The following is a 57,671-nucleotide window of genomic DNA, read 5'->3' as shown; positions in this document are numbered from 1 at the left end:
TATCAGACACTTTCAGATCGGCAGCTTCCACAATCGCCTTGACGTTTTCCAGTGATTGACGCGCTTGCGCGGATATGTCGTCGGATACCAGACCGGTTTTCGGGTCTACCGGAATCTGACCGGATGTGAATATCATGCTGCCGAGGTCAACACCCTGAACGTAAGGGCCAATCGCTGCCGGAGCCTGTTCCGTACTGATAATGCGTGACATATTTTCTCCTGATTAAGTCTGAATGAGCGCGAACGCTTTTTTCCAAAAAGCCTGGTACCAAGCCATTCTACCTCGTGAGCCGTCAGGCAAAGCAATACCTTTCTGATATTTCTGGTATTGCTTGCTCGCTAACTTAATGGCTGTTCAGTACCGCCTGACGTTCGAATTCCTTCTCACAGTATTTGCATTTCAACTGTACATCACCGTCACTGTGCTGTTTCACACTGAATGAAGAACTGACCGGTTCGCTGCGACTGATACAGTTGCTGTTGGGGCAGGTCAGTACACCATCAATATGATCCGGAAGTTGTGGATGTAACTTACGCACCACATCGTAATTGTCGATCTGGTTGACGGTCGCTTGTGGCGCGTATATTGCCAACTGGTCGGCCTGTTCTTCAGTAAGGAAAATATTCTCGATCTTGATCAGATCTTTGCGTCCCAACTCGTTGGACGGCAGGTTGAGGCCGATGGTGATACGCTGATCGGTGGCGGTCAATTTAAACAGCGTCAGCAGTTTGAAGCCGACCTGAGCCGGAATATGGTCGATCACCGTGCCGCGTTTGATGGCTTCTACCTGTAATTTATTATCATGAGTCATTATTGTGCTCCTCCTTTACAGAACCAGTTCGCTGTTTAAAACCAATGCCAACAGAGCTTGGCGCGCATAGATACCATTACCGGTCTGCTGGAAATAATGGGCGTAAGGGGTACTGTCAACATCGGTGGTGATTTCGTCAATGCGCGGCAGCGGATGCAGCACTTTCAGGTTATCGCGGGCATTGGCGAGGTCGGTCGCGCGCAGAATGAACTGTGATTTGATGTTGATATATTCAGACGGATCCAGCCGCTCTTTCTGCACTCGGGTCATGTAAAGAATATCCACTTGTGGCACGACTTCTTCAATGCTGTCATGCAGGCTGTAGGCGATATTTTTTTCTTCCAGCATCTGCAGGATGTAGTCCGGCATTGCGAGTGCTCCAGGGGCGATGAAGTAGAAACGGTTGCCATCAAATTTGGCCAGCGCCTGAGTCAGTGAATGCACGGTGCGCCCGTATTTCAGGTCACCGACCATGGCGATATTGATACCGTTCAGACGGCCCTGGGTTTCTTGAATGGTGAACAGGTCGAGCAGGGTCTGAGACGGGTGCTGATTGGCACCGTCGCCCGCGTTGAGTACCGGTATGCCGTTGGAAAACTGACTTGCCAGCCGCGCGGCGCCCTCTTGCGGATGACGCATCACAATGGCATCCACGTAGTTACTGATGACCGAAATGGTATCCGCCAGCGTTTCCCCTTTTTTGCCTAACGAGGTATTGCTGCTGTCGGCGAAGCCGACCACGGACGCGCCTAAACGGTGCATGGCAGTTTCAAATGACAGGCGGGTGCGGGTTGATGCTTCAAAGAAGCAACTGGCAATCACTTTATGTTTTAACAGCTCCGGTTGCGGGTTGGCTTTCAGGCTGGCTGCCACTTTCAGCGTCAGTTCCAGATCGTCCCGGCTGAGATCATTAATCGAGATGATGTGTCTTTTATAAAGCGGATTGACCATTTGGTTATTCTCCCCACAGTTAGGCATGGTAAACAGAAATTTTTGCCGCCTGCGACAGGCAAAAAAACCCCTCAACGAGGGGCTTTTTTCAACAATCGGTAAGGCAACGGAAGGAAAAACGCAGGCTGGCTGCCGGATGGCAGTTGCGGTTGATGACCCACAAAAACAGCAGCGTTAAACATGTCCCCTCCCGGCAAATTGGTCGAAATTATACGCGCAGGGAATGCTAATTCAAGCGGAAAACGCGATTTTTCGTGCATGGCAATCGGTTGCGATCGGTGAGCTCGCCAATGCTGGGCGGCGTGGTTTGTGTCTGAAATTAAAATGGCAGTCTCGTCACTTTTTGGCTGTGGTCGGCTGGCGGCTGAAACAGAGGAGGAGTATAAATGCCGTAAAGTATCGTTTTATTTTACAGAGGAATGACCATGATTACCGGCAATATCCATCATCTTGAACTGGTTCCTTATCTGCCATTGGAATTGCGTGAAGCTATTGAGTATGTGAAACAACATATCAATGCTGATACACCGCTTGGCAAACACGACATTGATGGCAACAAGGTGTTTGTCCTGGTTTCGAATGACAGTACCGATGTGCTGGAAAATCGCCGGGCGGAATACCATGGTAAATATCTTGATATCCAGATCATTCTGAATGGTACTGAAGGAATGACCTTCAGTAACTTGCCTGCGGGTAAGCCAGATGTGGACTGGCTGGCGGATAAAGACATCGCGTTTTTGCCAGCCGGTGAACAGGAAAAGCAGTTTGTTATGCAATCCGGTGATTTTGTGGTGTTCTTCCCAGGTGAAGTGCATAAGCCGCTGTGTGCCGTCGGCGCCCCCGCCCATGTACGTAAAGCTGTGGTAAAAATCGACGCATCGCTGGTGATGTAATCCTCCTCCAGGGCGCTGCGGCGCCTTTCTTTTTTGTCATTTCCCCCGTTTCTGTTCTTCTTGTGTTGCCGCGTTTCCTTCAACTATGGCTGGCTATTGACCCGACACCGATCGGTTAAAAACCGGATACCTGACCGGTGTGAATGCTGTGACGCGTTAATACTTTTTCCCTCCAGCACTCTTTGGATGTGATCTGCGCCAAAGATCGCGTAGCAGATCAACTAAAACCGGTTGCGGAATAGTGGTGCTTCAGGCAGCCTGAAACCGGTTTCATTATCATGGCGGCAGATCATCAGTAATCAAAAAGGTGACACTATGGCTGGGATTAGAGATTACGCAACATTAGCGAAAAACATTCTCAATGCAGTAGGTGGGCAGCAGAACATCGTCAATTTTTCTCGTTGTGCTACCCGCTTGCGTCTGGTGCTGGGAGAAACGCCCGCCGGTGCCAAAGCGAGGATCCAGGGTCTGCCGGGTGTGATCGCCGTAGTGGAAAACGGTGGACAGTTTCAGGTGGTGATCGGTACGCATGTGGGTGAGGTTTATCGCCATATGGCTGATCTGGTTGGTGATAATCACAGGGCTGTCAGTGAGCCGAAACGCCGTGTACTGGATACTGTGATCGCCACGATGTCGGCTGTGTTTGCTCCCATTGTCTACATTCTTGCCGCTGCCGGGATCCTGCAAGGGATGCTGATTGTGGCGACGCAGTTTTCCGATACTTTCAATACCACTGGTACTTACAGCGTACTGAATTTTATGTCGTGGACGCCGTTCGCGTTTTTGCCGGTATTTATTGCCATTACTGCGTCCCGCCATTTTCGTTGTAATACCTATATCGCTGTGCTGTGCTGCTGTGCGCTGATCAACCCTGAATGGACCACGTTGGCTGGGAAAATCGCCGCCGGTGAACACATAACGCTACTGGGATTGCCGCTGGCGAAAACCGTCTATACCGCCTCGGTACTGCCACCGTTATTTCTGGTTTGGGTATTGGCATGGGTGGAGCATCGGGTAGTGAAATGGCTGCCTGAAGTAGTGAGTGCTCTGTTTACCCCGTTGATCTGTTTTGTGATTGTGGTTCCGCTGACGTTGCTGGCCATCGGTCCGGTGACCAGCTGGGCGGCGAGTGGCATTGCGCTTGGTTATAATGCGTTGTTTCACGCGTTTCCGGCGTTGGCAGCTGGCATTATCGGCGGTGTGTGGCAGATCATCGTGATCTTCGGTGTGCACTGGGGGATCACGCCCGTCGTCCTGGCTGATTTCGATATAAATGGTCACGACTCATTTCAAGCATTCCAGACGGTTGCCGTCGTGGGACAGATGGCTGCTGCTTTTGGGTGTTTCCTGAAAACACGTAACCGGGAATTGAAAACCCGCGCCATGTCAGCGGGAGTGACTGCTATCTTCGGCATTACCGAACCGGCTATCTACGGCGTGACGTTACGTTACAAAAAACCATTTATCTGTGGCTGTATCGGCGGGGCGGTAGGCGCGGTGGTCACCAGCCTGTTTGGCTCGCTGTACTACGCCTATGCCGGATTGCCCGGCATCCTGACTATCATTAATGCCATTAGCCCGTCATCCCCCATGTCATTTATCGGGGAACTGGTGGGATGTGGTGTGGCAATTGTGCTGACTATTGGAATGGTGATGGTCGTTGGGTTTGATGATCCGGTAGATGAAATACCGGCGACACCGGTGGCTGAGATGACCACATCTGAAACGACGTTGTCGGCATCGGGTAATCAACCCACTGAGTAAAATAACGTTTTGTTGTGTGTCGTGTATCGCCGTCATTTCCGTATGGCGGAGATTTGGACGAAGAGGTGGAGAAAATGAGCCAATTACCGGAAGGTTTTTTATGGGGTGGCGCAGTGGCGGCTCACCAGTTGGAAGGTGGCTGGGATGAAGGGGGCAAGGGCGTCAGTGTGGTGGATGTGTTGACGGCAGGGGCGCATGGCAAGCTCCGTCGTATCACGGATGGCGTGGTGCCAGGGGAAAATTATCCAAACCATGAAGCGATCGATTTTTATCATCGTTACAAAGACGATATCCGGTTGTTCGCCGAGATGGGATTTAAATGCTTTCGCACCAGCATTGCCTGGACGCGTATTTTCCCTAATGGTGATGACAGCGAGCCTTGCGAAGCCGGGCTGCAGTTTTATGACGATCTGATCGATGAACTACTGAAATATCAGATTGAGCCAGTGATGACCCTCAGCCATTTCGAGATGCCGCTGCACCTGGCGAACGCATATGACGGCTGGATGAGTCGCAAAACGCTGGATTGTTTTGTGCGTTTTGCCACTACGGTGATTGAACGTTACAAGCACAAAGTGAAGTATTGGATGACGTTCAATGAGATCAACAACCAGAAGAACGTATCGGCGGAGATCTTTGGCTGGATGTGTTCCGGGGTAACATTCCCGGTGAAGGAAAAGCCGGAGGAAGCCATGTATCAGGCGGTACATCACCAATTTGTCGCCAGCGCACTGGTGGTGAAAAAAGCCCATGAAATCAATCCTGAGTTGAAAGTAGGCTGCATGTGTTCCTTCGTGCCGTACTACCCGTACTCCTGTCATCCCGAAGACGTGATGCTGGCAACGGAATCTATGCATGACCGCTTCTATTTCTCGGATGTACATGTGCGTGGTCACTATCCTGGCTATGCCAAACGGGAGTGGGCGCTCAAAGGCTATCATATTCATATGGAACCGGAGGATGAGCAGATTCTGCGTGAGGGCAAGGTGGATTACATCGGTTTCAGCTATTACATGTCCAACGTGGTGAAGCACGATGCGCAGAGTGACACCACCGCCAGCATGGACGGTAGTTCTGAGCACTCAGTACCCAATCCCTACCTGCAAGCCAGTGACTGGGGATGGCAAATTGACCCGGTCGGTTTGCGTTATGCGCTGGTGACACTTTATGAACGTTATGAAGTGCCGCTTTTCATTGTGGAAAACGGGCTGGGTGCCGTGGATAAGCCAGACGAGAAAGGCTATTGCCACGATGATTACCGCATTGATTATTTACGAGCCCATATTGAGGAAATGAAAAAAGCGGTCTCTATTGATGGCGTGGAACTGATGGGATATACCCCGTGGGGATGTATCGATCTGGTGTCATTTACAACGGGAGAGATGGCGAAACGTTACGGGTTTATCTATGTCGATAAACATGACGATGGTACCGGGCAGTTAAATCGGGTACCGAAGAAGTCGTTCTATTGGTATCAAAAAGTTATCTCCTCTAATGGTGAGACCATGTAAATGACAAGGCAAAAACAGCAGTGTAAATGCTGTTTTTGCCAACGCACCATCTAAAGCTGCTGACTTAATGTCGCGACCATTACTGCTTTGATGGTATGCATGCGATTTTCCGCCTGATCAAACACAATACTGTGTGCAGATTCAAATAATTCCTCCGTGACTTCCATTCCACCATGCAAGCCATACTGCGCGGCCATCTGTTTGCCGATGGTGGTTTGATCGTCGTGGAACGCTGGTAAACAGTGCAGAAATTTCACCTGCGGATTACCGGTGGCGGTGATCATTGCCATATTGACCTGATAGGGCCTCAGCAGGTTGATGCGCTGTTGCCAGACCTCCTTCGGTTCACCCATGGAAACCCATACGTCGGTATAAATAAAATCAACATCCTTCACCCCAGTTGCAACATCTTCTGTCAGGGTGATGGATCCCCCTGTCTTGACTGCCGCCGCCTGGCATTCGGCTACTAGTCCAGCTTCTGGCCAGTAGGTTTTTGGTGCGATAAGACGCAGATCCAACCCAGTGAGTGCCGCCGCTTCCAGCATGGTATTCCCCATGTTGTTACGAGTATCCCCAACGTAGGCCAGCTTCATGTCAGACAAGGATTGGCCCGGCAAATGTTCCCGCATTGTCAGCAGATCTGCCAGTAACTGGGTCGGATGGAATTCATCGGTCAACCCGTTCCATACCGGCACGCCGGAAAATTCCGCCAATGTTTCCACCAGATGCTGGCCGTAGCCACGATACTGAATACCGTCATACATCCGGCCCAGAACCCGTGCAGTGTCTTTCATTGACTCTTTGTGACCGATTTGGCTACCGCTTGACCCCAGATAGGTGACCTGTGCTCCCTGGTCGTATGCAGCAACTTCGAAAGAGCAGCGAGTGCGGGTCGAATCTTTTTCGAAGATGAGTGCGATATTTTTACCTTGCAGGTGGCGGATCTCGGTGCCGCTTTTTTTATCGGCTTTGAGTTTCATTGACAAATTCAGCAGGCTTTCGATTTCTGTCGGTGTGAAATCCATTAATCTTAAAAAATGACGTAAGTAAAACGGGTTCATGATGTTCTTCTCCATGTGGCTCAACATGTGTAGTTGAATTAAAATTCACTTTATATGTGTAATTATTCAATTTCAAGTGGTGGGGTCAAACTTTCTGGTGGAGGCGGGTGCGGGCCTGTGGGACAATAACCCGACATTTTCTCCGATTTAACGAGGACTGAGGCATGGCAAACCGCGAATTGCTGGAAGAACAACGTGAAGAGACGCGCCTGATCATTGAGGAGTTGCTGGAAGATGGCAGCGATCCTGATGCGCTCTACACCATCGAACACCATTTCTCAGCCGAGAAATTTGAAGACCTGGAAAAAGTAGCGGTAGATGTATTCAAATTAGGTTATGAAGTTACCGATGCCGAAGAGCTGGAAGTCGAAGACGGTGTCATGCTGATGTGTTGTGATGCGATCAGTGAACTGGCGTTAAAAGCCGAACTGATCGACGAACAAGTGGAACAGTTACTGGATTTGGCCGAACGTTACCATATTAATTACGATGGCTGGGGCACTTACTTCGAAGGTGAGGATGACGAAGACGAAGGTGATGAAGATGAGGATTTTTACGACGAGGATGATGATGGTAAACGCCATTAATCTTGCTGGTTAGCGTTTTGTCTGGCGCTGCACCATTTTTATTGGTGCAGCGCTGGTCTGCTAGCTGAGTATTATCAGCGAAAATTATATATCAATCATAATTGCTTCAGCATTCTCACTTCACAATCAGTATGCCCGGTGTTCCCCATTGCACAGGGAATATGTTGGAATCCCAGTTTTTCATACAAAGAAATCGCGTTGGTCAGGTGTGAGGTCGTTTCCAGATAACAACGTTGAAAGCCTTGGCGGCGAGCAAAATCCAGCGCCTTCAATGCCAGCTGTTTCGCCATTCCCTTTCCGCGCGCTACCGGCAAAAAATACATTTTCTGCAGTTCGCAGATATCCTTGTCCCCACCGGATAATGGTGCGATACCGCCGCCGCCAACGATTTCATCATCATATACCACCAGCCAGTAAGCACTTTTCGAACGACTGTATACCTGGAACAGAACATCCAGATCAGGATCCGAAACGGTATAGCCCTTATCGGCTGTTAGCTCAAACTCGGCAGAAACGCGACGTATCACACTGGCAATGGCAGCGTTATCGCCCACAGTGATGGGACGCAGTTGAAGAGGGGCGGAAGTTACAGTTGTCATGGTGTTCACTCTTGTTATGTCTATCACTTCTCGTGCTGATATTAAGCGAACTGCTACACCATTACTACCTCGCGCGACGGCGGGGAAAATATGGTTACTATTTAACCGCATAACATCAAAACAGGTTTGATACAAATAGACATGAATACGGCATGTTATCTGATGGTGTTCTCTCTGGCGAAACGTAATAATGAGCATTATCTTTTGCAAAGGGAATATGTCTATGTCCCCATTGATTATCACTGTATTCATGTTAACGCTCAGTAATGTGTTTATGACCTTCGCCTGGTACGGGCATTTGCGTTACTTTAGCGGGCGAGCCTGGATCATCGCCGCATTGGTCAGTTGGGGCATTGCACTGTTTGAATATTTGTTACAGGTACCCGCCAATCGTATTGGCTATCAAGTGGCCTCGGCCGGACAGCTTAAAATAGTGCAGGAAGTCATTAGCCTGGCGGTATTTATTCCTTTCTCGATGATTATTTTGAAAGAGCCATTTCGCACTGATTATATTTGGGCAGGATTTTGCTTGCTTGGCGCGGTGTTTTTTATGTTCCGCCATAAAATAATGGGATAATGATCACCCAGCCTATTATTTTATATGCCGAGATTCGGTTTCAGTTAAATAGTGATTAAAATGAAACCATTTTCAATAAAAAATAAGCAGTTCAGAATGATGCTATAGCTATTCTTTTACTAAGTCTCATTAAAATATCACTTACTGCATCGCCTGAATGATTAATCCAGATGAGTTTTTTAACGGTAAAATCGTAGCGTTTCGATTCCATAGAGACTTAATAGATTTCAAAATGCAGGAAGGCGGCAAGAGAGCGTTTCGATGAACTTATTCAGGTAAGCGATTCGGGTGAACGAACACGGGCCAACACCATCGCGACTTGAAAATGACGAGTATGGATTGCCAGCAATTTAAACGGTCTGCGAATGCAGACCGTTGCAGAGAAAAATCACTTACAGCGTTACAAGACCAATTACTGTCACAACCGTCAAAATGGCGGCCAGACCGTAAAATACCCATTTCCCGGCCGGGATGTGGATTTTCAGGTCATGCGTGGCGTGATGGATACGGTGCAGACCACACCACAATGGCAGAACAATCATCAGCAGCAGAAAAATACGGCCGATAATGCTCTGACTGAACATAGCGATGCGTTCATAACCCAGTGCATCCGGGAATATGCTCAACGGCAACAGGATACCGACCAGCAGGATGATCACCGGTGCAAAGAAGGCACTCCACATGCCACCGGCACCGAACAAGCCCCAGAAAGGTGGTTCATCGGAGCGTTTTGGTGTTTGGTTAATCACGTTATTCCTCCTGATCAGAACAGTAATGCGATAGCCAGTACGGCCAGCGTTACCACCACAGTGACTGCCCATAGCCCTTTAATGATTGGCTCAGGCCCCATTTTTTCATCTTTAATCACGATAATGCTGGCTTTGGGTGCCAGTTCAAACCAGGTTTTGGTATGGAGAACCGCTGCCAGCAGGGCAATAATATTGATGAGCAAGACCAGTGGGTGTTGTAAAAATCCAACAAAATGCGCCCAGCCTTCCGGACCCGCTTTCAATGAAAATACGCCATACAGCAGTACAATGCTGAACCAGACAGCGGGAACAGCGGTACCTTCGCGCAACATATAGAAGCGATAAAATCCCAGCTTTTTCCACCAGGTCGGCGTCATATCACGGACATACGCTTTACGTTTGGTTGTCATTATTTGCCTCCCTCCCTTATTGTGGTTTCAGCATGGCAATCATGAAATCTTTAGCGCTTTCGACCTTGCCCTGTTGGATGGCAGCAGCAGGATCAACGTGCTTCGGACACACTTCCGAGCAGTAACCAACAAAGGTACAGGTCCACACCCCGTTATCACCGTTCAACTGCGGCATGCGTTCTTTTTTGCCGTGATCACGGTTATCCAGGTTGTAGCGATGTGCCAGTGTAATAGCGGCCGGACCGATAAATTCGGGATTCAGGCCGAACTGTGGGCAGGCGGCATAGCACAGTCCACAGTTGATACAGCCAGAGAACTGATGGTATTTGGCCATCTGTGCCGGGGTCTGCTTGTTAGGCCCCTGTTCCGGTTTACGGTCATTACCGATGATGTACGGTTTGATAGCTTCCAGACTCTCAATAAAATGAGTCATATCCACCACCAGGTCGCGTTCAATCGGGAAGTTACCCAGTGCTTCCACTTTCACGCCGTTGGGGTAGTCACGCAGAAAGGTTTTACAGGCCAGTTTTGGCACGTTGTTGACCATCATGCCGCAGGAGCCGCAAATCGCCATCCGGCAGGACCAGCGATAAGACAGGTCCGGTGCCAGGTTGTCTTTAATGTAGCCCAGCGCATCCAGCAAAGAGGTCTGTTTGTTATAGGGCACTTCATAGATTTCAGCGTGCGGCGCGTTGTCCTGCTCCGGGTTATAGCGCATGACTTCCATTTTTAGCGTTTGCATCTCAGCCATTCGCTTGCTCCTTATCACTTTTTTCCTGAGCGTCAGCCTCGCCCCCGTACACACGTTTTGCCGGCGGTAGTTTGGTGATCTTCACATCACTGTACTCCAGTCGGGGTGCGCCTTCCGGGTTGTAGAACGCCAGTGTGTGTTTCAGGAAATTCACATCATCACGTTCGGTACAGCCTTCATCCAGACGCTGGTGCGCACCACGGGATTCTTTACGGTTGATAGCGGAGTGCGCCATACATTGAGCGACGTCCAGGCTGTGTCCCAGTTCGATGGTATAAAGCAGGTCGGTATTGAATACGCTGGAATGGTCGGTAATCTTCACGCGTTTGAAGCGTTCTTTCAGCTCAGCCAGCTTATCCAGCGTTTTTTGCATTAACTCGGTAGTACGGTAGATACCGCAACCTTCTTCCATCGATATACCCATTTCGTCGCGGATCTTCGCCCAGCTCTCTGTGCCTTCCTGTTTCATCAGGGTATGCAGACGCTGTTCTACATCGCGAGCCTGTGCATCCAACGCACTGGCGTTGGCCGGGGCCGATTCCAGAGAGCGCTGGGTGGCATGTTCGCCAGCGATACGACCAAAGACCACGAGTTCTGCCAGGGAGTTGGAGCCCAGACGGTTGGCACCATGCAGACCGACAGAGGAGCATTCACCGGCGGCAAACAACCCTTTGATTCGGGTTTCGCACTGCTGGTCTGTTTCGATGCCACCCATGGTGTAGTGTGCGGTCGGGCGAATTGGAATGGGTTCTTTCACCGGGTCGACACCGACATAAGCCTGAGCCAGTTCACAGATGAACGGCAGACGCTCTTTCAATTTCTTTTCACCCAGATGACGCAGGTCAAGGTAGACCACATCACCCAGCGGGGTGGAAATGGTGCGACCGGCACGCCATTCATGCCAGAAGGCCTGCGACACTTTGTCACGTGGGCCCAGTTCCATGTATTTATTTTTCGGCTCACCCAGCGGCGTTTCCGGCCCCATACCGTAATCCTGTAGGTAACGGTAGCCATCTTTGTTGACCATGATACCGCCTTCACCACGGCAGCCTTCGGTCATCAGGATGCCGGAGCCTGGCAGACCTGTTGGATGGTACTGGACGAACTCCATATCACGCAGTGGAACGCCGTGACGGAATGCCATGCCCATACCGTCACCGGTGACGATACCGCCGTTGGTGTTATAACGGTAAACACGGCCTGCGCCACCGGTGGCCATAACCACGGCGTTGGCGCGGATCTGAACCAGTGTGCCTTCCATCATATTGATGGCGACAAGCCCGCGGGCCTGTCCGTCATCTACCAGAATATCCAGCACGAAATGTTCGTCAAAACGCTGAATCTGCGGGTATTTCAGGGATGTCTGGAACAGAGTATGCAGCATATGGAAGCCGGTTTTGTCAGCGGCGAACCAGGTACGCTCAATCTTCATTCCCCCAAAGCGGCGCACGTTGACGGAACCATCCGGTTTGCGGCTCCAGGGACAGCCCCATTGCTCCAGTTGGGTCATTTCACGCGGACAACTTTGTACGAACTGGTCGACAACATCCTGTTCGCACAACCAGTCACCACCTGCGACGGTATCGTGAAAATGGAAATCAAAGCTATCGTGATCCTGAGTGACAGCTGCTGATCCCCCTTCGGCAGCCACAGTATGACTACGCATGGGATAAACTTTAGAGATCAGAGCAATCTTCAGTTGGGGATTAGCTTCGGCGGCAGCAATTGCCGCTCGTAAACCAGCGCCCCCGGCCCCGATAATGGCCAAGTCGGCATTAAAGGTTTGCAATGCACTCCTCCAGTTACTTAAGTTAATTAAATTAAATTAAGAAAATAATATCTATTCAGCATATATCCTTTATTTCTTTTTAATTATTAACACGTTAAAAAAGAAGGAAAAAACATTTATTCGCCTATTAAGAATAGATAACTATCTCTTTTTTGTGTGGAAATGATTATACCGACTTAAAAGTAAATGGAATTTGATATGATCCAGTATTTTGCTGTTTTTTAATACCCTTTCGGACATAGTTTATAAAACGTGATCGATACGCTTATTTCGGTGGAAATAATATTTTTATACCCAATAAACTTCGAGTTGCAGGAAGGCGGAAAGAGAGTGAATCCCGAGGCGCTTACTCAGGTAAGTGATTCGGGTGAGCGAACGCAGCCAACACACCTGCAACTTGAAGTATTTGGGGTATAAAACTTGAAAGATGAAAAGTGTATTTCTTTAATCGTGTCTTTACTGACAATATAAGAAAATCTTTCACGGGATATAATTTGTCTGGTTGACATGATGCGGGTAGACTGCACCACCTGTTTGACCTTTGGAGTAATCACCTTGAGCGAAACGGCAAGTTGGCAACCCAGCGCTTCTATCGCCACACTGTTGAAACGGGCATCGATCATGATGGATATCCGACGTTTCTTCGCTGATCGCGGCGTACTGGAAGTTGAAACGCCAGCCATGAGTCAGGCGACGGTAACCGATGTTCACCTTTCCCCGTTCCAGACCCACTTTGTCGGCCCTGGTGCGGCTGAAGGATTAACACTATATCTAATGACCAGCCCGGAATATCACATGAAGCGTCTGCTAGCCGCAGGTAGTGGACCGATATTTCAGTTGTGCCGCAGTTTTCGTAATGAAGAATCTGGTCGCCATCACAATCCCGAGTTTACCATGCTGGAGTGGTATCGCCTGCACTATGATATGTACCGCCTGATGAACGAGGTGGACGATCTATTGCAGCAGGTGCTGGAATGTGACAATGCCGAAAGGCTCACTTATCAGCAGGCTTTTCAACGTCACCTTGAGATTGACCCGTTGTCCGCAGACAAAGCGCAATTACGTGACGTGGCGGAAAAACTGGGTGTTGGGGATGTCGCAGCTAATGAAAACGACCGCGACACCTTACTGCAACTGCTGTTTACGGTAGGTGTGGAAACCAATATCGGACGTGACAAACCGGCCTTTGTTTACCATTTTCCGGCTACCCAGGCATCACTGGCGGAAATCAGTACCGAAGATCATCGTGTGGCCGAGCGGTTTGAAGTCTATTTTAAAGGCATCGAACTGGCGAACGGTTTTCGTGAATTAACCGACAGTCATGAACAACGTCAACGCTTTGAACAGGATAACCGCAAACGTACCGCCCGCGGTCTGCCAGTACAGCCGATCGATGAAAATCTGCTGGCCGCGCTGGAAGCCGGTATGCCGGAGTGTGCCGGCGTGGCGCTGGGTGTGGATCGTCTTATTATGTTGGCATTGAACGCTGAAACATTGAGTGATGTGATCGCATTTTCTGTTGATAGAGCGTAATAGCAAGGGTTCTTGCGAGTGGTGCCACCGCCCGGATGGCACCAGCGATTAAACGCCACCGGTGGTGGATGCGCGTCCAGACATCTGTATCGAATCCATCTGCACCTGAAAGGGTGGGAATGGCATGACCAGATTGTGTTGGCGGTAACTTTCCAGAATCAATTGGTGTAGCTGATGACGCAACGGCATCCGGTGCCCCATTTCAGCGGCAAAAATGCGTAGCTCGAAAATCTGGATACCCTGTGTCAGATCCACCAGAAAAACTTCCGGCGGCGGATTATCCAGAACCAGATCACTCTGTTTTGCCACCTCCAGCAATAGTTCTGTCACTTCCTGGCTATTGGCCTGCGCCGGGGCCGGAACACTTACCACCACGCGGGTCACGGAATCGGACAGCGACCAGTTGATAAACTGTTCGGTAATAAACGCTTTGTTGGGAACAATGATCTCTTTACGGTCCCAGTCTGAAATGGTCGTGGCCCGGGTGTTAATCCGCATGACACAACCAGTGAGATTGTGGATCGTGACGGTATCGCCAATACGAATCGGCTTTTCGAACAGAATAATCAGGCCAGAAATAAAGTTGGCGAAAATCTCCTGCAAGCCAAAGCCCAATCCCACGCCCAACGCAGCTACCAACCACTGTAGTTTCGCCCACTCAATGCCAATCATCGAGAACCCGATCAGACCACCTATTAGCATCAGCAGGTATTTACTGACTGTGGTGATGGCATAACCGGTGCCGGGTGCGAGCTCGATATGCTGTAACAGCGCCAGTTCCAGCAAGGCGGGCAGGTTTCGCATCAACTGTACGGTGATGAAAAAAATCAGCATGGCAATCAGCACTGCACCAAGGGTAATTGGTTGCACGCTTTCCACCCCTTTCACGGTACTGGTGACATCCCATAGACTGATATTTCCCAGAAACGCAAAGGCGGAATGGATTTCTGACCACAACGCAATCACCGAAACCAGCGCGATAAGTGTCAGGATTGAACGCACCAGTTTTAGTGATTTGGCGCTGATGGCATCCAAATCTACTACCGGTTCTTCCAATGTGTCGCCGCCGATCTCATAGCCGCTGGACGGTAGCGATTCTTCGTCCCCCCGCGCTCGCTGGGCCAGGATTTCGGCACGACGTTGTCTGGCACGATCAAAGGCAATGCGACGGCGCTGAATCAGCATCCAGCGACGAATGATGTGATAAACCACTAGCAGGAAAAACCAGATGGCTACGGACGTTTCCAGCCGAGCCAACAGCGCCTGGGATGTCGTCAGATAACCCAGACTGGCGGCCAGCGCAGCCACCAGCGGCATGAAAATCAGGATGTTCCACATGCCACGGTTGGCTGGATTTTCCCCGGAACCGGCTTTATCCAGATAGAGTGGAATGCCGGCCCGCTTGAGGCTGGTGGTCACCAGGGTGAGAGCCATACACAGCAAAATAAAACACAAGCGCCCCAGCGTACTGGAAAATTCACGGTCGTTAAGATTGTCAAACGTAATAAGCGCCATGATCAAGGGGACGATAAAACCGATAGATAACTGGTAATAACGCATAGCCCGGGCTACCCGCATCGGGGACCAGCCAAAGTGCACGATGAACAGCCCCTGCCGGTGGGCAAACGCTGCGCTGATCATCACTACCCACATCAGTGGCACGGTAGCAGTAACACTGTCGCCGATAGCCACGGCCACCGGATAAGGCCAGGCATTCTGCAAACCATATCCCAGCGCGGCCCACAATACCGGCAGTGGGATAGCCACCATAACCGACCAGAATACCGTGCGTAGGGTCAGCATAAAATGGTCTAGGGTGACTTTACCCACCCGATCGCTGGCACGCTGCATAAAAGCATGGTAATGACGACGAGAGCCAACACTGAACCCTACCAGCAGCAATGCGCCCAGCAGCGGTAACAGCGTATCGCGGCTGGTGACCATCATGATCATGGCACTGCCGAGTTGGGTCAGCGTGTCCAGCGACAGCAGCAGTGATAAATCTTTCAGCAGTGTGATTGGGTAGGCGAAGGTTATCGGTTCGACGTCCGCCACCCAGAACAGGTAACGGTGTGCGGCCTCACGAATTTCTAACAACGCGTCTTCCAACTGATTATTGGCGACTTTCAGCTTGGTCAATTCAAGAACCAGTGTGTCGCAACCAGATATCAGAGAGGTCAGTAATTCACGTTGCGTGCGTAGCTGATCGTCGAGAATTTTTTGCTGCGCGGTGGTCAGTGGTGAGCCATTATCCTGTCTGGCCAGCTCGGTTTTTGGTAGTTGACTGAGCAAATCGTCATAATGCAGCCGTTGCACACGCAATTGGGCCATGTCTCTGTCCAGTAACTGGGGTTTTGGCATGTCGGGCAGGCGGGCGACCTGGGCGCGCAGTGTTTCCCCCAATGCGGTGGAAGAGCCCAGCCATTGCGCCTGTTCGCGCAATGTACTCAATGCCTGATGTACCTGAAGCGTCTGTGCCGCAGCCTGACGTTGCTGTGAGGAAATCAGGTCCATACGCTGTGCCTGCTGATTCAGTGCTAACGACAATTCGCGATTAATCTGTAACGGTTTGGCAATGATGGTGGGTAAATCACCACTCTGTTCTGCCAGTAGCTCTGTGCGCTCCAGTGCTTGTTCCGCTTCCTGCTGTCGCAAGGTGTTTATTGTGTTGCGTTGGGTTTGCAGCTGATTATCCAGTCGATCACGCTGTTTCTGGTAAAGCTCGCCACGCAGGCGTGACAGTTCCTGTCGGTTGCTGGCGGAAAGCTGAGCCAGCGCCAACTCATCGACACGACTTTTACGCAGCGCCGATTCCGCCTGCAAGGCGGCGAGTTGGGCTTGTCCGAGCGGGGTATTCGGCACACCCAGAGCCTGAATGCGTCGCTCAATATCACTTAGTGCACGGTTGGCTTCGGTTTGTTGCTGTGGCAGTTGGGACAGTGAATCGATGATTTCCCGTAGCCGATCCTGCTCCTGCTGTAGTAGGCGGCTCCGCTCCAGTAACTGGCTGCTGGTTTGTACAATCTGCTGTTCAAGATCGTTAATCGAAAGGTTATGTGTGGCGGGAGGCGATTTGTTGTCCTCGGCAGTCAGTTGCTGACGTAGTTGCCGGGTCAGTTTCGGGAAATCATCAATCACGTTCTGGTACTGCGCGGCCCGTTGTTGCGCTTCCTTGCTTCCATTGAGCATACGCAGGGCGGATTGTAGTTCTTTAATTATGTCTGCCTGATTAGGCAAGCTTTTATTGCTTTCCGCCTGTTGCAAATCCTGACGCAGTTGCGCGTCGGTGGGGATTTTGGCGGCTAGCGATGCGGTTGATAACAGGCATCCCAGTAAGAAAATCAGTATCAGACGCACGGCTAGCCTCCCTTAATAATTGTAGCGTGGTGTTTATGGGGTGCCGTCTGCTCCATCCGGCGTGTCAGCGTCGGTTTCTGCCGTGTTCGGTTCTTCGGCGAAGGGTTCACCCACACGGGTGACACTGTGGCTGGCAAGAGTAGACATCAGTTGTACACTGCCGGCGGCAAACAGGTTGATCACCGTCGAGCCCAGCTTGAAGCGCCCCATTTCCTGACCTTTTTCCAGCACAATTGCGTCTTCACCTTCGGCGGGATAAGTCCAGCGTTTGATGATGCCTTCACGTGGCGGCGTTACTGTGCCTGCCCATACGGTTTCGATACTGCCAACAATGGTCGCCCCTACCAGGATCTGCGCCAGCGGGCCGAACGGTGTGTCAAACAGGCAGATAACTCGTTCGTTACGGGCAAACAGATTGGGGACATTTTTGGCGGTCAACGGGTTAACGGAAAACAGATCACCCGGGACATAAATCATCTCGCGCAGCACACCATCACAAGGCATATGTACGCGATGATAATCTTTCGGTGACAGATAGATGGTGGCAAACAGACCATCACGGAACAGGTCGGCCATGATGTAGTTGCCTGCCAGCAACGCTTCCAGCGTGTAGTCGTGGTTCTTGGCCTGGAAGATTTTGCCGTCAGTAATGCTTCCCAATTGAGAAATAACACCATCAGCAGGTTGTACCAACCGATGGGCGTGCGGATCAATCGGACGGATACCCAGACGCAGAGGACGGGCAAAGAATTCGTTGAAAGTGTGGTATGCAGCGGTGTCTGATTGCTGCGCTTCCTGCATGTTGACCCGGTAGCAGCGCACGAACAGGTCAATAACCAGTTTGGTCAGGATACCTGCCTGTCGCTCCGCGCCCCAGCCAGCCAGACGTGTCAGCCATATTTTCGGCAACAAATATTGTAGAGCTATCTTGATACTATCCAACACAGTGAACCTCTTGGATTAATGATGCGCCAGGGTGGAAAAGGGCGCATTGTAGCGATGGATGCGATAAATGTCAGTTATCTGAATCGGAAAAGGATTTACGCGTTTTTACCTGTGCCATGCTGTCCAGGATACTGTGGTAATTTTCAAACCGCTCCGCCGCAATCTCACCCCGTTCCAGTGCCGCACGGATGGCACAGCCTGGGTCGTTATTATGTTTGCAGTCACGGAATTTACAATTGCCGAGGTAATTCCTGAATTCGATAAAACCCTGAGTCACCTGTTCAGGATTCAGATGCCAGAGACCGAATTCCCGCACACCGGGAGAATCGATAACATCACCGCCACTCGGGAAATGGTACAGACGGGACGCCGTTGTGGTGTGTTGACCTAATCCAGAATTGCCGGACACATCGTTGACCACGATGCGTGCGGCCCCTGGATAGAGCAGTGAGTTGAGTAGACTGGATTTTCCTACCCCGGACTGACCGGCAAAGATACTGATCCGTCCGGTTAACGCGGCTTCCAGTTCCGGAATACCCTGCTGAGTGTGGCTGGAAACCATCAACACCCGATAGTGCAGTGCACGGTAAATATCCATCAATTCTTCCACGAATTTCAGGGATTCGTCGTCCAGCAGATCGATCTTGTTCAGCACCAGCATCGGCTCGACTTCCAGTGTTTCGCAAGCCACCAGATAGCGGTCGATCATATTTAAAGACAGTTCGGGGAGGATAGAGGACACGATCACGATCTGATCGATATTGGCGGCAATCGGTTTAATACCGTCATAATAATCGGGACGAGTCAGTACCGACTGGCGTGGGTGTACGGCTTCCACGATACCGCTGATGCCGGACAGCGCCTCATTGCCAGCACGCCAGACTACGCGGTCTCCGGTGACCAATGACGAAATGGTGCGGCGAAGATTACAGCGATGTAGCGTGCCGTCGACGGCTTCCACGTCGGCATGCATGCCAAAGCGACTGATGATGATGCCTTCCTGAGCTTCACTCAGTTGGCTGTCATCCCATTCTATCTTGTTATCCGCGTGCTTCAGGCGGCGCTGATGATTGGCGCTGACCCTACGCTGCTGACCTTTCGACAGTTTCTTTTTGCTCACTAAGCCTCACTTGATACTGCAATTATCGCCCGTGGCGATTGAAGCGACTATAATACACGCTATTTTGTTTTAATTAACCGATGCCGGATGTTTGTCCACACCTTGTGGCGATCATGGCAGAAACCGGCACACAAAATCACAATAGGACCTTCCCAATGGTAGATGAAAACAGACTGATCTGGATCGATCTTGAAATGACGGGACTGGATCCCGAGCGTGACCACATCATTGAAATCGCCACGCTGGTGACCGATGCCAATCTGAATGTGCTGGCGGAAGGGCCAACACTGGCGGTACATCAACCAGATAGCCAACTGGCGTTGATGGATGACTGGAACGTTCGTACTCATACTGGCAGCGGACTGGTTGATCGGGTGAAGGCCAGCCAGTTTAGTGAACGCGCCGCCGAGCTGGAAACGTTGAAATTTCTGCAACAGTGGGTGCCGGCAGGAAAATCACCAATTTGTGGCAACAGCGTCGGACAGGATCGTCGTTTTTTATTCCGCTATATGCCTGAGCTGGAAGCCTATTTTCACTATCGGTATCTGGATGTCAGTACGCTGAAAGAGTTGGCGATCCGCTGGAAGCCGGAAATTCTAACCGGATTCACGAAGCGTAATACGCATCAGGCGCTGGATGATATTCGTGAGTCAGTGGCCGAGCTGGCTTACTATCGTGAGCACTTTATTCAGCTCTAATCTCTGTTCAACTACAGTGGAAACGTGCTGGAAATATTGCCAGGAAAAAAGTGTTTCCGAGACAAGGTGTTACCTGGCGAGTTGCTGTTTTTATCTGCAATCAGGCACAAATTCTGCTCCAAGGACTTGCAGAGCAACACTTTTCTCGTATAATTCGCACCCCGTACCGGCAATGAAATGCAGGTACGGTACAACACTCCCGAGCGGGAATAGCTCAGTTGGTAGAGCACGACCTTGCCAAGGTCGGGGTCGCGAGTTCGAGTCTCGTTTCCCGCTCCAATTCTTCTTCATTTCTTCCTGATAGACATCTATTCGAATCTGCCATTGGTCCATTCAGAAAGTGTGTGTTTTCTGATGCGTCTGATGCTATCCGACCATGTTTACCTGTAAACCTACGTTTAATAGCACCTCCGCCAGAAGACGAACAGTTTGGGCTTATAAGGAGGTACTTGCAGCGTTTTTACGATCTCTCCATTATCACCGCTATGCGCACTTTGTCATCAAACTCAGTCTGCTGTGTGGTTTTCGGCGATTATCCGTGAAGATTTCATCATTATTCTTGTGTGCTGGGATCGCTGATCGGTTGATGTACCAGGACGACGTAAGCCAGCGCGCCCAGTACCGTAATACCGGCACAGATCGTCAATGCCAGATGAAATGAATGCGTAGTGTCTACAATCCAGCCGGTAACGATGGGCGCGAACGACGCAAAGATAAAGCTGGCGAAGTTCTGGATGCTGCCTACCGAAGCGGTCATTCGTGATGCGACCGCGACGTGAATGAGTCCCCAGCAGGAGGTTCCTGCGAAGTGAATGCAAAACAGCGCCATACCGATCAGCAAAACGGCACTTATGGTGGTCGTCGCCTGAGGAACGACAAAGGTAAATGCAGCAGACAACAGCATACCAATGACGATACTGAGTTTGCGGCTCTTGATAGGGGCCATACCCCGCTTAACCAGGAAATCAGTCACATAGCCATTGGAGAGCATTCCTGCTGCGCCAAACAGGAAAGGGATAGCCGCCATTAGCCCGGTGCTTTTCAGGTCCAGGTGATAAGTACTTTGCAGATAACCCGGCAACCATGCCAGATATAGCCAGGCGGTGTAGTTAATGCCGCTGAAGCCCAGCATCATGCCCCACATCGTGCGGTGACGGAATAAACCACGCCATTCGCGAAAACTCATGGGATCACGGCGGTTATTCACACTGCCAGCATTAAGATAGGTCTGCTCTGCATCGGTCAACGCAATCTGCTCACGGTTGCGATAGAGCATATACCAGCCAATGGAGAGAAAAACCCCCATAATCCCGATGGTGACAAACATCCCCCGCCAGCCGATAGTGATTAGCATCGCCGCCAGAATAGGAGGACTTATTGCCAGACCGATGGTGGATGCCGCGTTAAAGAACCCCATTGGGCGTCCGCGTTCTTTGATGTTGAACCAGTCATTGATGACCTTTACACCGCAAGGATTCATCGGCGCCTCACCAATCCCCAGACCGATGCGGATCAGTACAAACTGAGTGAAATTGTGTACCAACCCGGACAACGCCTGGAACAGCGACCAGAAGAACATTCCCAGTCCCAGCATAATGCGTGGTCCTTTACGATCCAGCAACGGACCACAGGGCAGTTGGGCGATGCCATATGCCAGTGAGAACACCGATAACAACACGCCAATTTCCGTGGCGTTTAAGCCCAGTTCCGTACGAATCGTCATATTGGCTACTGACAGAGAACTACGGTCGAGATAATTGATGACTGCGGCAAGAAATAACAAAATTATTGCCGTAGTCTGAATGCGTTTAATATGAGTGCTGGGTTGAAGAATTTCATTTTGTGAAGTGGAATTACCAGCACTGTCTGTTTTATTAAAATCATTCTGCCCATCAATTGTAATATGTGTATTATCCACACTTTACTCCTGAATATTTATTATTTCTTTTTCGCTAAAATTCTGGCGTCAAAGAGAGGGAAATGCGCTTTTTAATTTATGCGCATGAGACTATTAAATTTAACCGCTAACTCACTAACAACCGGGTAATTAAGTCGACTTGGGATGAGCGTAGAATGCATTGAATTTATTTTCGCTAGCGTTTTTACAATTTCGTGCAGTCGATAATGATTTCCTGTTTTTAATCGGTACTTAATGATTGAGCGGTTCAATATTGATTGATGGAACGAATCATTGATTGTTTCGCGGTTTCCAGATGATTACGCAATGCCAGAGTGGCATCCAGGTCGTTACGGCAGATCAAGGCGCTGAGAATGGTCATGTGTTCATCAACAGCAATGATGTTGTGTTGCTTTAAATCGCGCTCATCCCACTGATAATGAAAATGGAAAATAACAGATATGATCTCAAGGGATTGATTGAAAAACGTATTTTTAGCAGCGGAAAGAATCAGCGCGTGAAAATCACGGTCAAGCTGGGAGAACATGCGGTAATTGTCGCCAATGCTGTCACGTAACAATCGGTGGCGTTCAAGCAGGGCTTTGGCCTCCAGCCATAATGGATCATGTTCTGGCCGGTTCAGAAAGTGTTGTAATGAATGGATTTCCAGCATTTCACGTAATTCAAAGAGTTGTTCAGCATATGACTGATCAAACTGCTTCATGCTCCACTGACCGCGACGTTCACTGACGATCAGATTGTAGCGGCAAAATTTCAGCAGATATTCGCGTACCACGACCGGGCTAACTCCAGCGGCTCTGGCCAGTTGCAGTTCAGAGAATGTTTCACCACTTTTTAGCTGGCGCTGATTGATCATATTGAAAAAAGCCTGCTCAAAAATCCGGTTTTGTTCGTCCAGCGGCGCGGAAATGCACTCAAAACCGTCATGGTGCCCAGGTGTTCGTATGATGCTGTAGTCCCTGCCTACTTGCACCAAGACACCTTGTTCCGTGAGGTGGTTTACAATATGGCGGACGGTGGTGCGGCTGATATTGTACATCTCGGCCAATGCCGACTGGGAAGGTAGCGGTGAAGGGATATGGCCGCGGGCCATCCCGTCAATAATCTGATTAATCACGTTGTGGCGGAGATTTTGTGAGCGGCTCATTTTAAGGTTCCTGTTTTTTTTGTTATTAAAACCATATTTAAAACATTTTTTTTCGTGATGAATCACAAATTATGTCTGTGGTTTAAACATATTTAATTTTTTCATTAATAACTGTCGTAATACAGAAAGGGAGATTTAAGAAATGGTTATGATGAAATCATTGGTGTGTTTAGAACCAGAAAATATGCTTTTCCAGCAGCGTAATAAGCCCATTCCGGCAGATAATGAGGTGTTGATAAAAATAAAGACAGTAGGCATTTGTGGTACGGATATTCATGCCTGGGCGGGGAAACAACCTTTTTTCAGTTATCCACGGGTGTTAGGCCATGAAATATGTGGGGAGGTGGTCGGTCTTGGCAATAATATTCATGATATACGAATCGGAAAACAGGTCGTAGTTCTCCCCTATGTGGCCTGTAAAAAATGCCAGGCTTGTTTGAGTGGGCGTACTAATTGCTGCGAAAATATTTCAGTGATTGGTGTACATCAGGATGGTGGATTTAGTGAATATCTGAGTGTACCGGTGACTAATATTTTATTGGCGGAGGGGATTGATCCTGAATCTGCGGCATTGATTGAGCCATTTGCTATCAGTGCTCATGCTGTTTGTCGGGCAGAGATCAAACCCGAAGAGCCGGTGCTGGTGGTGGGGGCCGGGCCTATCGGGTTGGGTGTGGCGGCGATAGCCAAGGCGGACGGCGCTCATGTGTTGGTTGCAGATACCAGTGCGGAACGACGTACTCATGTACAACGGTATCTACAGCTTGAAGCATTGGATCCTGCGCAGGCAGATTTTGATGCGCAGTTGCGTGAGAAATTCAGTGGCTCGCTGGCGCAGAAGGTGATCGACGCCACCGGCAATCCGTTGGCGATGAATAACACCGTTAATTTGATTCGTCACGGCGGCAGCATCATTTTCGTCGGACTGTTTAAAGGGGAATTGCAGTTTTCTGATCCTGAATTCCATAAGAAAGAGACCACCATAATGGGAAGCCGTAATGCAACCCTGGACGACTTTGCCAAAGTGGGGCGCTTAATGGTTGAGGGCAAGCTCAGGGCCGAGATGATGTTGACCCACCGTTACCGTTTTGATGTGCTGGCCGATGTTTATGAAAAGGATGTGATTAATAACCGCGATCTGATCAAAGGCGTCATTCATTTCTGAATCTGTTCAATCGGTGTCCCGCTGTGATGTTGAACGTTCTGTGGATAGTGATGTTAACCGTGAAATGTTGCTGTCGCGCCTTATCGCGCGACGCACGCTTACCGATTTTAGTGTGGTGATGGTTCCCCGGTTGCCAGGAAGGGCACTCTTGCATGTTGTTTTACATATATAGATACAAAAAGACATCATTTTATATAAAAAAGTCTTTTTAGACTCACTCAGTTTCAAATGCTCATACACTCCGCCTTCTCTATTGATAAACTAAATGATATCAATAATCATTCTTATTTAATCAAGAATCCTATTTCCAGGGGCGAGTTCATTGTTAGCTACATTCGTTATCGGGCTGCGTGAGGGGTTGGAAGCGGCGCTTATCGTTGGCATTATTGCGGCTTTTTTACGTAAAAATGGCAAAAGTCTCACTGCCATGTGGGCGGGGGTTTTTCTGGCTGTTCTCCTTTCTGTGATTGTCGGTGTCGTGCTTGAAATGACTGAACACGCGTTACCTCAGGCAAGCCAGGAAGGGATGGAGGCGATTATCGGTGCTGTCGCCATCTTCTTTGTCACCGGCATGATTATGTGGATGAATACGCATGCCCATAATATGAAGAAAGCGCTGGAAAACGAAGCCGCACAGGCCATCAGCCAATCCAGTGCCTGGGCGCTGGCCAGTATGGCGTTTCTGGCCGTTCTCAAAGAGGGCTTCGAGACGAGCGTTTTTTTGCTGGCTACTTTCTCAGTGGCGCAATCTGCCGCGTGGGCTGCCGTCGGCGCTGTTATCGGTCTGATCATGGCAGTCATTATTGGCTGCGGTATCTATTTCGGCGGTGTTCGTATCAATCTGTCTCGATTTTTCCGTTTTACCGGCCTTTTCCTGATCCTGGTCGCAGGGGGGTTGATTATTACCTCTCTGCGCAGTGCTCATGAAGCCGGTTGGCTTAATATCGGCCAGGAGCGGATTGCCAATCTCACCTGGTTGGTGCCACCGGGTTCGATACAGTCTGCATTGATCTCCGGTGTGCTTGGTATTCCGGCAGACCCATGTCTGATAGAAGTGTTAGGGTGGTTTCTCTACATTGTTATCGTCGTCCTGTTTATCTACTGGCCCTCAGACCACCGTCCTTCGACAAAAGTAGCCGTACGTTGGCTGTTGAGTAGTGCTCTGGTACTGGCTTTGTCTGCCCTGTCATTGTTTCTGTATTACCCCAAGCCCACGTTGCACATACCGAATACTGTACCCCTGGTCAGTAACGAGGCACAAAACCCAGCCGGTCAACTGACACTTCTGAAAAAAGCGGACAATGGTTATCAGCTAGACGTGATATCAACCGGCAGCAAACCCAGGATATTGGATTTACCCACTGATGCGCAGGTGAAGGAAAACCAAGATGGGTTTGTGGTCGAAACGTGGTCGATCAGAAGGTCATTGACACCCGAGGATGCGCCTAAGGTACTGACTCTGGATCAAGTCGTTGAGCTCTATGGTAACCGTATTCCTATTGGCCTGAATCCCTCACAGCATCCTGGCCCCTATCAGGCCGCATGGACAGTTCACTGCTCTATTGATGTCTCTATTGCGCAAGGGGTGTTACTGAACGCCAGCGGGCATTCCGATGATGTTGTCACACTCTCGGGAAGCGGTCTTCAATCACCAAGAACTGTCACCGCCCGTAATGATAAGCCCATGTCTGCATGTAACTGGCAGGTAGCCCGCGCCTATCGACAACACGTTGAGACGGCGTTGCAACGGATGCAGACACTTCAGGATTCTTCCCGTTTCTGGGCCGTAATACTGCCCCTCTTTTTAACTGTACTCGCGCTTATTTTTGTCTTTTGTGCATTACGGATGTCATGGACACGCCATAAGCAACGACAGCCGATATTTGCCAAAAACAGTCTGTTATTTAGCCCCGCAAAACCGACGACATTACCTGAAAATAACCAAAGGAAATAAACTCATGTCTAAAAAAATAGTTAAGCGAAAAGAACCGCTGATGACCGTTGCTGGCCTGACTACACTGTTAATGTTTTCGATGGGGGCTTCGGCAAATAATGCCATGCCTGCCCCGGTAAAAAACGGTGTCTCACACGTGAATATCACTATGACGGGGGCAGACGGCGGCACCTGTGTGATTGACCACAATTCAGTGAAAGCAGGTCCGGTCACGTTCAATGTTATCAATAAGACCGCAACCGCGATTACCGAAGTCGAGTTACAGAGCAATAATCGTATACTGGGTGAGAAAGAAAACCTTGCCCCTGGTCTGCCGGCCGTGAAATTTACGCTGACCCTTGATGGTGGCAAATATCAAATCTATTGCCCGGGTGCCAAACAGGAAATGATCGACTTTACCGTTACCGGTAAAAGCGCAATTCGGCCTGCTGGCAGTACCGCGACGCTTCTGGCGCAAGGTACGAAAAACTACGCTATCTATGTAAGTGGTGTGGTTGATGCCATGGTTGTTGCTGTTAATCGCCTGGCCGCAGATATTAATGCCGGCGATTTAAGTAAAGCGAAAGCTGATTATGCTAAAGCGCGCCCTTTCTATGAACGTATTGAATCCAATGTAGATGGCTTTGTGCTGCCTGGCTTCAAAGCCACCGATAATGCCGGTAATCTTGACTATCTCATTGATATGCGAGCGTCTAACCTTGACCCTAAAGTAGGCTGGCACGGATTTCATGCGATTGAACGTGACTTGTTTGGTCGTGGTGAAATTACCCCGGATACCAAAAAATTGTCCAGTGAACTACAACAGAATGTCGCCAAGCTGGACACGCTGGTTAAAAGGCTAACCTACAAACCAGAAGATCTGGCTAATGGTGCAGCGGACCTGTTGGAAGAAGTTCAGAACACCAAAATTAACGGAGAAGAAGAAGCATTCAGTCACATTGACCTGGTTGATTTCGCTGGCAATGTGGAAGGTGCCGAACAAGCCTTTTCTGACCTGAAGCCTGGCCTTGAAAAGATTGACCCGGATTTGACCAAGCAGATTTCTGCGCAATTCACAGTCGTGCATAACCAGTTGGAAACGTATCGCGATCCTAAGGTTGCCGGTGGCTATAAATATTACACCGCCGAGCTGAAAGCTGCCGATGCCGCGAAACTGAGCCGCACTATTCAGGCGTTACAAGAGCCGTTGTCAAAAATTGGCGAGAAAGTAGCGGCTAATAAAGGAGCTTGATCAATGAGTCATAAACACTATTCGGACAAGACCGGCACGTTTTCACGCCGTGATCTACTGAAAGGTGCAGTTGCCAGCGCCCTGGTCATTCCGGTAGCCAGTTCTGCGCACAGCCAGACGGTTGCGGCGAGCGATTCCGATGACATGATTGATTTGTCACACCAGCATGCTTTTTATGGCGTAGGTGGTCAGCCGGGGATAAGTACGCCACCTCAGCGTTATATCATGTTCATGACTTTTGATTTGACGACCTCAAGTCGGCGGGATTTGCAGGTATTACTGGCACGTTGGTCATCGGCTATTGCGCAGTTGATGAAGGGGGGAACTATCGGACAAGTAGAACCCCTCAGAGAGAGTGGCGTAGGAATGGATACGGGTGAAGCACTGGATTTGGGCCCCGCCTCGTTGACCGTGACGGTCGGTCTCGGTTCACGCGTGTTTACGGATACTTTCGGTCTTGCCCAACAGAAACCCGCCCTGATGCGTGAATTGATTCCATTGCCTAGTGATAACCTGCAAGCGGAATTGAGTGGGGGGGAGACCTTTCACTGCAAGCCTGCGCCGATGACCCGCAAGTTGCTTATCACGCCATTCGCGATCTGGCGCGTATTGCTAAAAGCACTGGTGCGGCAGCGACGCGCTGGACACTGATGGGATTTGGTCGTGCTTCGGCGGGAAAAGGGCAGTCGACGCCGCGTAATCTTTTTGGTTTTAAGGACGGCACCCGTAATATCACCGAGAAAGCCGATTTCGATAAATACGTCTGGATCAAAGACGGTGGTCCAGCGTGGCAGCAGCAGGGCTGTTATCAGGTGGTGCGTAAAATCAAAATGCACATTGAGAACTGGGATACTGATCGCGTAAGCGATCAGAACAACATTTTTGGACGACACAAAGTGTCTGGCGCACCGCTCAGCGGGGAAAAAGAGTTTGATACCCCTGACTTTGATAAGACCGATTCCGAAGGAAACTTGATTATTCCCGCCAAATCTCACATTAGTCTGGCCGCGCATGAGAATAATCAAGGCACAAAAATTCTGCGTCGTTCCTATAACTATACTGACGGACTGAATAATATGGCCCAGCTGGATGCTGGCCTGTTATTTATCAGTTATCAGAAAGACCCTGCACAATTTGAAAAACTTCAAACTAAATTAGGGGCATCTGACGCGATGAATGAATATATTTCGCATATTGGTTCGGGGATTTTTTTTTGTTCCTCCCGCGCCAAAGGAAGGTTCTTATATTGGTGCTGAAATGTTTGCTATTTAAGTCGGTTCGCTTTGTCTCTTTCTGCCTGGCGAGTTTGCAATTAGACCGATTCTATTGGTAATGAGATGAGAATATTGGCAGTTTGCCTGATATTCCCATCTCAGCACGCTGGCCGATTTTAGCGCAGTGACGGCTTTTTAATTGGAAATGAGACAAACGGTTTGATCTCTTTGAGTACAAACATGCTTTGCATCTCTTTGATGCCGGGTAAACGCCTAATCACCGACATGGCGAACTCGGCATAGGAATCCAGATCCGGCGAGACGACCTGCAATAAAAAGTCGGCATCGCCGCCAATACTGTAGCAAGACACCACGTTTTCCAAATCAGTCACTTCTTGTTCAAACTTGCGCGCTTCCGCTTGGCTGTGACTATCAATACTGACCCGGACAAAAACCATCACCCCGAGGCCAATTTTGCGCCTGTCCAGCACTGCCCGATAACCCTGAATAATGTGGTCTTCTTCCAGCTTACGCACTTTGCGCCAGCAAGGTGAAGATGACATTCCTATTTTGTCGGCCAATGTCTGGTTGGTAATGCGGGCATCTTTTTGCAGTAAGGTCAGAATCTTAATATCTGTCAGGTTTAATGTTGATTCGGTCATATTATTTCTTAAATGGCGACTGAATAGGTAAATATTACCTTTATTAGCGGAAGGTTCAAGAGTTAAAGGCAACCCTTTTCTTTTTTCAGCAGGCATAATATCGGCATTCAATGATGTTATTTACGCAATGGTAATAATTGTTATATAAATCAATGTATTGACATTAAAATGGAGCCTGTTTCCACAAGAATGGCAGCAATAAAAGAGAAGGATAAATGATGTTGGAACCTGCACAAATTCTGGCTTATATCTCGGCATTGGGGTTGGCTGCGGCCATTCCGGGACCAGGGATGACCGCGTTGGTTGCCCGTAGTGTGAGCGGTGGGGCGGTAGCCGGTTTTTCCATGCTGTTTGGTTTAATCATTGGTGACCTGACTTACCTCTCTTTTGCGGTATTCGGTCTGGCGGTGGTGGCACACAGTTACAGCGCGTTGTTTACGTTAATCCGTTGGGGCGCGGCGGCTTATCTCGCCTGGCTAGCCTGGCAATTCTGGGCGCATAACCCAAAAACCATCAATATCGATCAGAAAATCCGTCGCGGGGAGCTGACTTCAGCCTGGCTGTCGGGGTTGACCATTACGTTGGGCAATCCGAAGACCATCGCTTTTTATCTCGCGTTATTGCCGCTGGTTATCTCGCTGGATACGGTTTCGCTACGAAGTTGGGGATTGGTGCTGGTGCCGTTGACTATTAGCGTGTTGCTGGCGGTCGGTGCGATGTTTATCCTTGGCGCGCTCAAAATCAGACATTTTCTGGCCAGCACTCATGCTCAACGGCTGTTATTCAGGACGGCAGCGTTTATTATGGCCGCCGCTGCGTTGGGGATGATGCTGAAAACCCACTAGTCGGACCGGTGACTAATACGCTTCCCCTTCACCAAATGCGCCTTCGACCAGGCAGATTTTTGCGGCAAATTCGGCACCAGCAGAAAGCGCTTGCGTCGGGTCACGGTGAGCGTGTAGCGACAATAGAAACGCGGTAATAAAGGCGTCACCAGCGCCCAGCGTATCGACAGGAGTAACCCGTAGCGGGGATTGATGCAGCCACCGTGTGCCATCGTATAACATCGCGCCTTCAGCGCCTCGGGTGGCGACCGCGTATCGACTGCCGGCGAGGTTTGCCGCCTGTAACAACGATGTGTCTCCTCCAGTGAATATTGCGGGCAGGAGAAAAAGGCAAAGTCGAGATAAGGGCCCAATTCCGGTATCGGAATTGGGGATCAGTAAAATCATTGAGCTTAATGGCGCCGCTCCCAGTAGCCAGCTCATCTATTTCCGTTATTCTCAGGCCAGCGCCCGTATCGCGCAAAGATTGCACATTCAGGAAAACGACCCGTTACTGATGATAAAACGCCTGCGGCTGGCTGACGGGCAACCTTTCTGTATTGAAACCAGTTATTTACCGCAAGAGCGAGTACCCGGCCTCACTGAGGCGATGCTGGAAGCCACCGGCTCGTTGTACAAGATTTTGGCGGATCAATACCAGATTTATGGCGTGATTGATGAAGGCACTATCCAGGCCGACACCATGAATGAGGAGGAGCAGTTATTATTATGCGCTAAACCTGAATGCCCGGCGCTGGTTTATCGCGGCGTGATTTATGATGGTGCCCGGCAGCCAGTGGAGTATCTGGTCTCGGTTAACCATCCGCAACGGGTGGCGTTTAAAATCAGTGGCAGCCTGGCGGGGGAACCATAATCCCGCTGTCGTGCCATGGACCGAATCCAGGTATGACATGGTTTATCTTCGGTGTGAATCTGTGAGTGAATGAGTCAGTTTCCTTCGCGCAGGAAGTGACGTCCCTGTCATGCTTCCCTTATTTCACATCACGGTAACTTAACCGTCCGCCAGCCGCTGATAGCGAGCCAGTCGTTCTTTGGCATCCTGCTCGGTTTTGTTAAATAACTGGTCGGCGATGTCAGGATATTGCCGTTTTAGCGAGGAGTAGCGCACTTCCCCTTGCAGGAATTCCTGAAAGTCCTCTTCTGGTTCTTCCGAGTCCAGCATAAAGGGATTTTTGCCCGCGGACTGACGCAGCGGATTAAAGCGGTACAAATTCCAGTAGCCAGCGTCAACCGCGCGTTTGGTTTCTCTCTGGCTGCATCCCATACCCGCCCGCAAGCCGTGATTGATACAGGCCGCGTAAGCAATGATCAACGATGGGCCGGGATAGGCTTCGGCTTCAGCAATGGCTCGCAGTGTTTGGTCTTTGTCTGCGCCCATCGCAATTTGCGCCACGTAAACATAGTCGTAGCTCATGGCCATCATGCCCAGATCTTTTTTACGGGTTCTTTTCCCCTCCGCCGCGAATTTTGCCATGGCGGCGGCGGGCGTGGATTTGGACGATTGACCGCCGGTATTGGAATAGACTTCGGTATCAAACACCAGCACATTGATATCTTCACCGGAAGCCAGCACATGGTCCAGTCCGCCGTAGCCGATGTCATAAGCCCAACCGTCGCCGCCAAAAATCCATTGTGAGCGTTTGGTCAGGTAATCGCGGTTCTGATAGATTTTATTGAGCAGCGGATCGTCGCTTTTCTCTTTTTCCAGCAGTGTGGACAGCTGTTCAGTACGCTCCTGCGTGCCTTCACTATGGTCTTTCAGTTCCAACCACAGATGAAGGGACTGTCTGAGCGCTTCGCTGAGTGGCAGGCTTAGGGCGGCGGTGACATCACTGGCAACCTGTTGTCGGATAGCGTTACTGCCGAGCAGCATGCCTAACCCGAATTCCGCGTTATCTTCAAACAGCGAGTTTGCCCAGGCTGGGCCTTGTCCCTTGTGGTTGGTGGTATAGGGAATGGACGGGGCGCTCGCTCCCCAGATAGACGAACATCCGGTGGCGTTGGCAATCAGCATTCTGTCGCCGAATAATTGGGTGATCAGGCGGGCATAGGGTGTTTCGCCACATCCGGCACAGGCACCGGAAAACTCCAGCAGGGGTTGTTCAAACTGACTGCCTTTTACCGTCGTCTTTTTGAATGGGTTGGCTTTGGGTGACAATGTGAGCGCGTGTTCCCACAGTGCAATCTGATGCTGTTGCGACGCCAGCGGTTGCATAGTCAACGCTTTACCTTTCGACGGGCAGATATCCACACAGTTGCCACAGCCAGAGCAATCCAGTGGTGAAATAGCGAGATGATAATGCAGGGTTTTAGCGCCAGTCGCTGGTTTCGTGGTGAGTCCGACGGGGGCCGTTTGCCACTCCTCCTCACTCAATAATGCCGGGCGGATAGCAGCATGCGGGCAGATAAACGCACATTGGTTACACTGGGTACAACCATCGGACTGCCATTGCGGCACATTGATGGCAATGCCTCGTTTCTCAAATGCGGATGTCCCGACCGGGAAGGTGCCGTCTTCCATATTGCTAAAAGCACTGACCGGCAGCAGATCGCCCTCCTGACGATTCATTGGTTCCAGAATCTGTTGAATAAAATCAGGTACGGCGCGTTTTGCCACGGTTTCTTCGCCCAGGGTTTTCCAGTGATCGGGAACATTGAACTGTACGGGTGCCAGCATTCCCTGGTCGATGGCGGCGTTATTCATTTCCACCACTTTCTGACCTTTATTGCCGTAGGATTTGGCCACTGCGCCTTTCAGGTAATCTGCCGCCGTCGCCGCCGGAATAATATCAGCCAGTTTAAAGAAGGCAGCTTGCATGATCATATTAAAGCGGCCTCCCAACCCCAGCTGTCGGGCAATCTGTACCGCATTGACCAGGTAAAATCGAATGGCGTTATTGGCGAGGTAACGTTTCATGGCCACCGGCAATTTTTCTTCCAGCTCCGCCGGTTCCAGCGTGCAGTTCAGCAAAAAGGTGCCACCCGGTTTTAATCCCGCCAACAGATCATATTTGTTGACGTAGGATTGCTGCGAACAGGAAATAAAATCTGCTTTCTGAATCAGATAGGGTGAGGTGATCGGCTGCTGACCGAAACGCAGATGTGAAACGGTAATGCCGCCTGATTTCTTGGAATCATAGGAGAAATAGGCTTGCGCATACATGGTGGTTTGATCGCCGATGATTTTTATCGCGCTTTTATTGGCCCCGACCGTACCATCGGATCCCAGTCCCCAAAATTTACAGGCGGTGGTACCCGGCAGCGCGGTATCAATATCCTCGGCAGGATAAGGCAGGGACGTATAGGTAACGTCGTCTATGATACCGACAGTGAAACCATCTTTGGGCTCGACCTGTTTGAGGTTGTCGAAAACCGAAACGATCTGTGATGGGAAAATATCTTTCCCGCCCAGTGCGTAGCGTCCACCAACGATTAATGGCCGTTGCTCACGGTTATAGAACGCGTTCTTCACATCCAGATACAACGGCTCGGCCAGGGCGCCGGGTTCTTTGGTGCGATCCAGCACGGCGATGCGGGTGACGGTAGCGGGAATGTATTTAAAAAAATGCACCAGGGAAAAGGGGCGGTAGAGATGGACTGTCAGCAAGCCGACTTTTTCACCGCGCTGATTGAGGTAATCGACGGTTTCCTGAATGGTTTCACACACCGATCCCATCGCGACAATTAAACGGTCGGCATCGGGTGCGCCGTAATAATTGAACAGATGATACTCTCTGCCGGTCAGCCGGGTGATGTCGGCCATATAGTGTTCTACCACTTCTGGTAGGGCGTCGTAAAACCGGTTGCTAGATTCCCGCTCCTGAAAATAGATATCCGGATTTTGTGCCGTTCCTCTGACCACCGGATGATCCGGATGTAGAGCGTTTCTTCTGAACTGATCAACCGCCTGCCAATCAAGCAATTTCCCCAGCTCGTCATACTCTAATAGCTCAATCTTCTGGATTTCATGGGACGTTCTGAAACCATCGAAGAAATTGATAAACGGGATGCGTCCTTTGATGGCGGCTAGATGTGCTACCGCTGCCAGATCCATCACCTGCTGTACGCTACTTTCCGCCAGCATGGCGCAGCCGGTTTGTCGCACCGCCATCACGTCCTGCTGGTCGCCAAAAATATTCAGCGAGTTGGTAGCCAGCGCGCGGGCGCTGACGTGAAATACCGCCGGCAGTAATTCCCCGGCGATTTTGTAGATGTTGGGGATCATCAACAACAACCCTTGTGACGCGGTATAGGTAGTGGTGAGCGCGCCGGCTTGTAAAGCACCGTGTACCGCCCCAGCAGCACCGGCTTCCGACTGCATTTCCACCATTTTTACCGGTTGGCCGAACAGATTTTGTTTTCCTTGCGCGGCCCATTCATCCACATTTTCAGCCATTGGGGTGGAAGGGGTGATGGGATAGATGGCGGCGACTTCGGTAAAGGCATAGGACACATAGGCTGCCGCGGCGTTGCCATCCATCGTTTTCATTTTTCTTGCCATTAACAGTTCCTCTTTACGGTGTACTGAACCCGCTATTGGTGTCGTCACCTTACGGATACACAGTCCTGAGTTCTGATTAAGCACACCCTGTGCCATTTATAAGACGAGAAAATAATGTCTTGTTTTCTATCTGATTATTCTGACTATCTCGGCAGGGATAGCCGTATGGCTGTGGTCGCGATTGGATGATTCAAGACACTGGGCGCGACATCCTGTCGGGCAGTTAACAATCGTGTCGGGGTTTAACATGACCATTATTCCGATGCTCTTGCCGTTATTTTCTTGTTCTCTTTATCACTTTCGTGTCCTTGCCGTCATTCCCGTGTCAGCGGGAATTCATGCCGGGGGGATTCCCCCATGTTTGTCAGCTAGAGAAGGTGGCGTGTTGTCTCGCGGATTGTTCCCTTTCCAACAATTGGTCTGTTGATTGTCTTGTGTCCGTCTTGTTCCTGGTGATGGTTTTTTAATTAATTTCTTATAAATCAACAAACTATTATTTTTGGCCCGCCTGGTACGTTCCCTGCACTTCTTTAGGGTGCAACAAGCATTCAACCCGAATAGGAGAAACAATTATGGCAATGCGTCAATGTGCCATTTATGGCAAGGGTGGTATCGGTAAATCCACCACTACTCAGAATCTGGTCGCCGCTCTGGCGGAAATGGAGAAGAAAGTCATGATTGTCGGCTGTGACCCCAAAGCTGACTCCACCCGATTGATCCTCCACGCCAAGGCTCAGAACACCATTATGGAAATGGCGGCGGAAGTCGGTTCGGTAGAAGATCTGGAACTGGAAGATGTACTACAGATCGGCTACGGCGGTGTCCGTTGTGCTGAATCTGGTGGTCCGGAGCCTGGTGTCGGTTGCGCTGGTCGTGGCGTTATCACCGCGATCAACTTTCTGGAAGAAGAAGGCGCCTACGGCGGGGAACTCGATTTTGTGTTCTACGACGTACTGGGCGACGTGGTCTGTGGTGGGTTCGCCATGCCGATTCGTGAAAACAAGGCGCAGGAAATCTATATCGTCTGCTCTGGTGAAATGATGGCGATGTACGCCGCCAATAACATTTCCAAAGGTATCGTGAAATATGCCAAATCCGGCAAGGTACGGTTGGGTGGGCTGATCTGTAATTCTCGTCAGACTGATCGGGAAGATGAACTGATCATCGCGTTGGCGGAAAAACTGGGTACGCAGATGATCCATTTTGTGCCCCGCGACAACATCGTACAGCGTGCTGAAATTCGCCGGATGACGGTTATCGAGTATGACCCGACCTGTAGCCAGGCCAATGAATACCGCACGCTGGCGAACAAAATTGTCAATAACACCAACATAGTGGTGCCGACGCCAGTAACGATGGATGAGCTGGAAGCGCTGTTAATGGAGTTCGGCATTATGGAAGAAGAAGATACCGAGATCATTGGCAAAACTGCCGCGGAAGAAAAAGCCGCCTGATGAAGCACGACGACGTACCGGCACATCGGCGTGTGTGCTGGTGTGTGCTTTTCTGACGAGGAAGGAATGTGTAATGACAAACGCAACGAGTGAACAAAATCAGGCGATTATTCAGGAAGTGTTGGAAATCTTCCCTGAAAAGGCGCGTAAAGATCGTAAAAAACACACGATGGTCACTGAACCGGGTATGGAAAGCGTGGGGAACTGTATCGTTTCCAATCGCAAATCCCAACCGGGGGTGATGACAGTTCGTGGTTGCGCTTATGCCGGTTCCAAAGGCGTGGTGTTCGGCCCGATCAAAGACATCGCGCATATTTCCCACGGGCCGGTTGGCTGTGGTCAATATTCACGTGCCGGACGGCGTAATTACTACACCGGCACCAGTGGGGTTGACACGTTCGGAACCATTAATTTTACCTCTGATTTTCAGGAGCGCGACATCGTGTTTGGTGGCGACAAGAAGCTCGCCAAACTGATTGAGGAACTGGAACGGTTGTTCCCGCTGACCAAAGGCATTTCTATTCAGTCGGAATGTCCGGTGGGCCTGATTGGTGATGACATTGAAGCGGTCGCCAAGGCCAGTCGACAGACGCTGGGAAAGCCGGTTATCCCGGTGCGTTGTGAAGGCTTTCGCGGGGTATCGCAGTCGCTGGGGCACCATATTGCCAATGATGCGATTCGAGATTGGGTATTGGATAACCGTGAAGGTAAACCCTTTGAATCCACACCGTATGACGTGGCCATTATTGGTGACTACAACATTGGCGGTGACGCCTGGGCATCGCGCATTTTGATCGAGGAAATGGGGTTGCGGGTGGTCGCACAGTGGGCGGGTGACGGTACGTTGGTGGAAATGGAAAACACGCCGAAGGTGAAGATGAACCTGGTGCACTGCTACCGCTCGATGAATTACATCTCCCGTCATATGGAAGAGAAGCACGGTATTCCGTGGATGGAATACAACTTCTTCGGGCCGACTAAAATCGCCGAATCGTTGCGTAAGATCGCCGCGCATTTCGATGACACCATTCGTCAGAATGCTGAAGCGGTGATTGCCCGCCATCAGGCTCGGGCAGATGCGATCATTCAGAAATACCGTCCGCGGCTGGAAGGTCGCAAGGTGTTGTTGTATCTCGGCGGTCTGCGTCCCAGACATGTCATTGGCGCCTATGAAGATCTCGGCATGGAAATTATCGGCACCGGCTATGAGTTCGGCCATAGCGATGATTACGACCGTACCCTGCCGGAACTGAAGGAAGGCACGTTGCTGTTTGATGACGCCAGCAGTTATGAGCTGGAAGCGTTTGTCAAAGCATTGAAGCCTGACCTGGTTGGCTCCGGTATCAAAGAGAAATATATCTTTCAGAAAATGGGGGTGCCGTTCCGCCAGATGCACTCCTGGGATTACTCCGGTCCGTATCACGGCTATGACGGTTTTGCCGTTTTCGCTCGTGATATGGATATGACGCTCAACAATCCGAGTTGGAGTGAGCTGACTGCGCCGTGGCTGAAATCTGCCTGATTAACATCCTGATATCCCGTTAGTTCACCGATTAGTGGCGCGGGAGGAGAAGAACATGAGTCAAACCGTTGAGAATCCCCAACTCTGCTATCCGTTATTTGAGCAGGAAGAGTACCAGGCGCTGTTTCGTAATAAACGCCATCTGGAAGAGGGCCATGATGAGCAGCGTGTCCGCGAGGTATTTGAGTGGACCACCACTGAAGAGTACAAAGAACTGAATTTCAAGCGTGAGGCGCTAACCATCGACCCGGCCAAGGCATGTCAGCCGTTAGGTGCGGTGCTGTGTTCGCTGGGGTTTGCCAATACGTTACCGTATGTGCATGGCTCGCAAGGCTGTGTGGCGTACTTCCGTACTTACTTTAACCGGCATTTTAAAGAACCGGTGGCCTGCGTTTCCGATTCCATGACCGAAGATGCGGCAGTATTTGGTGGCAACAAGAACATGAATACCGGGCTGGAAAACGCCAGCGCGTTATACAAACCGGAAGTGATCGCCGTTTCCACCACCTGTATGGCGGAGGTCATTGGTGATGATTTACAGGCGTTTATCGCCAATGCGAAAAAGGATGGTTTTGTTGATGCCGACATGCCGATTCCCTATGCACACACACCGAGTTTCATTGGTAGTCACGTTACCGGTTGGGACAACATGTTTGAAGGTTTTGCCCGTACCTTCACTGGTGGTGAGGAAAAACAATATCAGCCGGGCAGTCAGCAGCGGCTGAATGTGGTCACCGGGTTTGAAACCTATCTCGGCAATTATCGGGTGATTAAACGCATGATGGCGCAGATGGATGTGCCGTGCAGTCTGTTGTCAGACCCGTCCGACGTACTGGATACCCCGGCGGATGGACACTATCGCATGTATGCCGGCGGCACAACGCAACAGGAGATGCGCGAGGCGCCCAATGCTATCGATACCCTGTTGTTACAACCGTGGCAACTGGCCAAAACCAAGAAAGTGGTGCAGGAAAACTGGCAGCAGCCGGCGACTGAGGTAGCGGTGCCGATCGGTCTGGCGGCGACGGATAAGCTGTTGATGACGATCAGTGAACTGACCGGCAAGCCGATTGCAGACGAACTGACGCTGGAACGCGGACGGCTGGTGGACATGATGCTGGATTCCCACACCTGGCTACATGGCAAGCGCTTCGGATTGTATGGCGATCCAGATTTTGTCATGGGACTGACGCGGTTTTTGCTGGAATTAGGTTGTGAACCAACCGTTATCCTGTGCCATAACGGCAACAAACGCTGGCAGAAGGCGATGAAGAAAATGCTGGCGGACTCCCCTTACGGCCAGGACAGTGAAGTGTATGTCGGCTGCGATCTATGGCATTTCCGATCGCTGATGTTTACCAATAAACCGGATTTCATGATCGGTAATTCCTACGGTAAGTTTATCCAGCGCGATACGTTGGCGAAGGGCGAGCAGTTTGAAGTGCCGTTGATCCGTCTCGGTTTCCCGCTGTTTGATCGTCACCATCTGCACCGTCAGACTACCTGGGGCTATGAAGGTGCAATGTCGATCCTGACGACATTGGTGAACGCGGTACTGGAGAAGCTGGATCGGGAAACCATGAAATTGGGTAAAACTGATTACAACTTTGACCTTATCCGTTGATAACCCCTCCCGGCTCCCTTGGAAAGGAGAAGGCGAAGCGCCTTCATAGGGAGCTGGAGGTTTTCTTTCTTCCCCTTGTGAAGGGGAGGGTTAGGGAGGAGTCCGGCACTAATGCTCTTTAATTATCTGAAATCCAAGACTCGGCGGCGTCCGGGTCATTGTCTGCCGCAAAGGAGGACCCAATGCCAATAGTGATTTTGCGTGAGTGTAATGAGCACCTCTATTGCTACATCGCCAAGCTGGATCTGGAAGCTAAAGTGACAGGTATGGAGTTTGATCGACACGATTACTGGGGTGGTCGTGTCGAGCTGGAAGGCGGAAAGGCCTATTACATCAGCCCGCAAGCGGGTAAACCGGCATTCCCGGTCAGCCTGCGGGCGACCCGATCCGAACCCTGACAGGAGAAGAGGATGATATCTAAAGACGATATACTGTTCTGGCGGTTGTTTGCGTTAATCCAGTACATGCCGGAGTTGACCCCAGCGCAGTTGTTGAACTGGCTTTGTCAGGAAAGCGATGCCGGGTTGGATCTGGAGCAATTACCGTCGCTGTCTCTGGGAGAGCTTGAAGCGCGTTTCCCCGGCGATGTATCCATCATGACCCTTAATCGCTGGCAACAGGTGATGAATTGTCTGAACGGTGAATTACCGGAACACTTGTCGGTAGAACCCCGTCATCTGATGTCGAACCATTTGCTGGTGGCTTTTGCCTCGCAGGATGGCCTGACCATTAATGGTCATTTCGGCCAGTGCCGGTTATTTTTTATTTACGCGTTTGAGGGGGAATATTCCTGGCTGTACGCGTTGCGCCGTTATCCTGGCGAGTCACCGGATCAGGAAGGCAACGACGTTCGCGCTGACTTGCTGAAGGATTGCCATCTGCTGTTCTGCGAAGCGATTGGTGGCCCGGCCGCCGCCCGGATCATCCGCCACAATATTCACCCGGTGAAGGTCACGCCCGGCACCAGCATCTCGTCTCAGCGCGAGATGTTGCAAACCATGCTGGCTGGCGATTTACCACCCTGGTTGGCCAAACGGTTGGGGAAAGACAACCCGTTGGACAATCGGGTGTTTTGATCGCGGCCTGACGCTTTGTCATGCCCGTGCCGGCGGGCATTCACCGGCTTACGCCAATGATAAGGCATCGATCTCAGCATGTTCTGTATTCTGTCCCTTTCCCCGCGTTCGATTTTCTCCCGATGTTTCCCCGCTGCCTGATGGCGTGAATAGGCGTCGTTACGTCAATTGTCCGCTTTGTCAGAAAACTGACATCCTTATTCTCTTAAAAATCAACCAATAACATCTGGCCTGCGATTTGCAGTGTCCTGGTAGTGGCAACTTACAGGATGAGGCTGAGATGAAGGGGAATGAAATACTGGCGTTACTCGACGAACCGGCTTGTGAACATAACCATAAGCAAAAGTCGGGATGCAGTGCGCCAAAACCTGGAGCGACGGCGGGAGGCTGCGCCTTTGACGGTGCGCAAATTACGCTGTTGCCATTGGCGGATGTCGCTCATCTGGTGCATGGCCCTATCGGCTGTACCGGCAGTTCCTGGGATAACCGTGGTAGTCGGAGTTCCGGCCCGACGCTTAATCGGCTGGGATTCACCACCGATCTTAACGAGCAGGATGTGATCATGGGGCGCGGTGAGAGGCGGTTGTTTCATGCTGTGCGACATATTGTCAGCCACTATAAGCCGGCGGCGGTGTTTATCTACAACACCTGTGTACCGGCGATGGAAGGGGATGATATTGAAGCGGTATGTCGTGCGGCCGAGGTCGCGGTGGGGGTGCCGGTCATCGCTATTGACGCGGCAGGTTTTTATGGCAGTAAAAACCTCGGCAACCGTATTGCCGGGGAAGTGATGGTCAAAAAGGTCATTGGGCAGCGCGACCCGGCGCCCTGGCCGGAAGATTATCCTCTGGCGGTGGAGCATCGACACAATATCGGTTTGATTGGTGAATTCAATATTGCCGGGGAGTTCTGGAACGTATTACCGCTGCTGGATGAATTGGGTATCCGCGTACTGGGCAATTTGTCTGGCGATGGGCGTTTTGCCGAGATCCAGACCATGCATCATGCCGAGGTGAATATGGTGGTGTGTTCGCGGGCGTTGATTAATGTCGCCAGAATGCTGGAACAGCGTTACCACATCCCGTGGTTCGAAGGCAGTTTTTATGGGGTGCGGGCCATGTCAGAGGCGCTGCGTGCGCTGGTGACGCTGATCGGGGACGAGGATTTGATACAGCGCACGGAGGCGATGATCGCCCGCGAGGAAGCGGTCGCCGAACAGGCGCTGGCACCGTACCGTGAGCGTTTGCGCGGTCGGAAAGTGCTGTTGTATACCGGCGGTGTGAAATCCTGGTCGGTGGTTTCCGCATTGCAGGATTTAGGCATGACCGTGGTGGCAACCGGAACGCGTAAATCTACTGAAGAAGACAAGCAGCGCATTCGCGAATTGATGGGGGAGGAGGCACTGATGCTGGATGAGGGTAATGCCCGAACCTTGCTGGATGTGGTGTATCGCTACGGTGCTGACATCATGATTGCCGGTGGCCGTAACATGTACACCGCGTACAAGGCACGGCTGCCGTTCCTCGATATCAATCAGGAGCGTGAGCATGCGTTTGCGGGCTACCGAGGCATCGTTACGTTGGCAGAGCAACTCTGTCTGACGCTGGAAAGTCCGGTTTGGCAGCAGTCTCATCAGCGTGCCCCCTGGCATTAAGGAGAACAGTATGGCGCAGATTATTCGCAATAAAAAACCCTTAGCTACCAGCCCGATCAAAAGCGGACAGCCACTGGGGGCGATCCTGGCCAGCCTGGGGCTTGAACAGAGTATCCCGCTGGTTCATGGCGCACAGGGTTGTAGTGCGTTCGCTAAAGTATTTTTTATTCAGCATTTTCACGAACCGGTTCCGTTGCAATCCACCGCGATGGACCCGACTACCACCATCATGGGTGCCGATGGCAACATTTTCACCGCGCTTTCCACGTTGTGCCAGCGTAATGCACCGAAGGCGATTGTGATTGTGAGCACGGGTCTGTCTGAAGCGCAGGGCAGTGATCTGTCCCGGGCGGTGCGTCAGTTTCGTGATGATTTTCCCCGTTTTAAGGCAGTGGCGATCCTGACGGTCAACACGCCGGATTTCTATGGTTCGCTGGAAAATGGCTTCAGTGCGGTGGTGGAAAGCGTGATCCAACAATGGGTGCCGGAAAAACCGCCGGTGGGGATGCGTAACAAGCGGGTCAATCTGCTGCTCAGCCATTTGATCACGCCTGGCGATGTGGAGCTGATTCGTAGCTATGTGGAAGCCTTTGGTCTACAGCCGGTGATACTGCCGGATTTGTCGTTATCACTGGATGGTCATCTGGCGGGTGGTGACTTTCATGCTGTGACTCAAGGGGGAACATCGCTGCGCAACATCGAACAGATGGGACAAAGCCAGAGCACCATTACCCTCGGTGGGTCGCTGCATCGTGCGTCTAGTCTGGTGGCAATGCGCAGTCGTGGATTGTCGCTGAATCTGCCGCACCTGATGACGATGGCGAATGTGGATCGATTTATTCATCATCTGCAACAGCTGTCCGGGCGTGATGTGCCAGGCTGGATTGAACGTCAGCGCGGGCAATTGCAGGATGCGATGATTGACTGCCATATGTGGTTACAGGGACGACGGCTGGCACTGGCGACGGAAGGCGATTTACTGATGTCATGGTGTGACTTTGCTCTCAGTCAGGGAATGATACCGACACATCTGCTGGCACCGGTTAATCAGCAGAGCCTGGCGACGCTACCGGTGGAGCAGGTGGTGATTGGCGATCTGGAGGATTTGCAGGCCATGTTGCGCCTGACGCCGACGGATATGCTGGTGGCGAACTCTCACGCGGTGGATGTAGCGGAGCAGTTTGGTATCCCACTGATTCGTGCCGGCTTTCCGATTTTTGATCGCCTGGGAGAATTTCGCCGTCAGCGTCAAGGGTATGCCGGTATGCGCGATACCCTGTTCGAGCTGGCGAATTTGATGCAGGAACGTCATCACCATCAGCCGGTTTATCACTCGCCGCTGAAGCAGCATTTTCCTCCGGTGCAGATGCGGGAGGCGCATCATGTATCATGTTAATCGTCATCTCAGTACCATCAGCGCCGCCGTGTGGTCGATGAAGGTCGCTTTCGCCAGTTCTGATTATCACCATGTGGATCAGCATTTTGGCGCCACGCCACGGCTGGTGATTTATGGCGTCAAGGAAGATCAGGTCACACTGCTGAAAGTAGTGGATTTTAACGTGCAGTACGGTCATCAGGAAGACAAGTTGACCTGTCGGATTGATGCGCTGGAAGATTGTGTGACGCTGTACTGTGTGGCGATTGGCGATACGGTGTTCCGCCAGTTATTGCAGGTCGGTGTGCGTGCGGTACGGGTGCCGGCGGATACGTCGATTGCGATGCTGTTGCAGCAAATTCAGCAATGCTGGAAGCCGATGGAGCAAATGACAACACGACGACAGCGCGATCCCGATCGTTTCGAGCAGTTGATGGCGGAAAGAGAATGGCACGAGGAGGATGATGCGGGTTAATTCTCGCTTGTATGGGATAGTGCACTCTGCTTGCGTCGACGTGACCTGACAGAATGTCATTTCTGTGACAAAGCTTACATAAACCACGACATTTTCGTGGTTTTTTTTCGGGCTGCATTTCCCTATCTCATTGATATACCTTCTTTTGTGTGACTGGCATCACATTTGCTCTGTTTTTACTATCCAGACCATAAGACAAGCGCCGTTGAGGATGAGCGATAGCAACCATCTTTCGCGTCTCAACCAATTCAGTAGGGAGCAGAGAATGTGGAACTATTCTGAGAAAGTGAAAGATCATTTTTTTAATCCACGCAACGCCAAAGTGGTACCGGAAGCCAATGCCGTGGGTGATGTGGGTTCCCTGAGCTGTGGGGATGCGCTGCGCTTGATGCTGCGAGTGGATCCTGACAGTGAAACCATTCTGGATGCCGGTTTTCAAACCTTCGGTTGTGGCAGCGCCATCGCCTCCTCTTCCGCGCTGACCGAACTGATTATCGGTCGTACGTTGCTCCAGGCTGAGCAAGTGACCAATCAGCAAATTGCCGACTACCTTGATGGATTACCGCCGGAAAAAATGCACTGCTCGGTCATGGGACAGGAGGCGTTGCGTGCAGCCATTGCCAGCTATCGCGGTGAATCCCTGGAGGATGACCACGAAGAGGGGGCACTGATCTGCAAATGCTTTGCCGTCGATGAAGGGCAGATTCGGCGCGCGGTGGTGGCCAACGGCCTGACCACGCTGGAAGAGGTTATCAATTACACCAAAGCGGGCGGCGGTTGTACGTCCTGTCATGAAAAAATCGAGCTGGCGCTGGCGCAGATCCTGCGTGAACAACCGGTGGCGGCGGTAACGGCGCCTTGTCCCAAAAATGAAAACTGGCAATCCGTGGCTGAGGTAGTGGCTGAACTGCGTCCCCACATTCAGGCGGATGGCGGTGACATGTCGCTGGTCAATGTTAGCGAACAACAGGTGACGGTGGCGCTTTCCGGTAGTTGCAGTGACTGTATGATGACCGACATGACGCTGGCCTGGTTACAGCAAAAACTGGTTGAACGCGTTGGGCGCTACATGGAAGTGGTGGTGGCGTAACTTTTTCTGTGATGAGGAGCAGGTAATGAAAAACGTGTATCTGGATAACAATGCCACCACCCGTATCGACCCGATGGTGCTGGAGGCGATGCTACCGTTCCTGAGTGATTACTATGGCAATCCCTCGTCCATTCATGATTTTGGTGTGCCCAGTCGCGGAGGAATGGAGCGGGCACGTCAGCAAGTTGCCAGCCTGTTGGGTGCGCAACATGACAGCGAAATCATTTTTACGTCCGGTGCGACCGAAGCCACATCGACTGCTATTTATTCCGCGGTCACGCTGGCGCCGGAAAAACGCGAAATCATCGTTACCGCCGTGGAACATCCGGCCACTCTGGAGGTATGTGAAAACCTGGAGCGACAGGGTTATACCATTCATCGGTTAGCGGTTTCTCCTGAAGGCGCGTTGGATCTGGCGGCATATCGCCAATTGCTCAGTGAGCACGTCGCGCTGGTCAGCGTGATGTGGGCCAACAATGAAACCGGGGTAGTCTTCCCGGTGAGAGAGATGGCCGCGTTGGCCCATGAGCACGGAGTGCTGTTTCACTGCGATGCAGTGCAGGCGGTGGGCAAAATCCCCATTGCGCTGTCAGCGACGGAAATAGACATGCTCTCCTGTTCCGCCCATAAAATTCATGGCCCGAAAGGGGTTGGTTGTCTTTATCTGCGTCGTAATACCCGCTTTCGTCCGTTGCTGCGCGGCGGTCATCAGGAGCGGGGACGCCGGGCCGGGACAGAAAATATTGCCGGTATCGTCGGTATGGGCAGCGCCTGTGAACTGGCGGAAGTGCATCAACCCATGATGGATGCCTCCATTGCTCAACTGCGGGATAAGCTACAACACGGGCTGGAACAGGCAGTTTCCCATGTCATGGTGATGGGCGGCGATCAACCCAGAACGCCGAATACGCTGAATATTGCGTTTGAATTTATCGAAGGGGAAGCAATTTTATTGCTGCTGAATCATTGCGGTATTGCCGCGTCCAGTGGCAGCGCCTGTACGTCTGGGTCGCTGGAACCGTCGCATGTGATGCGGGCGATGAGCATTCCGTATACCGCCGCGCATGGCAGTATCCGTTTTTCGCTTTCACGTTATACCCGTGAAAAAGAGATCGATTATGTGATTGAGCAGGTACCACCGATTGTGGCTCGACTGCGAACGCTATCACCCTACTGGCAACAAGGTAAGCCAGCTGCATCTCACAGCACCGACTTTGCACCGACTTATGGCTGAACAGGAGAAAAGCATGGCCCAGGTGATCATCAACGACACCACCCTGCGGGATGGTGAGCAAAGTCCCGGTGTGGCATTCCGGGCCAGTGAAAAACTGGCTATCGCTCAGGCGCTGGTGGATGCAGGTGTGCCGGAGCTGGAGGTGGGAACGCCGGCAATGGGGGCGGAAGAGCGTGCGTCGATGGCGGCAGTACGGCGACAGTTGCCGGATACTGTCATGATGGCCTGGTGCCGGATGAATGCAGAGGAGATCCGCCAGGCTGCCGATCTCGGTATGGACTGGGTGGATATTTCTGTTCCTGCCTCGGATTTACTGCGGGAACAAAAGCTGCATCAGCCGTGGTCGTGGGTGGAAACGCAACTGGCTTCGTTGAGCGACCTGGCCCGGCGTCAGGGATGTCGGGTGAGCATCGGTTGTGAAGATGCTTCCCGTGCCAGCGATGCCGCACTGTATATGTTGGCCGGTCTCGGCAGTGTCGTGGGGGCGGAGCGGCTGCGTTTTGCCGATACGCTGGGGATCCTCGATCCCTTTACCACTTTTGCGCGCATTACCGGGTTGCGTCAGCATTGGGATGGCGAGATAGAAATGCATGCGCATAACGATTTAGGGTTGGCCACCGCCAATACGCTGGCTGCGGTCAAGGCCGGTGCGACGCACGTGAATACCACCGTGCTGGGGCTGGGAGAACGGGCGGGCAATGCGGCGCTGGAAACGGTCGCGTTATCGTTGCAAACCTGTCTGGGGCGGGATTGCGGGATTAATTTCGCACGGCTGCCGGCGTTATGCCGTCAGGTTGCAGATGCAGCTCAACGCCACATTGATGTACAGCAACCGCTGGTAGGCGAACAGGTATTTACTCATGAGTCGGGTGTACATGTGGCGGCACTGTTACGCCATAAGGATAGTTATCAGGGTATCAATCCTGCATTGATGGGGCGCGAATATCGGCTGGTGCTGGGAAAACACTCGGGACGCCAGGCGGTGGATGGTATTTTTGCCCGTCTGGGTTACCGGCTCGACAGCCGGCAAATCCAGGGTATTTTGCAAGTAGTCCGTACCTTTGCGGAAAACTGGAAGCGCAATCCTCGTGAGAGTGAACTGGTGCAAATCTATCAGGATCTGTACGGGGTAGATAACGAACGGCACTGTCAGGAAGGATAAAATGATGGAGTGGTTTAATCGATTACCGGGGGTTGCAGAGCTGGAGTCGGCAGAGTCGTTTTTTGCGTTTTTTGACCTACCTTATGATGCGTCCTGGTTAAGAAAATGTCATTTACCGGTTCTGCGTGAATTTCACCGCCGTTTGGCGGCGGCGGTGCCGTTGCGTAATAACCTGGAAGATAGCACAACCGCCGACTGGCAACTGGCGCGACGCTTGCTGGCAGAAAGTTATCAGCAGATACAGCCGGGAGCATCGCAATGACATCCGTATTTGCATTTGGTGAGCAGGTGAGGGTGATTCGCCCGCTGCGCAATGATGGCACCTTTGCCGGAAAAGCCCGCGGTGAGCTGTTGATACGCCGCGGCAGTCTGGGATATGTGCGCGAATGGGGGCATTTTTTACAGGATCAGATCATCTACCAGGTGCATTTTATCAGTGAAGATTGCATCGTCGGCTGTCGTCAGCAGGAACTGATTTCTGCCACGCTCCCCTGGGATAGCGACAGCTTTCAGTATGGTGATCGGGTTAGTGCTGCGCAGCCCCTATCAATACAGGGTGAAATTGTTATCGCTCAGGGCGTGGTGGGGCACATTATCGGGACAGATGAAGGGTCACAACGTGACTGTTATGCGGTGATATTTGGTGAACGGCTGTTTCAGGTGCCATCGTCCGCGTTGATTAATCTGGAGATTGACGGCTGATGCGGATTCCCTGGCAACGTTACAGTCGTATTAAGCTGGCGCAGCAGCGTTGGCACTGTGAACCGGAACAGCTTCCCGCTGACGCACTACCCCAGTTTATTCAATATGTTGAGCGACAGATAGCGCTGGAAGCTGCTGTTGTGGCCGCCGCGCAGCAACGTCTGCCAGCGGTGGATGAGCAAATATTACACCGCGTACAGCAATCATTGGCGCAAGAGTTGACGATCGCCGGTTTTCCCGATGCGGAGCAGCAGTCGATTATCCGACATCACGCGTTAATGGATCAACAACTGGCATGGGTTGCGGCGCAGACGCCACTACCGGATGCTGAGGTGGTGGTGCAGTGGTATCGACGGCATGCTGATCGTTTTTACCGTCCCGAACAGCGTAAGGCGCGTCATCTGCTATTGACCATCGATGAAAATCGCCCGCAAATCTGCCAGCAAATGGCGATGCTGCATCGGCATTTGTGTGAAGATCCTCACCAGTTCGACACACTAGCGCGCCGTTATTCTCATTGTCCGACCGCGATGGAAGGTGGACTAATGGGATGGGTGAGTAAAGGGTTACTGTATCCGCAGCTGGAAAAAGCACTGTTTGCCTTATCGGCGGAGGCATTGAGCGCACCGGTGGAAACGGAACTGGGTCTGCATTTACTGCTGTGCGAGGCGATTCGCCCGGCAGGATTACTTTCAGAAGCAGAAGCGCTGCCCGGCGCGGCAAAACAGTTATTCCTGCTGCGGCAAAAGCAGTTTCAGCGACAGTGGCTCCAGCAGTTGCTGGCATAGTCATTGCCGTCGCCATGTCCGTGCGAAAGCGCATTGTTGTAAATAGTGCAGAGCAAAGGTTCTGGTAAAAAAGGAATAGAAATGATGTGGGCGCTGCGCAAAGGAAAGGCGGCGCCCTGGTTTATGGTCACCCTCAGGACGAAGTGCGACCGGTGAATAAAGCTTTCAGCTTCTGAGACATTTGGGTCAGCTTCTGAGACCTTTGGGAAAGGAAAAACTCAGTTCGAGCCCCTATTTGTAACAGCGCCGCCTTTAATGCCAGGAGAAAAGGTTAAATTTCTATCCTTATTTTACAATTACATCTTCCATTGCTGGGATATAACCGTAATCATAAACACTATCAACAAAAGATCGGTCACCTTCCAATACTATTTTCACCGTTGGTGCCTCTGTGCCGCCAATTCGATAAGTGCTATTGCCAGTTGGAACGTTATCAATAAAAGAGGTGACTAAACCATTAGGCATTACATAGTGTGAATATGTTTGGAAAGGTTGTGACGGTGGATTACCTAAAACCAGACCAGAACCATTCATTGGAGAATAAGGGCCGGTTAGATTATCACTAAAGAAACCATAAACGCCATCAGGGCCGTTTAATCCATCTGCATAAGTATATTTATGGCTAATAGTAAATAGGTAATATTTACCCTCTTTGAAGACAAAGTGAGGACGCTCAGTTTGGTCGTTAACACCAACAGCAGTAACCAGCGGTGGTAGTATTTCCCACTCGTCACCGGAAAGATCTTTAGCAACAGCTAAACCGATGCAACCGACCTGATACCTGGCGTTTCCGATATCCTCATAGCCAGGAGGGACGATACCCATTTCTTCGTCTCCGACAATGTGTGAGCCACGTTCACCTGCAACATTGCCTTCGAATACCATGTATAACTTGCCATCGTTTTGATCGATGAAAGGACTGGGGTCTCGGAAGTTCCAATATAGATTTTGCTCTTCAGTTTGATAAATTACGCCATCGGCTGAAAATAACGGTTTAACCTCATTAAATTCAACTAACTCAACACTATTATCTGAAGTTGAAATCTTTCCTCTGACTTTTGCAATAGTCGCGCCTGGCGTCACACACGTGTAATAGAGATCAATATCTCCATCATCATTCAACAAAATAGGGGTGCCTGCCCATTCCCGAGTAGTTGGCGATACACCTTCGGCCATAACACGGCCACCGAAAATCCAATCTTTGCCAGTACGAGAATACCAGAAGCAAATTCGTGCTCGGCCATGCCGGTTATTCCAGTCTTTGGTAATATCATAATTACCATTACTATCGAGGTATTCAGGATCGTTAATATTACGCTTGGCAGTTAAAGTAAAAATCACTGACCATCCATTAACAGAGACGATTGCCCCATCCAGAGTTCGAAGAGGCATAGTATCCCAGATGAACACGTCATCACTCATAACCGGGAAATCAGAACTAACAATAGGCTGAGTTGTAGTGGGATCATTCTCATTAACTTTGAGAGCATCGGCTCGAGTCCAGATTGTTGGTTTGTAATTTATTCGTTTCATAAAAAATCCTTAAAAAGCATATTGAAATATTAACAACTCGAATGAGTCAGCTTAAGGATTGCAATATTTAATAAAGAAAGCGCTCTAATTTAGTTGTGTGAGAAACCTGACAATATATTTATTAAGAAAAATTAAAGGGTATATGACGCTATTGCAAATAACAGTGGGTGGAAACCTAAAGCTTCATCTTTGTTATTGGCGCAGCATATGAATTATTTCCATCGTCGGCATTTTCAGGGTGAGATCATCTTTGGCTGTGCATTGGTATTGTAAGTTCGGCACAAGCCCTGGCCTGCGCCGGAATCTTGACGTTGCCAGGGAAAAACCGATTTTATGATCCTATTTGCAACTGTGCTTATAGGAAACATCCATGAATAACCATCGAGGGTATCAGTGGGATAGATCCCCGCATTGGCGGGGATGATCGGAATAGCGATTGGACGCACCGGTATTACATAATGGCGGGTTTGATCTGCGCCAGCCAGTTGTCAACTCGCTCTTCGGTCAGGTCGTATTGATTATCCTGATCGATGACCAGCCCGACAAATTTATCCTCAACCAATGCGGCAGATGCGTTGAACTCATAACCGTCATTGGGCCACTCTCCCACCACACTGGCTCCGCAACCGGTAACGATGTCGTACAGCGTTTTCAGACCACTGGCAAAGTTATCAGGGTATCCTTGTTGATCCCCCAACCCGAATAGCGCGATGGTTTTGCCCTGAAGATTGGCGCTTGCCAGTGTATCGGTGAATTCCAGCCAGGATTCACTTTCGCAACCGACATCGCAACCTGGTAGTTGCCCGTCACCCAGTGTCGGGGTCCCCAGTAACAGCACCGGATAGGAGAGCAAATCCTCCAGTGTGGCGCGATTGATATTGACCGGTGCATCCGCCATGTCGCTCAGTTTCTTGTGGATCATTTTGGCAATTTTGCGGGTTTTCCCGGTATCGGTGCCAAAGAATATGCCAATGTTAGCCATGAATACGCTCCTGACAGATAGATGAATAAAGGAAAGCAACCATCCTCTTGATGGAAGTCTCACTCCGTCATAATGCGAATGCTATGCCAGCTTTATCATGCACATTTGTAGAGCAAATCTACATGATTATTGCTCTGTTTTTGAGCAATTGAATGATAGAAAAGAGGATATAAATCCTTGTGTGCCAAGGCTTTTAACCCTTTGTCGCGTAAAACCCGCATCAAGATCAATGTTTAGTTATGTTAATCAATAAAAGGCATGGGGTTTGCAGGGTTATTGCCTACTGACAATCAACTGACTGTGATGTCGGGTGAGGTCACAAATTGTCGTAAACAAGACATCACAAACTGTACCGTATGGGAGTGTTCTATGACGATCAACCTGACGGCTGAATCATTTCCTTTAGGAGAGATAGCCAGTCATTTATCCCGACAGCATCCATCGTTATTTTCAACAGTCGTGGAGCAATCGTCGGTGGCTATCTCCCTTACCAATCCCGATGCGCACATCGTGTATACCAACCCGGCGTTTTGTCACCTGACCGGATATAGCCTTCAGCAGTTAGTGGGGCAGAATCACCGTATTTTGGCCAGCCAGCAGACACCGCGCGAGGTCTATCACGACATGTGGCAGTGCTTGTTGCAGGGGTGTGCCTGGCGTGGGCAGCTGATCAACCGCCGCCGGGATGGCAGCCTTTATCTGGCAGAAATTGATATCACGCCGATTTTCAATATCGCCGGTGAAGTGGAACATTATCTGGCGATGCACAAAGACATCAGCGAACGCTACGCGCTGGAACAGCGGCTGCGTAACCATATGACGATGATCACTGCCGTTCTGAATAATATTCCTGCTGCTGTGGTGGTGGTGGATGAGCATGATCAGGTGGTGATGGATAATCTGGCGTATAAAACGCTGCGTGCTGATTGCGATGGACGGGAGTTGCTCACGGTGCTGGGGTATCCGTTAAACAAACATGCATTGCAAGAAGGCGAACGGGTGTCGGTAACCATTCGTGGCACGGTACGCTGGTTGTCTCTGGGGTACTGGGCATTGCCCGGCGTCAACGAAGAAGCCAGTCGTTATTTTACTGATACAGCCTTGCCCCGCACCCTGATTGTGATTACCGATTGTACTGAACAGCAGCAACAGCAACAGCAGGGCCAACTGGATCGTTTGAAACAACAGTTAACCAATGGCAAGTTGCTGGCGGCAATTCGTGAATCGTTGGATGCGGCGCTGATTCAGCTTAACTGCCCGATTAATATGCTGGCCGCCGCTCGGCAGTTGAACGGTGAGAATGGCAATAATGTCGCACTGGAATCTGCCTGGCGCGAAGGTGAAGACGCAGTGGTGCGCTTGCAAGCTTGCCGTCCATCACTGGACTTTGAACCGGCGGAAATGTGGCCACTCAAGGCACTGCTGGATGATTTGTCCGCGCTTTACCATACCCGTTTTAGCAATGGCGATTGTCTGCGCTATGCGCTGGAAGTGCCAGAGTTGTGTGCTTTCGTTCAACGTACCCAGCTCCTCGCCATGCTCAGCCTGTGGCTGGACCGAACACTGTCACTGGCCGCGGAAATTCAGCCTTTTACGTTGGATCTGCATATTTTTGCCCGTCAGGATAACCACTGGCTGGTGCTGTATATCGACGACAATGTCCCACTGGAACAGGTGCGTTACTCCCGTTCACAAGCGGCGTTATCCACGCCGGGTAAAGGGATGGAGTTGCGGCTGATACAAACGTTGGTGGCGCATCATCAGGGCGCGATCGATCTCACGCTCCGCCCTGCCGGAGGAACCTGCTTAACCCTGCGTTTACCCCAAACCTCGTCACTGACAGGAGGCACAAAATGACACATCTCCCTGATACGGGCAAAGTGGTATGGCGTTTTGACTTGTCTCAGCAGTTTACTGCTGTGCAACGTATCAGTGTGGCATTGAGCCGCACCACGGACGTTGGTAAAGCACTACAGGCGGTACTGCGGATACTGCATGATGATGCATTTATGCAACATGGCATGATTTGCCTGTTTGACAAACAGCGTGGTGCGCTGGTGATCGAAGCATTACATCGCGCGGATGAGCATGTGGTTGCCAGCAGCAGCCAGATACGCTATCGCCCGGGAGAAGGGCTGGTGGGAACCGTGATGAGCCAGCGGCAGCCACTGGTGCTAAAGCGCGTGGCAGACGATCAGCGTTTTCTCGATCGTTTGAGTATCTATGACTATGACTTGCCTTTTATTTGTGTCCCGATCCCCGGACTGGATCAGCAACCTATTGGTGTACTGGCGGCACAGCCGATGGCACTGTATGAGGATCGCTTACCAGCCAGTACCCGTTTCCTGGAAACGGTGGCGAATCTGACCTCTCAGACGGTACGGTTGATGCAGCCGGTGCGTCGGGATAATGACGGCCCGGTGGTATCATCGCCGTCACCCGCCTGTAAAGTGTCTCGGCCGTTTGGCTTTGAAAATATGGTGGGAAAAAGCCCGGCCATGCGCCAGACGATAGACATTATTCGCCAGGTGTCCAAATGGGATACCACGGTGTTGGTGCGGGGAGAGAGTGGTACCGGTAAAGAACTGATCGCTAATGCTATTCACTATAATTCCCCACGTGCCTCCGCGCCGTTTGTAAAATTCAATTGTGCGGCACTGCCGGATAATTTGCTGGAAAGCGAACTGTTCGGCCATGAAAAAGGGGCGTTTACCGGCGCAGTGCGTCAGCGTAAAGGGCGCTTTGAATTGGCGGACGGCGGCACGCTGTTTCTGGATGAGATTGGCGAAAGCAGTGCATCATTTCAGGCCAAACTGCTGCGTATTTTGCAGGAAGGTGAAATGGAGCGGGTCGGGGGCGATGAAACCATCAAGGTGGATGTGCGGATCATTGCCGCCACCAACCGCAAACTGGAAGAGGAAGTCCGGGCCGGTAATTTTCGTGAAGACCTCTATTACCGGTTGAATGTCATGCCGGTATCGCTACCGCCGCTGCGTGAACGCCAGGAGGATATCATTGAGCTGGCCCATTTCCTGGTGCGGAAAATCGCCACTCATCAGGGACGGCAATTGCGTATCAGCGACGGTGCTATCCGTCTGCTGATGAGCTACAGTTGGCCGGGCAACGTGCGGGAACTGGAAAATTGTCTGGAAAGGGCAGCGGTGATGACGGAGACCGGGCTGATTGACCGGGATGTGATTCTGTTCAATCACCATGACTCTGCGCCGTTACTCCCAAAATCCTCGGCTCCCATCCCGACGGATGAAAGCTGGCTGGATCAAAGTCTGGATGAACGTCAGCGATTGATTGCCGCGCTGGAAAAAACTGGCTGGGTACAGGCTAAAGCAGCCCGTTTACTGGGGATGACGCCGCGTCAGGTGGCCTACCGCATTCAGATCATGGATATCAACATGCATCGTCTGTAAGCATTTGCGGCGTTGTGGCATTTGTCACAATGTCAGCCTCAATGCCGCAATGATGACAAATCTATCAGTGTGCTTTTTAATTTTATCTCATTGTTTATTATTGTGTTTTTTTAAGATGGTCGAACGGTATGGGTTTTGCACCAGCAAAAGTATGATTCCGTAACCGCAGACGATAGCCATGACATCTTGTTCTTCTTCATCAGGGTCGCTCCGTTGTCATACCGACAATGCCGAGACATTCACGCCACTCCAGACCAGTAAGGTTGCTCATCACCCTTGTTATTCGGTCAGTGGTCATCATCAGTATGCCCGTATGCATCTGGCGGTTGCGCCAGCCTGCAATCTGCAATGCAACTACTGTAATCGTAAATATGATTGCAGCAATGAGTCGCGCCCGGGGGTTGTGTCTGAATTGCTAACACCGCAACAGGCGGTTGCCAAAGCCCAACAGGTTGCTGCCGCCATTCCTCAGCTTTCGGTTGTCGGTATCGCCGGGCCAGGCGATCCGCTGGCCAATATCGGACACACGTTTAAAACACTTGAACTGCTGCGTACCCGATTGCCTGACCTTAAATTGTGCTTATCCACCAATGGATTAATGTTGCCAGGCGCGGTGGACCGGCTGGTGGATGTAGGTGTTGATCACGTTACAGTGACAGTGAATACCCTGGATGCGGATATCGCCGCTCAAATCTATGCCTGGTTATGGTTGGATGGTGAGCGCTATAACGGACGTGAAGCTGGTGAAATTCTGCTGGCTCGGCAGGAGGAAGGGATCCGTCGGTTGACGGAAAAAGGTGTACTGGTGAAGGTGAATTCGGTCCTGATTCCCGGTATTAACGATGTGCATATGTTCGAAGTCAGTCAGCAGGTGCGGGCGTGGGGGGCTTTTTTGCATAACATCATGCCGCTGATTGCCAAACCGGAACATGGCACGGTGTTTGGTCTTAATGGGCAACCGGAGCCGGATGCTGCCTGTCTGGCGGACGTGCGGGCGCGTTGTGGCACGGTGATGTCGCAAATGGCGCACTGCCAACAGTGCCGGGCTGATGCCATCGGTATGCTGGGTGAAGATCGTAGTCAGATGTTTCCGTTGTCGGCGTTACCCGCACAGCCACCGTCTTATTTGCCACTGCTACATCAGCGTGCGCAGCTTCATGCCAGCATCGCTTCTCGCGGTGAATCGGAAGAGCCGGAGGCTTGCCTGGTGGCGGTGGCGTCTTCTCAGGGAGAGATTATCGATTGTCATTTCGGGCATGCGGAACGCTTCCAGATCTACAGCTTGTCGGCGGCGGGCGTGATTCTGGTGAATGAGCGTTTCACGCCGAAATATTGTTATGGCGCGGCTGACTGTGACCCCACCGATAGCGATGACAAAATGGACGCGGTGCTGGCGCTGCTGGCGGATGTTCAAGCTGTGTTTTGCGCCAGAATTGGTTATGCCCCGTGGCAGAAACTGGAAAACAGCGGCATTGAACCCTGTGTCGAGGGCGCATGGCAGAATGTGACGGACGTACTAACGACCTGGTGGCGGCAGCGGCAGCTCACTGTGTGTGCCTCAGGCGATGAAAAAGGAGTGGCCTGATGAAACCGCAGGAAAAATGGTTACGGCGATTGCTGTCGTTGCATGATGCCGGCACCGCCTGTTTTCCCAGCCAGATGGGGCTGAACAGTGAAGCGTGGCGCGAGTTATTGTGGCGTCTGGACTGGCGTGCGCCAGCGCCTGATCCTCAGCGGGACCAACGCCAGGCGTTGATGACCGAGCTGCAACACGCCCGTCTTGAGGAAAGCGCACAACTGGCCGCGTGGTTGGGGTTACATATGGCGGAGGATGCGTCTCCCATGCATCAGTTTATCGCCTGTGCGTCGATGGGATTTAATCATCTCTGGCAGGATTTAGGACTGGATTCCCGCGCCGAATTACGTGAACTGATGATTGACTGTTTCCCTACGCTGGTCGTCATGAATCACCAAAATATGCGCTGGAAAAAATTCTTTTATCGCCAGCGCTGTCTGCAAATGGACGGGGATCTGGTGTGCCGTTCGCCCAGTTGCGGTGACTGTTGCGAATGGGCGCTGTGTTTTGCTCCGGAAACCTGATCTTTGGCGTGAATATCATTGGAGACAGAAAAACCATATGAATGCTCAGCGGCAATATTGGCGAAAGAGCCGGGCTAACTGCACACTCATCGGCGATAGCATGGTGTCTTTGCGCTGTATCAGATAAAACGTGGCTTTCGGCAAGGGTTGTTCCAGCTCCAGTATCACCAACCGTTCACTCAGTATCGGGGCTTGCGCCACATCCCGCGACAGGACACTGAGAAAATCACTTTTGGTGACCATACTGACACTGGACATCAGGGTTTCGCAGATCATGCTGATGTGTGGCGGCGTTGCCAGGCTGTTGAACATATCGAACAATTGCTTGTAATAGCTTCCCCGGGGGGTTGGCATGGTCCATTCGCAGTCCCGCAATGCATCCAATGTGCGGGCGTGCTGCATCGGATGTCCGCGACGGGCCACCACGCAATATTCCTTTTCCATCAGTTTTTCGTATAACAATTCGTTATCAAAAGGAGCTTCGGAATAGGTGTTGATCGTGAAATCAATTTCACCCTGACGAAGTTCATGCAGCATAGACACCAGATGTCCTTCCATCACACGAATCTTTACCTGCGGATAAAGCCGGTGAAAACGGGTGATAATCTCTGGCATCACGGTATGAGCAATACTGGCACCTACCCCAATACTTACCCGGCCACTGGCTTGTCCCAACCGTTGTTGAATATCCTCATGAGCGACCCGCAACTCTTCCATAATCAGGCTGGCGT

The 57,671-nt window shown here is 51.1% G+C and carries 52 protein-coding genes and 1 tRNA gene (2 of these 53 cut by a window edge); 33 read left to right on the top strand and 20 right to left on the bottom strand.

Annotation, left to right across the window (positions count from 1 at the left end; translation table 11 throughout):
- The 3 genes from ridA to pyrB form a co-directional block, all read right to left on the bottom strand.
- On the bottom strand, positions 1-211 hold the 5' portion of the coding sequence (ridA, locus tag PCO85_20375; GenBank protein WJV53482.1) for a 2-iminobutanoate/2-iminopropanoate deaminase. It extends 176 nt beyond the left edge of the window; the window shows 211 of its 387 coding nt (coding positions 1-211); its start codon is at positions 209-211; its stop codon lies beyond the left edge, outside the window.
- Positions 212-344: 133 nt separating this feature from the next.
- Positions 345-812, bottom strand: a complete 468-nt coding sequence (gene pyrI, locus PCO85_20370; GenBank protein WJV53481.1) for an aspartate carbamoyltransferase regulatory subunit — start codon at positions 810-812, stop codon at positions 345-347.
- A 15-nt stretch (positions 813-827) separates the two neighbouring features.
- On the bottom strand, positions 828-1,763 hold the full coding sequence (pyrB, locus tag PCO85_20365; GenBank protein ID WJV53480.1) for an aspartate carbamoyltransferase: 936 nt from the start codon (positions 1,761-1,763) through the stop codon (positions 828-830).
- Positions 1,764-2,188: 425 nt separating this feature from the next.
- On the opposite strand from pyrB, the gene PCO85_20360 reads away from it, so the two are divergent.
- From PCO85_20360 to PCO85_20350, 3 genes are all read left to right on the top strand, one after another.
- A complete protein-coding gene (locus tag PCO85_20360) occupies positions 2,189-2,656 on the top strand; it encodes a YhcH/YjgK/YiaL family protein (protein WJV53479.1) in 468 nt (155 codons plus the stop codon).
- A 315-nt stretch (positions 2,657-2,971) separates the two neighbouring features.
- Complete coding sequence (locus PCO85_20355; protein ID WJV53478.1) at positions 2,972-4,420, top strand: PTS transporter subunit EIIC; 1,449 nt, start codon at positions 2,972-2,974, stop codon at positions 4,418-4,420.
- A gap of 74 nt (positions 4,421-4,494) precedes the next feature.
- On the top strand, positions 4,495-5,931 hold the full coding sequence (locus tag PCO85_20350; GenBank protein ID WJV53477.1) for a 6-phospho-beta-glucosidase: 1,437 nt from the start codon (positions 4,495-4,497) through the stop codon (positions 5,929-5,931).
- A 50-nt stretch (positions 5,932-5,981) separates the two neighbouring features.
- On the opposite strand, the gene argF is transcribed toward PCO85_20350, so the two are convergent.
- Entirely contained in the window at positions 5,982-6,992 is a 1,011-nt protein-coding gene (gene argF, locus PCO85_20345) for an ornithine carbamoyltransferase (protein ID WJV53476.1), read from the bottom strand.
- Between the two features lie 164 nt (positions 6,993-7,156).
- Here argF and rraB point away from each other — a divergent pair, with 164 nt between their 5' ends.
- Positions 7,157-7,579 carry a ribonuclease E inhibitor RraB gene (gene rraB / locus PCO85_20340; GenBank protein ID WJV53475.1) on the top strand — a complete coding sequence of 141 codons (423 nt, stop codon included), beginning with the start codon at positions 7,157-7,159 and terminating at the stop codon, positions 7,577-7,579.
- 95 nt (positions 7,580-7,674) lie between these two features.
- Here the strand turns inward: rraB and PCO85_20335 are convergent, their stop codons facing one another.
- Complete coding sequence (locus PCO85_20335) at positions 7,675-8,178, bottom strand: GNAT family N-acetyltransferase (protein ID WJV53474.1); 504 nt, start codon at positions 8,176-8,178, stop codon at positions 7,675-7,677.
- A gap of 223 nt (positions 8,179-8,401) precedes the next feature.
- Between PCO85_20335 and PCO85_20330 the strand changes: the two genes are divergently transcribed.
- Positions 8,402-8,755, top strand: coding sequence for a DMT family protein (locus PCO85_20330; protein ID WJV53473.1), 354 nt, complete (start codon positions 8,402-8,404; stop codon positions 8,753-8,755).
- A 392-nt stretch (positions 8,756-9,147) separates the two neighbouring features.
- On the opposite strand, the gene frdD is transcribed toward PCO85_20330, so the two are convergent.
- Genes frdD through frdA form a run of 4 tightly spaced genes read right to left on the bottom strand, consistent with a single transcriptional unit; the run spans position 9,148 to position 12,454 of the window.
- On the bottom strand, positions 9,148-9,504 hold the full coding sequence (gene frdD, locus PCO85_20325; protein ID WJV53472.1) for a fumarate reductase subunit FrdD: 357 nt from the start codon (positions 9,502-9,504) through the stop codon (positions 9,148-9,150).
- A gap of 14 nt (positions 9,505-9,518) precedes the next feature.
- On the bottom strand, positions 9,519-9,914 hold the full coding sequence (gene frdC, locus PCO85_20320; protein ID WJV53471.1) for a fumarate reductase subunit FrdC: 396 nt from the start codon (positions 9,912-9,914) through the stop codon (positions 9,519-9,521).
- A gap of 16 nt (positions 9,915-9,930) precedes the next feature.
- On the bottom strand, positions 9,931-10,665 hold the full coding sequence (locus tag PCO85_20315; GenBank protein WJV53470.1) for a succinate dehydrogenase/fumarate reductase iron-sulfur subunit: 735 nt from the start codon (positions 10,663-10,665) through the stop codon (positions 9,931-9,933).
- Complete coding sequence (gene frdA / locus PCO85_20310) at positions 10,658-12,454, bottom strand: fumarate reductase (quinol) flavoprotein subunit (protein WJV53469.1); 1,797 nt, start codon at positions 12,452-12,454, stop codon at positions 10,658-10,660. Before frdA ends, PCO85_20315 begins: the two co-directional genes overlap by 8 nt.
- Before the next feature lie 555 nt (positions 12,455-13,009).
- On the opposite strand from frdA, the gene epmA reads away from it, so the two are divergent.
- Positions 13,010-13,987 (top strand): elongation factor P--(R)-beta-lysine ligase, encoded by a 978-nt coding sequence (epmA, locus tag PCO85_20305; GenBank protein WJV53468.1) that lies wholly within the window; start codon positions 13,010-13,012, stop codon positions 13,985-13,987.
- 48 nt (positions 13,988-14,035) lie between these two features.
- On the opposite strand, the gene mscM is transcribed toward epmA, so the two are convergent.
- From mscM to rsgA, 3 genes are all read right to left on the bottom strand, one after another.
- The gene (gene mscM / locus PCO85_20300) at positions 14,036-17,344 is read right to left on the bottom strand and encodes a miniconductance mechanosensitive channel MscM (GenBank protein WJV53467.1); all 3,309 of its coding nucleotides are present in this window, start codon (positions 17,342-17,344) and stop codon (positions 14,036-14,038) included.
- Between the two features lie 33 nt (positions 17,345-17,377).
- Positions 17,378-18,289, bottom strand: a complete 912-nt coding sequence (gene asd / locus PCO85_20295; GenBank protein WJV53466.1) for an archaetidylserine decarboxylase — start codon at positions 18,287-18,289, stop codon at positions 17,378-17,380.
- Between the two features lie 70 nt (positions 18,290-18,359).
- Positions 18,360-19,409 carry a small ribosomal subunit biogenesis GTPase RsgA gene (rsgA, locus tag PCO85_20290; protein ID WJV53465.1) on the bottom strand — a complete coding sequence of 350 codons (1,050 nt, stop codon included), beginning with the start codon at positions 19,407-19,409 and terminating at the stop codon, positions 18,360-18,362.
- A 155-nt stretch (positions 19,410-19,564) separates the two neighbouring features.
- Between rsgA and orn the strand changes: the two genes are divergently transcribed.
- Together orn and PCO85_20280 are read left to right on the top strand one after the other, a co-directional pair.
- Positions 19,565-20,107, top strand: coding sequence for an oligoribonuclease (gene orn / locus PCO85_20285; GenBank protein ID WJV53464.1), 543 nt, complete (start codon positions 19,565-19,567; stop codon positions 20,105-20,107).
- Between the two features lie 203 nt (positions 20,108-20,310).
- Positions 20,311-20,386, top strand: a tRNA-Gly gene (locus tag PCO85_20280).
- A gap of 274 nt (positions 20,387-20,660) precedes the next feature.
- Here the strand turns inward: PCO85_20280 and PCO85_20275 are convergent.
- A complete protein-coding gene (locus PCO85_20275; GenBank protein WJV53463.1) occupies positions 20,661-22,025 on the bottom strand; it encodes an MFS transporter in 1,365 nt (454 codons plus the stop codon).
- Between the two features lie 247 nt (positions 22,026-22,272).
- Positions 22,273-23,172, bottom strand: coding sequence for a GntR family transcriptional regulator (locus PCO85_20270; protein WJV53462.1), 900 nt, complete (start codon positions 23,170-23,172; stop codon positions 22,273-22,275).
- A gap of 142 nt (positions 23,173-23,314) precedes the next feature.
- Between PCO85_20270 and PCO85_20265 the strand changes: the two genes are divergently transcribed.
- The 5 genes from PCO85_20265 (at position 23,315) to PCO85_20245 (ending at position 28,778) form a co-directional block, all read left to right on the top strand.
- Positions 23,315-24,337 carry a zinc-binding alcohol dehydrogenase family protein gene (locus PCO85_20265; GenBank protein ID WJV53461.1) on the top strand — a complete coding sequence of 341 codons (1,023 nt, stop codon included), beginning with the start codon at positions 23,315-23,317 and terminating at the stop codon, positions 24,335-24,337.
- Between the two features lie 322 nt (positions 24,338-24,659).
- Positions 24,660-26,291: an iron uptake transporter permease EfeU gene (gene efeU / locus PCO85_20260; protein WJV53460.1), complete on the top strand. Its 1,632-nt coding sequence runs from the start codon at positions 24,660-24,662 to the stop codon at positions 26,289-26,291.
- Positions 26,292-26,295: 4 nt separating this feature from the next.
- Positions 26,296-27,522 carry an iron uptake system protein EfeO gene (gene efeO / locus PCO85_20255; GenBank protein WJV53459.1) on the top strand — a complete coding sequence of 409 codons (1,227 nt, stop codon included), beginning with the start codon at positions 26,296-26,298 and terminating at the stop codon, positions 27,520-27,522.
- Positions 27,523-27,525: 3 nt separating this feature from the next.
- On the top strand, positions 27,526-28,173 hold the full coding sequence (locus PCO85_20250) for a Dyp-type peroxidase (protein ID WJV53458.1): 648 nt from the start codon (positions 27,526-27,528) through the stop codon (positions 28,171-28,173).
- The gene (locus PCO85_20245; protein WJV56155.1) at positions 28,113-28,778 is read left to right on the top strand and encodes a Dyp-type peroxidase; all 666 of its coding nucleotides are present in this window, start codon (positions 28,113-28,115) and stop codon (positions 28,776-28,778) included. The genes PCO85_20250 and PCO85_20245 overlap by 61 nt, the downstream gene beginning before the upstream one ends.
- Before the next feature lie 134 nt (positions 28,779-28,912).
- Here PCO85_20245 and PCO85_20240 read toward each other — a convergent pair whose 3' ends face one another.
- A complete protein-coding gene (locus PCO85_20240) occupies positions 28,913-29,398 on the bottom strand; it encodes an Lrp/AsnC family transcriptional regulator (GenBank protein ID WJV53457.1) in 486 nt (161 codons plus the stop codon).
- 218 nt (positions 29,399-29,616) lie between these two features.
- On the opposite strand from PCO85_20240, the gene PCO85_20235 reads away from it, so the two are divergent.
- Positions 29,617-30,243 (top strand): LysE family translocator, encoded by a 627-nt coding sequence (locus PCO85_20235; GenBank protein ID WJV56154.1) that lies wholly within the window; start codon positions 29,617-29,619, stop codon positions 30,241-30,243.
- A 12-nt stretch (positions 30,244-30,255) separates the two neighbouring features.
- Here PCO85_20235 and PCO85_20230 read toward each other — a convergent pair whose 3' ends face one another.
- The gene (locus tag PCO85_20230; protein WJV53456.1) at positions 30,256-30,531 is read right to left on the bottom strand and encodes a PfkB family carbohydrate kinase; all 276 of its coding nucleotides are present in this window, start codon (positions 30,529-30,531) and stop codon (positions 30,256-30,258) included.
- Between the two features lie 79 nt (positions 30,532-30,610).
- Here PCO85_20230 and PCO85_20225 point away from each other — a divergent pair, with 79 nt between their 5' ends.
- Positions 30,611-31,096, top strand: coding sequence for a UTRA domain-containing protein (locus PCO85_20225; protein WJV53455.1), 486 nt, complete (start codon positions 30,611-30,613; stop codon positions 31,094-31,096).
- 138 nt (positions 31,097-31,234) lie between these two features.
- Here the strand turns inward: PCO85_20225 and nifJ are convergent, their stop codons facing one another.
- A complete protein-coding gene (nifJ, locus tag PCO85_20220) occupies positions 31,235-34,744 on the bottom strand; it encodes a pyruvate:ferredoxin (flavodoxin) oxidoreductase (GenBank protein ID WJV53454.1) in 3,510 nt (1,169 codons plus the stop codon).
- Positions 34,745-35,316: 572 nt separating this feature from the next.
- Between nifJ and nifH the strand changes: the two genes are divergently transcribed.
- From nifH to nifM, 14 genes are all read left to right on the top strand, one after another.
- Positions 35,317-36,198, top strand: a complete 882-nt coding sequence (gene nifH, locus PCO85_20215) for a nitrogenase iron protein (protein ID WJV53453.1) — start codon at positions 35,317-35,319, stop codon at positions 36,196-36,198.
- Positions 36,199-36,271: 73 nt separating this feature from the next.
- Positions 36,272-37,720, top strand: a complete 1,449-nt coding sequence (nifD, locus tag PCO85_20210; GenBank protein WJV53452.1) for a nitrogenase molybdenum-iron protein alpha chain — start codon at positions 36,272-36,274, stop codon at positions 37,718-37,720.
- A gap of 55 nt (positions 37,721-37,775) precedes the next feature.
- Positions 37,776-39,344 (top strand): nitrogenase molybdenum-iron protein subunit beta, encoded by a 1,569-nt coding sequence (gene nifK, locus PCO85_20205; GenBank protein WJV53451.1) that lies wholly within the window; start codon positions 37,776-37,778, stop codon positions 39,342-39,344.
- 182 nt (positions 39,345-39,526) lie between these two features.
- Entirely contained in the window at positions 39,527-39,742 is a 216-nt protein-coding gene (locus tag PCO85_20200; GenBank protein WJV53450.1) for a NifT/FixU family protein, read from the top strand.
- A 15-nt stretch (positions 39,743-39,757) separates the two neighbouring features.
- The gene (locus PCO85_20195) at positions 39,758-40,420 is read left to right on the top strand and encodes a NifB/NifX family molybdenum-iron cluster-binding protein (protein WJV56153.1); all 663 of its coding nucleotides are present in this window, start codon (positions 39,758-39,760) and stop codon (positions 40,418-40,420) included.
- A gap of 280 nt (positions 40,421-40,700) precedes the next feature.
- Positions 40,701-42,074: a nitrogenase iron-molybdenum cofactor biosynthesis protein NifE gene (nifE, locus tag PCO85_20190; protein WJV53449.1), complete on the top strand. Its 1,374-nt coding sequence runs from the start codon at positions 40,701-40,703 to the stop codon at positions 42,072-42,074.
- Between the two features lie 10 nt (positions 42,075-42,084).
- Positions 42,085-43,470, top strand: coding sequence for a nitrogenase iron-molybdenum cofactor biosynthesis protein NifN (gene nifN / locus PCO85_20185; protein WJV53448.1), 1,386 nt, complete (start codon positions 42,085-42,087; stop codon positions 43,468-43,470).
- On the top strand, positions 43,457-43,924 hold the full coding sequence (locus PCO85_20180) for a NifB/NifX family molybdenum-iron cluster-binding protein (protein WJV53447.1): 468 nt from the start codon (positions 43,457-43,459) through the stop codon (positions 43,922-43,924). The genes nifN and PCO85_20180 overlap by 14 nt, the downstream gene beginning before the upstream one ends.
- Positions 43,925-44,189: 265 nt before the next feature.
- Complete coding sequence (gene nifU / locus PCO85_20175; protein ID WJV53446.1) at positions 44,190-45,014, top strand: Fe-S cluster assembly protein NifU; 825 nt, start codon at positions 44,190-44,192, stop codon at positions 45,012-45,014.
- A gap of 25 nt (positions 45,015-45,039) precedes the next feature.
- Positions 45,040-46,248, top strand: coding sequence for a cysteine desulfurase NifS (gene nifS, locus PCO85_20170; protein WJV53445.1), 1,209 nt, complete (start codon positions 45,040-45,042; stop codon positions 46,246-46,248).
- A 13-nt stretch (positions 46,249-46,261) separates the two neighbouring features.
- Positions 46,262-47,410, top strand: coding sequence for a homocitrate synthase (gene nifV / locus PCO85_20165; protein ID WJV53444.1), 1,149 nt, complete (start codon positions 46,262-46,264; stop codon positions 47,408-47,410).
- Position 47,411: 1 nt separating this feature from the next.
- Positions 47,412-47,672, top strand: a complete 261-nt coding sequence (locus tag PCO85_20160; GenBank protein WJV53443.1) for a nitrogenase-stabilizing/protective protein NifW — start codon at positions 47,412-47,414, stop codon at positions 47,670-47,672.
- Positions 47,669-48,112: a nitrogen fixation protein NifZ gene (locus PCO85_20155; GenBank protein WJV53442.1), complete on the top strand. Its 444-nt coding sequence runs from the start codon at positions 47,669-47,671 to the stop codon at positions 48,110-48,112. Before PCO85_20160 ends, PCO85_20155 begins: the two co-directional genes overlap by 4 nt.
- The gene (nifM, locus tag PCO85_20150) at positions 48,112-48,900 is read left to right on the top strand and encodes a nitrogen fixation protein NifM (GenBank protein WJV53441.1); all 789 of its coding nucleotides are present in this window, start codon (positions 48,112-48,114) and stop codon (positions 48,898-48,900) included. Before PCO85_20155 ends, nifM begins: the two co-directional genes overlap by 1 nt.
- 285 nt (positions 48,901-49,185) lie before the next feature.
- Here the strand turns inward: nifM and PCO85_20145 are convergent, their stop codons facing one another.
- Together PCO85_20145 and PCO85_20140 are read right to left on the bottom strand one after the other, a co-directional pair.
- Entirely contained in the window at positions 49,186-50,433 is a 1,248-nt protein-coding gene (locus tag PCO85_20145) for a glycoside hydrolase family 68 protein (protein WJV53440.1), read from the bottom strand.
- A 451-nt stretch (positions 50,434-50,884) separates the two neighbouring features.
- A complete protein-coding gene (locus PCO85_20140) occupies positions 50,885-51,415 on the bottom strand; it encodes a flavodoxin (GenBank protein ID WJV53439.1) in 531 nt (176 codons plus the stop codon).
- Between the two features lie 369 nt (positions 51,416-51,784).
- Between PCO85_20140 and nifL the strand changes: the two genes are divergently transcribed.
- The 4 genes from nifL (at position 51,785) to PCO85_20120 (ending at position 56,940) form a co-directional block, all read left to right on the top strand.
- Complete coding sequence (gene nifL / locus PCO85_20135) at positions 51,785-53,272, top strand: nitrogen fixation negative regulator NifL (protein WJV53438.1); 1,488 nt, start codon at positions 51,785-51,787, stop codon at positions 53,270-53,272.
- Entirely contained in the window at positions 53,269-54,840 is a 1,572-nt protein-coding gene (gene nifA / locus PCO85_20130) for a nif-specific transcriptional activator NifA (protein ID WJV53437.1), read from the top strand. The genes nifL and nifA overlap by 4 nt, the downstream gene beginning before the upstream one ends.
- A 178-nt stretch (positions 54,841-55,018) precedes the next feature.
- Positions 55,019-56,425 carry a nitrogenase cofactor biosynthesis protein NifB gene (gene nifB / locus PCO85_20125; protein ID WJV53436.1) on the top strand — a complete coding sequence of 469 codons (1,407 nt, stop codon included), beginning with the start codon at positions 55,019-55,021 and terminating at the stop codon, positions 56,423-56,425.
- Positions 56,425-56,940, top strand: a complete 516-nt coding sequence (locus PCO85_20120; GenBank protein WJV53435.1) for a nitrogen fixation protein NifQ — start codon at positions 56,425-56,427, stop codon at positions 56,938-56,940. Before nifB ends, PCO85_20120 begins: the two co-directional genes overlap by 1 nt.
- 45 nt (positions 56,941-56,985) lie before the next feature.
- On the opposite strand, the gene PCO85_20115 is transcribed toward PCO85_20120, so the two are convergent.
- Positions 56,986-57,671 carry the 3' portion of a LysR family transcriptional regulator gene (locus PCO85_20115; protein WJV53434.1) on the bottom strand. It continues 211 nt past the right edge of the window, so 686 of the gene's 897 nt are visible here — the last part of the coding sequence; its start codon lies off the right edge, out of view; it ends in the stop codon at positions 56,986-56,988.

Origin of the sequence: Prodigiosinella aquatilis (assembly GCA_030388725.1) — a bacterium.
Lineage (GTDB): Bacteria > Pseudomonadota > Gammaproteobacteria > Enterobacterales > Enterobacteriaceae > Prodigiosinella > Prodigiosinella aquatilis.
Note: the sequence above shows the minus strand (reverse complement) of the source record. Positions and strands in the feature narration are given on the sequence as shown.

What these genes read in the sequence shown, in the direction of transcription:
- pyrI (WJV53481.1), bottom strand. Translation starts at nt 812, where the DNA reads ATGACTCATGATAATAAATTACAGGTAGAAGCCATCAAACGCGGCACG.
- pyrB (WJV53480.1), bottom strand. Translation starts at nt 1,763, where the DNA reads ATGGTCAATCCGCTTTATAAAAGACACATCATCTCGATTAATGATCTC.
- PCO85_20360 (WJV53479.1), top strand. Translation starts at nt 2,189, where the DNA reads ATGATTACCGGCAATATCCATCATCTTGAACTGGTTCCTTATCTGCCA.
- PCO85_20355 (WJV53478.1), top strand. Translation starts at nt 2,972, where the DNA reads ATGGCTGGGATTAGAGATTACGCAACATTAGCGAAAAACATTCTCAAT.
- PCO85_20350 (WJV53477.1), top strand. Translation starts at nt 4,495, where the DNA reads ATGAGCCAATTACCGGAAGGTTTTTTATGGGGTGGCGCAGTGGCGGCT.
- argF (WJV53476.1), bottom strand. Translation starts at nt 6,992, where the DNA reads ATGAACCCGTTTTACTTACGTCATTTTTTAAGATTAATGGATTTCACA.
- rraB (WJV53475.1), top strand. Translation starts at nt 7,157, where the DNA reads ATGGCAAACCGCGAATTGCTGGAAGAACAACGTGAAGAGACGCGCCTG.
- PCO85_20335 (WJV53474.1), bottom strand. Translation starts at nt 8,178, where the DNA reads ATGACAACTGTAACTTCCGCCCCTCTTCAACTGCGTCCCATCACTGTG.
- PCO85_20330 (WJV53473.1), top strand. Translation starts at nt 8,402, where the DNA reads ATGTCCCCATTGATTATCACTGTATTCATGTTAACGCTCAGTAATGTG.
- frdC (WJV53471.1), bottom strand. Translation starts at nt 9,914, where the DNA reads ATGACAACCAAACGTAAAGCGTATGTCCGTGATATGACGCCGACCTGG.
- PCO85_20315 (WJV53470.1), bottom strand. Translation starts at nt 10,665, where the DNA reads ATGGCTGAGATGCAAACGCTAAAAATGGAAGTCATGCGCTATAACCCG.
- orn (WJV53464.1), top strand. Translation starts at nt 19,565, where the DNA reads ATGGTAGATGAAAACAGACTGATCTGGATCGATCTTGAAATGACGGGA.
- PCO85_20270 (WJV53462.1), bottom strand. Translation starts at nt 23,172, where the DNA reads ATGAGCCGCTCACAAAATCTCCGCCACAACGTGATTAATCAGATTATT.
- PCO85_20265 (WJV53461.1), top strand. Translation starts at nt 23,315, where the DNA reads ATGGTTATGATGAAATCATTGGTGTGTTTAGAACCAGAAAATATGCTT.
- efeO (WJV53459.1), top strand. Translation starts at nt 26,296, where the DNA reads ATGTCTAAAAAAATAGTTAAGCGAAAAGAACCGCTGATGACCGTTGCT.
- PCO85_20250 (WJV53458.1), top strand. Translation starts at nt 27,526, where the DNA reads ATGAGTCATAAACACTATTCGGACAAGACCGGCACGTTTTCACGCCGT.
- PCO85_20240 (WJV53457.1), bottom strand. Translation starts at nt 29,398, where the DNA reads ATGACCGAATCAACATTAAACCTGACAGATATTAAGATTCTGACCTTA.
- PCO85_20235 (WJV56154.1), top strand. Translation starts at nt 29,617, where the DNA reads ATGTTGGAACCTGCACAAATTCTGGCTTATATCTCGGCATTGGGGTTG.
- nifJ (WJV53454.1), bottom strand. Translation starts at nt 34,744, where the DNA reads ATGGCAAGAAAAATGAAAACGATGGATGGCAACGCCGCGGCAGCCTAT.
- nifH (WJV53453.1), top strand. Translation starts at nt 35,317, where the DNA reads ATGGCAATGCGTCAATGTGCCATTTATGGCAAGGGTGGTATCGGTAAA.
- nifD (WJV53452.1), top strand. Translation starts at nt 36,272, where the DNA reads ATGACAAACGCAACGAGTGAACAAAATCAGGCGATTATTCAGGAAGTG.
- nifK (WJV53451.1), top strand. Translation starts at nt 37,776, where the DNA reads ATGAGTCAAACCGTTGAGAATCCCCAACTCTGCTATCCGTTATTTGAG.
- PCO85_20200 (WJV53450.1), top strand. Translation starts at nt 39,527, where the DNA reads ATGCCAATAGTGATTTTGCGTGAGTGTAATGAGCACCTCTATTGCTAC.
- nifE (WJV53449.1), top strand. Translation starts at nt 40,701, where the DNA reads ATGAAGGGGAATGAAATACTGGCGTTACTCGACGAACCGGCTTGTGAA.
- nifN (WJV53448.1), top strand. Translation starts at nt 42,085, where the DNA reads ATGGCGCAGATTATTCGCAATAAAAAACCCTTAGCTACCAGCCCGATC.
- PCO85_20180 (WJV53447.1), top strand. Translation starts at nt 43,457, where the DNA reads ATGTATCATGTTAATCGTCATCTCAGTACCATCAGCGCCGCCGTGTGG.
- nifU (WJV53446.1), top strand. Translation starts at nt 44,190, where the DNA reads ATGTGGAACTATTCTGAGAAAGTGAAAGATCATTTTTTTAATCCACGC.
- nifS (WJV53445.1), top strand. Translation starts at nt 45,040, where the DNA reads ATGAAAAACGTGTATCTGGATAACAATGCCACCACCCGTATCGACCCG.
- nifV (WJV53444.1), top strand. Translation starts at nt 46,262, where the DNA reads ATGGCCCAGGTGATCATCAACGACACCACCCTGCGGGATGGTGAGCAA.
- PCO85_20160 (WJV53443.1), top strand. Translation starts at nt 47,412, where the DNA reads ATGATGGAGTGGTTTAATCGATTACCGGGGGTTGCAGAGCTGGAGTCG.
- PCO85_20155 (WJV53442.1), top strand. Translation starts at nt 47,669, where the DNA reads ATGACATCCGTATTTGCATTTGGTGAGCAGGTGAGGGTGATTCGCCCG.
- nifM (WJV53441.1), top strand. Translation starts at nt 48,112, where the DNA reads ATGCGGATTCCCTGGCAACGTTACAGTCGTATTAAGCTGGCGCAGCAG.
- PCO85_20145 (WJV53440.1), bottom strand. Translation starts at nt 50,433, where the DNA reads ATGAAACGAATAAATTACAAACCAACAATCTGGACTCGAGCCGATGCT.
- PCO85_20140 (WJV53439.1), bottom strand. Translation starts at nt 51,415, where the DNA reads ATGGCTAACATTGGCATATTCTTTGGCACCGATACCGGGAAAACCCGC.
- nifL (WJV53438.1), top strand. Translation starts at nt 51,785, where the DNA reads ATGACGATCAACCTGACGGCTGAATCATTTCCTTTAGGAGAGATAGCC.
- nifA (WJV53437.1), top strand. Translation starts at nt 53,269, where the DNA reads ATGACACATCTCCCTGATACGGGCAAAGTGGTATGGCGTTTTGACTTG.
- nifB (WJV53436.1), top strand. Translation starts at nt 55,019, where the DNA reads ATGACATCTTGTTCTTCTTCATCAGGGTCGCTCCGTTGTCATACCGAC.
- PCO85_20120 (WJV53435.1), top strand. Translation starts at nt 56,425, where the DNA reads ATGAAACCGCAGGAAAAATGGTTACGGCGATTGCTGTCGTTGCATGAT.